At 51.4% G+C, this 56,820-nt stretch carries 54 protein-coding genes; 32 read left to right on the top strand and 22 right to left on the bottom strand.

Annotated features, from left to right (window positions below):
• Positions 1–585 precede the first annotated feature (585 nt).
• The 4 genes from hemY to hemC form a co-directional block, all read right to left on the bottom strand.
• Complete coding sequence (gene hemY, locus M979_RS18435; protein WP_064555981.1) at positions 586–1,782, bottom strand: protoheme IX biogenesis protein HemY; 1,197 nt, start codon at positions 1,780–1,782, stop codon at positions 586–588.
• 2 nt (positions 1,783–1,784) lie between these two features.
• Complete coding sequence (gene hemX / locus M979_RS18440; RefSeq protein ID WP_064555982.1) at positions 1,785–2,963, bottom strand: uroporphyrinogen-III C-methyltransferase; 1,179 nt, start codon at positions 2,961–2,963, stop codon at positions 1,785–1,787.
• Between the two features lie 91 nt (positions 2,964–3,054).
• Entirely contained in the window at positions 3,055–3,795 is a 741-nt protein-coding gene (gene hemD, locus M979_RS18445) for a uroporphyrinogen-III synthase (RefSeq protein ID WP_064555983.1), read from the bottom strand.
• Positions 3,792–4,733, bottom strand: a complete 942-nt coding sequence (hemC, locus tag M979_RS18450) for a hydroxymethylbilane synthase (RefSeq protein WP_064555984.1) — start codon at positions 4,731–4,733, stop codon at positions 3,792–3,794. Before hemC ends, hemD begins: the two co-directional genes overlap by 4 nt.
• Before the next feature lie 281 nt (positions 4,734–5,014).
• On the opposite strand from hemC, the gene cyaA reads away from it, so the two are divergent.
• The gene (gene cyaA, locus M979_RS18455) at positions 5,015–7,567 is read left to right on the top strand and encodes a class I adenylate cyclase (protein ID WP_064555985.1); all 2,553 of its coding nucleotides are present in this window, start codon (positions 5,015–5,017) and stop codon (positions 7,565–7,567) included.
• On the opposite strand, the gene cyaY is transcribed toward cyaA, so the two are convergent.
• Positions 7,564–7,884 carry an iron donor protein CyaY gene (gene cyaY / locus M979_RS18460; protein WP_034461692.1) on the bottom strand — a complete coding sequence of 107 codons (321 nt, stop codon included), beginning with the start codon at positions 7,882–7,884 and terminating at the stop codon, positions 7,564–7,566. The two genes, cyaA and cyaY, sit on opposite strands and share 4 nt — an antisense overlap.
• Positions 7,885–8,012: 128 nt before the next feature.
• On the opposite strand from cyaY, the gene lptM reads away from it, so the two are divergent.
• The 8 genes from lptM (at position 8,013) to corA (ending at position 14,940) form a co-directional block, all read left to right on the top strand.
• Positions 8,013–8,219 (top strand): LPS translocon maturation chaperone LptM, encoded by a 207-nt coding sequence (gene lptM, locus M979_RS18465; protein WP_034461690.1) that lies wholly within the window; start codon positions 8,013–8,015, stop codon positions 8,217–8,219.
• A 38-nt stretch (positions 8,220–8,257) separates the two neighbouring features.
• Positions 8,258–9,082: a diaminopimelate epimerase gene (dapF, locus tag M979_RS18470; RefSeq protein ID WP_034461689.1), complete on the top strand. Its 825-nt coding sequence runs from the start codon at positions 8,258–8,260 to the stop codon at positions 9,080–9,082.
• Positions 9,079–9,783, top strand: a complete 705-nt coding sequence (locus M979_RS18475) for a DUF484 domain-containing protein (protein ID WP_034461688.1) — start codon at positions 9,079–9,081, stop codon at positions 9,781–9,783. The genes dapF and M979_RS18475 overlap by 4 nt, the downstream gene beginning before the upstream one ends.
• Complete coding sequence (gene xerC, locus M979_RS18480) at positions 9,780–10,685, top strand: tyrosine recombinase XerC (protein ID WP_064555986.1); 906 nt, start codon at positions 9,780–9,782, stop codon at positions 10,683–10,685. The genes M979_RS18475 and xerC overlap by 4 nt, the downstream gene beginning before the upstream one ends.
• Complete coding sequence (gene yigB / locus M979_RS18485; RefSeq protein WP_064555987.1) at positions 10,685–11,401, top strand: 5-amino-6-(5-phospho-D-ribitylamino)uracil phosphatase YigB; 717 nt, start codon at positions 10,685–10,687, stop codon at positions 11,399–11,401. Before xerC ends, yigB begins: the two co-directional genes overlap by 1 nt.
• A gap of 57 nt (positions 11,402–11,458) precedes the next feature.
• On the top strand, positions 11,459–13,621 hold the full coding sequence (gene uvrD, locus M979_RS18490) for a DNA helicase II (RefSeq protein ID WP_064555988.1): 2,163 nt from the start codon (positions 11,459–11,461) through the stop codon (positions 13,619–13,621).
• Positions 13,622–13,769: 148 nt separating this feature from the next.
• Positions 13,770–13,826: a YsgD/CorL family protein gene (ysgD, locus tag M979_RS24080; protein ID WP_367597360.1), complete on the top strand. Its 57-nt coding sequence runs from the start codon at positions 13,770–13,772 to the stop codon at positions 13,824–13,826.
• A gap of 163 nt (positions 13,827–13,989) precedes the next feature.
• Entirely contained in the window at positions 13,990–14,940 is a 951-nt protein-coding gene (gene corA, locus M979_RS18495) for a magnesium/cobalt transporter CorA (protein ID WP_034492179.1), read from the top strand.
• A 35-nt stretch (positions 14,941–14,975) separates the two neighbouring features.
• On the opposite strand, the gene rarD is transcribed toward corA, so the two are convergent.
• Positions 14,976–15,890 (bottom strand): EamA family transporter RarD, encoded by a 915-nt coding sequence (rarD, locus tag M979_RS18500; protein ID WP_064555989.1) that lies wholly within the window; start codon positions 15,888–15,890, stop codon positions 14,976–14,978.
• 51 nt (positions 15,891–15,941) lie between these two features.
• Positions 15,942–16,412 (bottom strand): acyl-CoA thioesterase YigI, encoded by a 471-nt coding sequence (gene yigI, locus M979_RS18505; protein WP_034461682.1) that lies wholly within the window; start codon positions 16,410–16,412, stop codon positions 15,942–15,944.
• A 167-nt stretch (positions 16,413–16,579) separates the two neighbouring features.
• On the opposite strand from yigI, the gene pldA reads away from it, so the two are divergent.
• From pldA to rhtC, 3 genes are all read left to right on the top strand, one after another.
• On the top strand, positions 16,580–17,449 hold the full coding sequence (gene pldA, locus M979_RS18510; RefSeq protein ID WP_064555990.1) for a phospholipase A: 870 nt from the start codon (positions 16,580–16,582) through the stop codon (positions 17,447–17,449).
• A 30-nt stretch (positions 17,450–17,479) separates the two neighbouring features.
• Entirely contained in the window at positions 17,480–19,306 is a 1,827-nt protein-coding gene (recQ, locus tag M979_RS18515; RefSeq protein ID WP_064555991.1) for an ATP-dependent DNA helicase RecQ, read from the top strand.
• A gap of 64 nt (positions 19,307–19,370) precedes the next feature.
• Positions 19,371–19,991: a threonine export protein RhtC gene (gene rhtC / locus M979_RS18520; RefSeq protein WP_034461679.1), complete on the top strand. Its 621-nt coding sequence runs from the start codon at positions 19,371–19,373 to the stop codon at positions 19,989–19,991.
• 14 nt (positions 19,992–20,005) lie between these two features.
• Here the strand turns inward: rhtC and rhtB are convergent, their stop codons facing one another.
• Positions 20,006–20,623 carry a homoserine/homoserine lactone efflux protein gene (rhtB, locus tag M979_RS18525; RefSeq protein WP_064555992.1) on the bottom strand — a complete coding sequence of 206 codons (618 nt, stop codon included), beginning with the start codon at positions 20,621–20,623 and terminating at the stop codon, positions 20,006–20,008.
• A gap of 79 nt (positions 20,624–20,702) precedes the next feature.
• On the opposite strand from rhtB, the gene pldB reads away from it, so the two are divergent.
• From pldB to M979_RS18540, 3 genes are all read left to right on the top strand, one after another.
• Positions 20,703–21,695 (top strand): lysophospholipase L2, encoded by a 993-nt coding sequence (gene pldB, locus M979_RS18530; protein ID WP_064555993.1) that lies wholly within the window; start codon positions 20,703–20,705, stop codon positions 21,693–21,695.
• A 31-nt stretch (positions 21,696–21,726) separates the two neighbouring features.
• On the top strand, positions 21,727–22,533 hold the full coding sequence (yigL, locus tag M979_RS18535) for a sugar/pyridoxal phosphate phosphatase YigL (RefSeq protein WP_034461675.1): 807 nt from the start codon (positions 21,727–21,729) through the stop codon (positions 22,531–22,533).
• 112 nt (positions 22,534–22,645) lie between these two features.
• The gene (locus M979_RS18540; RefSeq protein ID WP_064555994.1) at positions 22,646–23,545 is read left to right on the top strand and encodes a carboxylate/amino acid/amine transporter; all 900 of its coding nucleotides are present in this window, start codon (positions 22,646–22,648) and stop codon (positions 23,543–23,545) included.
• Here the strand turns inward: M979_RS18540 and metR are convergent.
• The gene (gene metR, locus M979_RS18545; protein ID WP_064555995.1) at positions 23,433–24,386 is read right to left on the bottom strand and encodes an HTH-type transcriptional regulator MetR; all 954 of its coding nucleotides are present in this window, start codon (positions 24,384–24,386) and stop codon (positions 23,433–23,435) included. The genes M979_RS18540 and metR overlap by 113 nt on opposite strands.
• Positions 24,387–24,629: 243 nt before the next feature.
• Here metR and metE point away from each other — a divergent pair, with 243 nt between their 5' ends.
• A complete protein-coding gene (gene metE, locus M979_RS18550) occupies positions 24,630–26,891 on the top strand; it encodes a 5-methyltetrahydropteroyltriglutamate--homocysteine S-methyltransferase (RefSeq protein ID WP_064555996.1) in 2,262 nt (753 codons plus the stop codon).
• Between the two features lie 142 nt (positions 26,892–27,033).
• Here the strand turns inward: metE and M979_RS18555 are convergent, their stop codons facing one another.
• The 9 genes from M979_RS18555 to M979_RS18595 form a co-directional block, all read right to left on the bottom strand.
• The gene (locus M979_RS18555; RefSeq protein WP_064555997.1) at positions 27,034–27,942 is read right to left on the bottom strand and encodes a LysR substrate-binding domain-containing protein; all 909 of its coding nucleotides are present in this window, start codon (positions 27,940–27,942) and stop codon (positions 27,034–27,036) included.
• A gap of 77 nt (positions 27,943–28,019) precedes the next feature.
• Positions 28,020–29,243 (bottom strand): cytosine permease, encoded by a 1,224-nt coding sequence (locus M979_RS18560; RefSeq protein WP_064555998.1) that lies wholly within the window; start codon positions 29,241–29,243, stop codon positions 28,020–28,022.
• 24 nt (positions 29,244–29,267) lie between these two features.
• Positions 29,268–29,660, bottom strand: a complete 393-nt coding sequence (locus M979_RS18565; RefSeq protein ID WP_064555999.1) for an allophanate hydrolase-related protein — start codon at positions 29,658–29,660, stop codon at positions 29,268–29,270.
• 4 nt (positions 29,661–29,664) lie between these two features.
• On the bottom strand, positions 29,665–30,636 hold the full coding sequence (gene arcC / locus M979_RS18570) for a carbamate kinase (RefSeq protein WP_064556000.1): 972 nt from the start codon (positions 30,634–30,636) through the stop codon (positions 29,665–29,667).
• Positions 30,633–32,054, bottom strand: coding sequence for a YlbE family protein (locus tag M979_RS18575; RefSeq protein WP_064556001.1), 1,422 nt, complete (start codon positions 32,052–32,054; stop codon positions 30,633–30,635). Before M979_RS18575 ends, arcC begins: the two co-directional genes overlap by 4 nt.
• Complete coding sequence (fdrA, locus tag M979_RS18580; protein WP_064556002.1) at positions 32,051–33,610, bottom strand: acyl-CoA synthetase FdrA; 1,560 nt, start codon at positions 33,608–33,610, stop codon at positions 32,051–32,053. Before fdrA ends, M979_RS18575 begins: the two co-directional genes overlap by 4 nt.
• Positions 33,611–33,705: 95 nt before the next feature.
• Complete coding sequence (locus M979_RS18585) at positions 33,706–34,581, bottom strand: oxamate carbamoyltransferase subunit AllH family protein (RefSeq protein ID WP_064556003.1); 876 nt, start codon at positions 34,579–34,581, stop codon at positions 33,706–33,708.
• A 5-nt stretch (positions 34,582–34,586) separates the two neighbouring features.
• Positions 34,587–35,252 carry a cysteine hydrolase family protein gene (locus tag M979_RS18590; protein ID WP_034461659.1) on the bottom strand — a complete coding sequence of 222 codons (666 nt, stop codon included), beginning with the start codon at positions 35,250–35,252 and terminating at the stop codon, positions 34,587–34,589.
• A 264-nt stretch (positions 35,253–35,516) separates the two neighbouring features.
• Positions 35,517–36,341, bottom strand: coding sequence for a dienelactone hydrolase family protein (locus tag M979_RS18595; protein ID WP_064556004.1), 825 nt, complete (start codon positions 36,339–36,341; stop codon positions 35,517–35,519).
• Between the two features lie 270 nt (positions 36,342–36,611).
• On the opposite strand from M979_RS18595, the gene udp reads away from it, so the two are divergent.
• The 10 genes from udp to hemB all read left to right on the top strand — a co-directional run bounded on the left by udp (position 36,612) and on the right by hemB (position 45,596).
• On the top strand, positions 36,612–37,373 hold the full coding sequence (gene udp / locus M979_RS18600) for a uridine phosphorylase (protein ID WP_034461657.1): 762 nt from the start codon (positions 36,612–36,614) through the stop codon (positions 37,371–37,373).
• A 134-nt stretch (positions 37,374–37,507) separates the two neighbouring features.
• A complete protein-coding gene (rmuC, locus tag M979_RS18605) occupies positions 37,508–38,941 on the top strand; it encodes a DNA recombination protein RmuC (protein ID WP_064556005.1) in 1,434 nt (477 codons plus the stop codon).
• Positions 38,942–39,031: 90 nt separating this feature from the next.
• On the top strand, positions 39,032–39,787 hold the full coding sequence (gene ubiE, locus M979_RS18610) for a bifunctional demethylmenaquinone methyltransferase/2-methoxy-6-polyprenyl-1,4-benzoquinol methylase UbiE (RefSeq protein ID WP_064556006.1): 756 nt from the start codon (positions 39,032–39,034) through the stop codon (positions 39,785–39,787).
• A 13-nt stretch (positions 39,788–39,800) separates the two neighbouring features.
• Entirely contained in the window at positions 39,801–40,406 is a 606-nt protein-coding gene (gene ubiJ / locus M979_RS18615) for a ubiquinone biosynthesis protein UbiJ (RefSeq protein WP_034461654.1), read from the top strand.
• Positions 40,403–42,043, top strand: a complete 1,641-nt coding sequence (ubiB, locus tag M979_RS18620; protein ID WP_064556007.1) for a ubiquinone biosynthesis regulatory protein kinase UbiB — start codon at positions 40,403–40,405, stop codon at positions 42,041–42,043. Before ubiJ ends, ubiB begins: the two co-directional genes overlap by 4 nt.
• Positions 42,044–42,126: 83 nt before the next feature.
• Entirely contained in the window at positions 42,127–42,387 is a 261-nt protein-coding gene (gene tatA / locus M979_RS18625; RefSeq protein ID WP_034461651.1) for a Sec-independent protein translocase subunit TatA, read from the top strand.
• Between the two features lie 3 nt (positions 42,388–42,390).
• On the top strand, positions 42,391–42,942 hold the full coding sequence (tatB, locus tag M979_RS18630; RefSeq protein ID WP_064556008.1) for a Sec-independent protein translocase protein TatB: 552 nt from the start codon (positions 42,391–42,393) through the stop codon (positions 42,940–42,942).
• 2 nt (positions 42,943–42,944) lie between these two features.
• Entirely contained in the window at positions 42,945–43,736 is a 792-nt protein-coding gene (tatC, locus tag M979_RS18635; RefSeq protein ID WP_034461647.1) for a Sec-independent protein translocase subunit TatC, read from the top strand.
• Between the two features lie 42 nt (positions 43,737–43,778).
• Positions 43,779–44,558, top strand: coding sequence for a 3'-5' ssDNA/RNA exonuclease TatD (gene tatD, locus M979_RS18640; protein WP_064556009.1), 780 nt, complete (start codon positions 43,779–43,781; stop codon positions 44,556–44,558).
• Positions 44,559–44,573: 15 nt separating this feature from the next.
• On the top strand, positions 44,574–45,596 hold the full coding sequence (gene hemB, locus M979_RS18645; protein WP_034461643.1) for a porphobilinogen synthase: 1,023 nt from the start codon (positions 44,574–44,576) through the stop codon (positions 45,594–45,596).
• A 35-nt stretch (positions 45,597–45,631) separates the two neighbouring features.
• On the opposite strand, the gene rfaH is transcribed toward hemB, so the two are convergent.
• A complete protein-coding gene (gene rfaH / locus M979_RS18650) occupies positions 45,632–46,120 on the bottom strand; it encodes a transcription/translation regulatory transformer protein RfaH (protein ID WP_034461641.1) in 489 nt (162 codons plus the stop codon).
• A 175-nt stretch (positions 46,121–46,295) separates the two neighbouring features.
• Here rfaH and ubiD point away from each other — a divergent pair, with 175 nt between their 5' ends.
• Both ubiD and fre read left to right on the top strand, forming a co-directional pair.
• Positions 46,296–47,789, top strand: coding sequence for a 4-hydroxy-3-polyprenylbenzoate decarboxylase (gene ubiD / locus M979_RS18655; RefSeq protein ID WP_167350284.1), 1,494 nt, complete (start codon positions 46,296–46,298; stop codon positions 47,787–47,789).
• 47 nt (positions 47,790–47,836) lie between these two features.
• Positions 47,837–48,538: an NAD(P)H-flavin reductase gene (gene fre, locus M979_RS18660; protein ID WP_034461638.1), complete on the top strand. Its 702-nt coding sequence runs from the start codon at positions 47,837–47,839 to the stop codon at positions 48,536–48,538.
• Between the two features lie 46 nt (positions 48,539–48,584).
• Here fre and M979_RS18665 read toward each other — a convergent pair whose 3' ends face one another.
• The 3 genes from M979_RS18665 to fadB form a co-directional block, all read right to left on the bottom strand.
• On the bottom strand, positions 48,585–48,923 hold the full coding sequence (locus M979_RS18665; protein ID WP_064556011.1) for a hypothetical protein: 339 nt from the start codon (positions 48,921–48,923) through the stop codon (positions 48,585–48,587).
• Positions 48,924–49,206: 283 nt separating this feature from the next.
• Positions 49,207–50,370 carry an acetyl-CoA C-acyltransferase FadA gene (fadA, locus tag M979_RS18670; protein ID WP_064556012.1) on the bottom strand — a complete coding sequence of 388 codons (1,164 nt, stop codon included), beginning with the start codon at positions 50,368–50,370 and terminating at the stop codon, positions 49,207–49,209.
• A gap of 9 nt (positions 50,371–50,379) precedes the next feature.
• Positions 50,380–52,569 (bottom strand): fatty acid oxidation complex subunit alpha FadB, encoded by a 2,190-nt coding sequence (fadB, locus tag M979_RS18675; RefSeq protein WP_064556013.1) that lies wholly within the window; start codon positions 52,567–52,569, stop codon positions 50,380–50,382.
• A 194-nt stretch (positions 52,570–52,763) separates the two neighbouring features.
• On the opposite strand from fadB, the gene pepQ reads away from it, so the two are divergent.
• From pepQ to hemG, 4 genes are read left to right on the top strand one after another with little or no spacing between them, the layout of a single operon-like run.
• The gene (gene pepQ / locus M979_RS18680) at positions 52,764–54,095 is read left to right on the top strand and encodes a Xaa-Pro dipeptidase (RefSeq protein ID WP_034461632.1); all 1,332 of its coding nucleotides are present in this window, start codon (positions 52,764–52,766) and stop codon (positions 54,093–54,095) included.
• Positions 54,095–54,706: an IMPACT family protein gene (locus M979_RS18685; protein WP_064556014.1), complete on the top strand. Its 612-nt coding sequence runs from the start codon at positions 54,095–54,097 to the stop codon at positions 54,704–54,706. Before pepQ ends, M979_RS18685 begins: the two co-directional genes overlap by 1 nt.
• Before the next feature lie 45 nt (positions 54,707–54,751).
• Positions 54,752–56,203, top strand: coding sequence for a Trk system potassium transporter TrkH (gene trkH / locus M979_RS18690; RefSeq protein ID WP_034461629.1), 1,452 nt, complete (start codon positions 54,752–54,754; stop codon positions 56,201–56,203).
• Between the two features lie 12 nt (positions 56,204–56,215).
• A complete protein-coding gene (gene hemG / locus M979_RS18695; RefSeq protein WP_064556015.1) occupies positions 56,216–56,749 on the top strand; it encodes a menaquinone-dependent protoporphyrinogen IX dehydrogenase in 534 nt (177 codons plus the stop codon).
• The last annotated feature ends 71 nt before the right edge of the window (positions 56,750–56,820 follow it).

A 56,820-nucleotide genomic window follows, 5' to 3' on the forward strand; every position in this document is an offset into this window, starting at 1 on the left:
TTATATCAGGACTAGTCATGCAGTTTAGGGCTTCGTCGGTGGGATTGGCACGGCGACATCCGACAAAATCGCTAATCTAAAACCTCGTCTCAAAACCACGACATCGCGATTTTTATTGTCGCTGTTTGGTGACTATTAACTCATTGATAAAAAGTAATAATTCCAAACTCTAACTTAAGTGTCTCTAAAAAGAGACACTATTGCAGTGCTTCTCAGGTACAAAAATAGCTCACCCATTGCCAGAGGAGTGCCAGATAACATCATGAATATAAAATGATTCCTGGTGACGGATAATTATGAATTCAAACCTGGCATGCATCGTGCAATAATATACCTGTAGATGCTCATTCCACTTATTATGTTTGCTTAGGCTTCATAAACCCAGGAATGACGCAGAGCCGATTACGGTGCTTATCGTCCACCGACAGATGTCGTCTTTCAGGCCTCATCCAACACCATGGACATAACGTTGAGTGAAGCACCACTTAGTTGTCTTAAAGACCTGTTTTGACACCTGCCAATTGGCAGGTGTTTTTTTTTGCATGGAGGAAATAGATAAGGGCGACAGTTAGCGCCCTTGGGGTGTTATGAATTGGGGTTGTTTTGTAGGGTTAGCAGCAGGCCATCACGGCGCATCAAGGCCGCCTCTTCTGGGTTGTGCAGACGATCCAGGCAATCAGCCAACCATGCATAATCAAAGGCATCAGGACGCTGTTTGAGTGCTTCACGGAAAGCCTCGCTTGCCTGTTGCCATTCACCGTGTTTCATCAATAACTGACCGAGTGTGCTATTGAGCAATGGGCGATCGCCTTGTGTCTTGATCTGCTGGCGAAGGGCTTTTTCAAGTTGCTCCGGGTTGCCTGATTTCAGACGTGGCATCAGTAAAATCAAACGCTCGTCGTACTGGCGTTTTAGGCCATCAAGAATGATTTCCTGTGCTGCATCATGATCGTCACACTCAATAAGATGCTCCGCCATCGCCACCTGTAGTACGGTTTCATGGCGTGTCTTACGGCTTTGATTCTTCCACCAGGTCTTCAGCCCATCATTACCCTGATCAGCCATCGCTTGGTCCATCAAGCCAATCCAGGCTTGTTGTTGCAGCATGGCACGGTGTGCTTCATCGCCAACCTGCACTTTGTCCATCGCTGGCAAAATATCAAGCAGTGAACCCCATGCACCGGTACGCACATATGCCATTTCGGCAAGGCGCAGCACTTCAGGGTGACGTGGTGCGGTCTCCAGCAATTTATCCACGCCGTGGCGCGCAGCATGGTTTTCGTTACGCACCAGTTGCAGGCGCACGCGGGTAATTTCTACCGGGAGTTGATCGCTATCTGCCAATTCGGCTGCACGTTCCAGATGCTGGTTTGCACGAATTTCATCGCCACGCTGTTGCGCTGCTTCAGCTGCCAACAAGTAGTTCACCACTGGTTGTTCAGCATGATCGGCGTTTTTCAGCATCAGCTTCTCAACTTGCTGATAGTCACCCTCTGCTAATTTCAGCAGTGCAGCTTTGGTTTGCTTGCGCGCGCGACTGCTTTTGCGCCCAACAAACCAGCCACGAGTACGAGCCCCGGTACGGAAAACACGGCGCAGTATCCATTCAATAGCAAACAGCACCACCATTGTCAGGATCAGGATGATCACCAGGCCTGTTACGCTGGTTTCGACGTTGTAATTGTCAGTTTGGATCAGCACATAACCCTGATGTCCGGCGAGCATTGGTCCAAGAACGATCCCGGCGATCAACAGCAGAAAGAGTAATAAGACTTTAATCATGCTTATTCTCCTTGAGTTGTTGCAGGCGCTTGTTCAGGCGCGGCAGGTTCAGCGGGAGTGGTTGCGCTCGCAGCAGGTTGGGCAAGTAAATTACGTACCCGAGTCTGCATCAGCTTTTCCAGTAAAGGCTGGCTTTCCAGCGTCTGCGGAACATCCATATTGATGCTTTGCTGGCTAAGAGAGTCCAGCTCATCAAGGAAGGATTTTGTTACGCTGTCGTTGGTGTCGTAATAGGCCCGAACCCAAGTGGAAACATTCTCCAGCGACTGTTTGTAGGTTTCATCCTGATGACGTGGAACCGCTTGTGCCGCAACCAGCAAGCGTGAACGAATATTCTCACGCAGATAAACATCTTGATTTGGCGCTAATAAAGGAACGGCGGTTTCATCGCGGCGGCGAACAGTAATGAAACTATCTATAAAGTTGTGCCAGCTTTTAGTTAGATTTTCACGCCATTCCGTCACCGTGCTGGATAGCTCGCTGCCGTCGGAATCCATCGGCGTATCGTCACTATTGTTATCTGCAAGACGTAGATTATCGACCTGATTAGAAAGCTGATTGAGCTTGAGAATAATCCCGTCGTAGTCGACCTGAGTAATTGCTGATAACGCAGAAATATCGTCCGTCAGAGCACGGCGAACGCTAAGTAAGCTCGGGTCGTTCATATCAGCGAGGCTGGCATCAGCACTTTTCAAAAGTGCTGCCGCCGTGGTGACATCCTGATCGCTCCACAATTTACGCCCGGCCAGTTTCACCAGGAAGTCGGATTGCGCTAACAACCAGGTTTTTGCATCGCTGCCGGAAATCGTGGCTACTTTTTGCTGCACTTCATCAAGTTCGCGAGCCAGATTTTCCTGCTGACGATCCGACTCCTGCAGTGCAGTTGCCTGCTGCTTGATGGTTGTTTCCAGAGAAGCTTGCTGCTGTTCTTGTTGCTTTTGTAAGGCGGTGAGCTGCGTTGCCAATGCATCGGTGTTGGCATTTTGCGCCGCTGCCTGATGCTTACCATAACTGTAAAGACCGCCACCTAACGCAAGGGCAATAGCAATGGCGATAGCACCTAGCGCAATTCCGGCAATACCACTACGATTTTTTTGTGGTGGCTGTTCTGAAAGCGGAGCGCTTTCTACCGCAGGTGTGGTCTCTTCAACCATGGCGGAGTTGTTTTGTTGTTCCGTCATTGTGGCGTCCCATATTGTTTCCCCTTCATACTTCAAGTTGCATGTACATTGGCCTCGCCTTACTGCAACTCAAATTATTTTGGGGATTGATTTATTGTAACGCGCGAAGCAGCGCGTCATTGTCTGCGTTATCGGCGACCCGAATATCTTGCCAGCCCAAATCCCGGGCAAGGTCTGCCAAACGCTCACTGACAACTAACAGTCGGCAGTGTAGTAACCAGTTTTTGCGATACCACTCCGGAATGAGTGCATAAAGTTGTTGTAGCATTTCACCGCTTGTCACGACCAGCGTTGAAACCCCACGTTCGCGCCAGCGAAAGGCTTCTTCCATTCCGTCATAAATTCTGGCACTTCTTTGGTAGCATTCGCAGAATGTCACTTCTGCACCGCGTTCAGTTAGTGTTTCACCTAATAGCTCGCGTCCACCGTTTCCACGTAAAATGAGTGCCCGCTTTCCGGCAACATTCTGTAATTCAGGTAATTGTAGCAACACTTCCGACGTTTCCCTGTCTTGCGGATAGCGAATCGGCAAATGGCTAACCGTGTGAAACGCTAAGGCTGTCGTACGCCCAATGGCAAACCAGGCAATATGTGAAGGCCAGGAGATGCCGTTTTGGCGTAATTGGGGGTGGGCATAATTTATGACGTGCTGCGATAACACGAACACCAGGTCGCCTTCATTCAGGCTTGCCAGCATCTGAGGCAGTTTGTCCAACTGTCGGCCGGGGGAAAACTCGATAAGTGGAAAGCTATACGCCACCTGCCCCAGTGCGCGCAGTCTGCTCACTAATTCGTCCCCGGCAGGGGAAGGGCGGGTGACAAGTATCGTCATGCCGGAGCATCTCCGTCATAAACGGCGGCAAGAATTTCGCGCGCGCCTTTATCGAGAAGCTCTTCCGCAAGCGAAATGCCCATGACTTCGGCATCTTCTGGTTTACCACGGCGTTCGCCACGCACCAATATCGAACCGTCTGGCGCGCCTACTAATGCGCGCAGCCATAGCTCGCCATCTTTCAATTCAGCATAACTGCCAATCGGCACCTGGCATCCACCTTCGAGGCGCATGTTCATGGCGCGTTCAGCACAGACGCGAATTGCAGTCTCTTCATGGTTAAGTGAAGCGAGCAGCGCTTGAGTGTATTCATCATCAAGACGGCATTCGATTCCCACCGCGCCCTGGCCTACAGCGGGTAGAGATATTTCCGCAGGCAATGCGTAGCGAATACGTGATTGCAAGCCAAGACGGTTAAGCCCGGCTACCGCCAGAATAATTGCGTCATAGTCGCCGTTATCAAGTTTACCCAGACGGGTTCCCACATTGCCGCGCAATGAGCGAATCACAAGGTCCGGGCGGCGCTCGGCGATCTGGCATTGGCGGCGGAGGCTGGAAGTGCCTACAACGCTGCCTGCCGGGAGAGAATCAAGACTAGAGAAATTATTGGAGACAAAAGCGTCACGCGGATCGTCACGCTCGCAAATCGTCACTAACCCTAAGCCTTCAGGAAATTCGACTGGCACATCTTTCATTGAATGCACGGCGATATCCGCGCGGCCTTCAAGCAGTGCTAACTCTAATTCTTTGACAAACAATCCTTTGCCACCAACTTTCGCCAGCGGTGTATCAAGAATGATGTCGCCACGCGTAACCATAGGCACCAGTTCAACCATGAGCTGGGGATGGCACGCCTCCAGGCGTTGTTTGACATAATGTGCTTGCCAGAGTGCTAATGGACTTTGGCGAGTGGCAATTCTTAATACATTGTCTAACATTGCTAGTTACCGTAATTATCGTCTCTGACCATCCTACCACTCTTCAAGGAAGGCTGTCAGTTTCAACGGGTTTGCGGAAAAGAGGGACATATTTCGTATTATGGAAGATAAAGCCGGTAGGCGGAGCGGAAGTTGGCGCGTAGCGCATCTTTCTTTACGGTCAACCAGCAAGGTGTTAAATTGATCACGTTTCCAGCAATTCTTTGCCTTGTCGTTTATAATAGAGGCAACAACCGGGAAACGGGTTTTTTCGTAATACTGAAACCATCAGGCGATATGTCTTGTACCTCTATATTGAGACTCTTAAACAGAGACTGGATGCCATCAACCAACTGCGTGTAGATCGCGCACTTGCGGCAATGGGCCCTGCTTTTCAACAGGTCTACAGTCTTCTGCCAACATTGTTACATTATCATCACCCGCTGATGCCAGGTTACCTTGAAGGTAACGTTCCACATGGCATTTGCATCTACACGCCTGATGAAACCCAACGCCACTATCTTAACGAACTCGAATTGATGCGCGGTATGCCGCCGCAGAAATCAGAATCCGGTGAATTGCCTATCACGGGCCTCTATACCATGGGCAGTACATCGTCCGTTGGGCAGAGTTGTTCATCCGATCTGGATATTTGGGTTTGTCACCAGTCATGGCTCGATAATGACGAGCGTCAGTTGCTACAACGTAAATGTAGCGTGTTGGAAAGCTGGGCTGCATCTTTAGGTGTTGAAGTTAGCTTCTTCCTGATTGACGAAAACCGCTTCCGCCATAACGAAAGTGGCAGTCTGGGCGGCGAAGACTGTGGTTCAACACAACATATATTGTTGCTGGACGAATTCTACCGCACCGCTGTGCGCCTGGCCGGGAAACGTATTCTTTGGAGTATGGTGCCGGGCGATGAAGAAGATCATTACGACGATTACGTAATGAGCCTCTACTCGCAGGGCGTGCTTACGCCAAACGAATGGCTGGATCTCGGTGGTTTAAGCTCTCTGTCAGCGGAAGAATACTTTGGAGCCAGCCTGTGGCAGCTCTATAAGAGTATTGATTCACCTTATAAAGCCGTGCTCAAAACGCTGCTGCTGGAAGCCTATTCCTGGGAATACCCGAATACTCGCTTACTGGCAAAAGACATTAAACAACGTCTGCATAATGGCGAGATAGTCTCTTTTGGGCTTGATCCTTACTGCATGATGCTGGAGCGTGTGACTCATTACCTCACGCAAATTGAAGACACGGCGCGTCTGGACTTAGTACGCCGCTGCTTCTATCTGAAAGTGTGCGAAAAACTGTCCCGTGAGCGTGCCTGTGTAGGCTGGCGTCGTGAAGTCTTAAGCCAACTGGTCAAAGACTGGGGCTGGGACGAGCTACGTCTGGCGATGCTTGATAACCGCGCTAACTGGAAAATCGACCAGGTTCGCGATGCGCACAACGAACTCCTTGATGCGATGATGCAAAGCTATCGCAACCTGATTCGTTTCGCTCGCCGTAACAACCTGAGCGTCAGCGCAAGTCCGCAAGATATCGGTGTGTTGACCCGTAAATTGTATGCAGCGTTTGAAGCGCTACCAGGCAAAGTCACGCTGGTTAACCCGCAGATTTCTCCTGATTTGTCAGAGCCGAATCTGACCTTTATCCATGTTCCGCCTGGTCGTGCCAACCGTTCAGGTTGGTATCTCTACAACCGTGCGCCAAACATGGATTCCATCATCAGCCATCAACCGCTGGAATATAACCGTTATCTTAATAAGCTGGTGGCATGGGCCTACTTCAACGGCCTGCTGACTTCGCGCACCCGCCTGTTTATTAAGGGCAACGGAATCTGTGATTTGCCAAAATTGCAGGAAATGGTTGCCGACGTTTCGCACCACTTCCCGCTGCGTCTGCCTGCGCCAACCGCGAAAGCGTTGTATAGCCCATGCGAAATTCGCCATTTGGCTATTATTGTTAACCTCGAATACGACCCGACTGCGGCATTCCGCAATCAGGTTGTTCATTTCGATTTCCGTAAGCTGGATGTGTTCAGCTTCGGGCAACAGCAACAGTGCCTGGTGGGAAGCGTTGACCTGCTTTACCGCAACTCCTGGAATGAAGTGCGTACCCTGCATTTCAACGGCGAGCAATCGATGATTGAGGCGCTGAAAACTATTCTGGGCAAAATGCACCAGGATGCAGCGCCGCCAGATAGTGTTGAAGTGTTTTGTTATAGCCAGCATCTGCGTGGGCTTATCCGCACACGCGTTCAGCAGCTGGTTTCTGAATGTATCGACTTCCGCTTGTCCAGCACACGCCAGGAACCTGGCCGTTTTAAAGCGCTGCGTATTTCGGGCCAAACGTGGGGGCTATTCTTCGAACGGCTGAGCGTTTCAGTGCAAAAACTGGAGAATGCAGTCGAGTTCTACGGTGCGATTTCGCACAACAAACTGCACGGTCTGTCAGTGCAGGTGGAAACCAATCAGGTTCAGTTGCCGTCAGTGGTAGATGGGTTTGCCAGTGAAGGGATCATTCAATTCTTCTTTGAAGAAGCGAGTGAGGATCACGGGTTCAATATCTATATCCTCGATGAGACGAACCGCGCAGAGGTGTATCACCACTGTGAGGGCAGTAAAGAAGATTTAGTGCGTGATGTCAGCCGTTTCTACTCGTCTTCGCACGATCGTTTCACCTACGGCTCAAGCTTCATTAACTTCAACTTGCCGCAGTTCTATCAGATTGTGAAAGTCGATGGGCGCTCGCAGGTGATCCCGTTCCGCACCCAGACTATTACAGCAGCGACGCCGACTAATCATGATGATAGCAATGCGCCGCTACTTCAGCAGTACAGCAACAGCTAGCTAAAGCTAACTGGTTCACCCGCTTGCTGTGTGCAAGCTTCTTCGAGTAATGCCCAAAACTCTGCGCCGCTACGGTCACAAATCCATTTGTCGTCTTTCAGGTTAAAATGGTAACCGCCACTTTTGGTGGCAAGCCATACCTGATGGAGAGGCTCCTGGCGATTGATAATAATCTTGCTGCGGTTCTCAAAACTCAGGGTCAGCACGCCGCCATTGATTTCGCAGTCAATATCGCTATCACCATCCCAGTCATCCAGGCGTTCTTCGATTGTTGACCACAGGCCGTCAGCTAAGCGATGAAATTCACTGTCGTTCATGTCTTTTTCTCAGTTGTTCGTCTTGCGGGCAGTATAAAAGCAACACAGGTGAATAGAAAAGAGTATTGCTTTTCAGGGATCACCTGCGATGATAGACAGCAGAATATTGGCTTACAGGCATCTCAATAATGAAGAAAATTCTCTGCCCATTCGCTCTCATGCTGGCACTTTTTAGTCTTTCTGGCTGTGGCCTCAAAGGGCCTCTCTATTTCCCGCCAGCAGATGGTAAAACCAAGCCTACATCTCAGGTCACCCCTAAGCCACAGCCGCAATCAACCACGCCAGATCGTAATAATCGTGGTACTGATAACGCGCCGACTCAGGTTGTCTACTAGCACATTATTAATAAGTAGCCGCGTATATGGAGCAGAAGATGCAGTTTTCGAAGATGCATGGCCTTGGCAATGACTTTATGGTCGTCGACGCGGTGACTCAAAACGTCTATTTCTCCCCTGAGCTTATCCGCCGTCTGGCCGACAGGCATTTGGGAGTGGGTTTTGATCAGTTGTTGGTGGTTGAACCGCCATACGATCCTGACCTCGATTTCCATTATCGTATTTTTAACGCCGATGGCAGCGAAGTCTCGCAATGCGGTAATGGTGCACGTTGCTTTGCGCGTTTTGTGCGCCTGAAGGGGCTTACCAACAAACGTGATATTCGCGTTAGTACCGCCAATGGCCGCATGATTCTCAGCGTGACGGAAGATGAGTTGGTACGCGTGAATATGGGCGAGCCCAATTTCGAGCCTTCTGCTGTGCCGTTCCGCGCAAACAAAGCGGAAAAGACCTATATTATGCGTGCCGCTGAACAAACCATTATGTGTGGCGTCGTGTCGATGGGTAATCCTCATTGCGTGATTCAGGTTGATGACGTAACAACGGCCGCTGTGGAAACACTGGGGCCAGTGATGGAAAACCATGAGCGTTTTCCTGAGCGTGCAAACATTGGCTTTATGCAGGTTGTAACCAAAGAACATATCCGTCTGCGCGTTTATGAACGTGGCGCCGGGGAAACACAAGCTTGTGGCAGCGGTGCTTGCGGCGCAGTTGCTGTGGGCATCTTGCAAGGGATACTTGCGGAAGAGGTTCGCGTTGAGCTGCCTGGTGGTCGTCTTGATATCGCCTGGAAAGGGCCGGGAACGCCGTTGTTTATGACCGGCCCAGCGGCCCACGTCTATGATGGGTTTATACATCTATGAAGAATGCCGAGGAACAGCAAGAAGCCGTATTGGAACTGGATGACCGAATGGTGGCGGAATATCTGCTGCGTCATCCCGATTTCTTTATTCGTAATGCCCAGCATGTAGAACAGATGCAAGTGCCGCATCCGGTACGTGGCACTGTTTCGTTGGTTGAGTGGCACATGGCGCGTAGCCGTAACCATATCAATTTCCTTGAAGAAAACATGACCCTGCTGATGGAGCAGGCGAGTGCCAACGAAGGTTTGTTTTATCGCTTACTGAAGTTGCAGGGTCGTCTGGCTTCTGCCACGAGTTTGCAGGATATGCTTAACCGCTTGCACCGTTGGGCGCGCGAAATGGGTCTGGCTGGCGCAAATGTGCGTCTTTTTGCGGACCGTTGGCGGATTGGTGCTCCTTCTGATTTTACCCATTTAGCACTGAATCGGCAGGCTTTCGAGCCGTTGCGTATTCAACGTCTTGGGGGCCATCAGCATTATTTGGGGCCATTAAATGGCCCTGAATTACTGGTTGTTTTACCTCAGGCGAAAGCCATTGGTTCAGTGGCCGTGTCTCTGATGGGTAGTGAGGCTGATTTAGGCGTACTGGTTTTCAGTAGCCGCGACCCTCAGCATTACCAGGAAGGGCAAGGCACACAATTACTTCACGAACTGGCGCTGATGTTGCCAGACTTGCTGGAGCGCTGGGTCGAGCGAGTATGACGGCCTCCCCACTGCAACCTTTAGTCGACGGCTTTATGCGCTACCTGAAAGTAGAACGCCAGTTAAGCCCGCTGACATTGCTCAACTATGGCCGCCAACTGGCCGCGATAATCACCCTCGCAGGCGAGATGAAAATGAGCACATGGCAGCAGTGTGATGCCGCCGCGGTTCGCTCAATCACGGTTCGCAGCCGCAAGGCTGGCCTCGGGTCATCAAGCCTCGCATTACGTCTTTCTGCACTTCGTAGTTTCTTCGACTGGTGTGTGAGCCAGGGCGAACTCAAAGCTAATCCTGCAAAAGGCATTACTACGCCGAAAGCTGGCCGCCATCTGCCAAAAAATATCGACGTCGATGACGTTAGTCGTCTGTTGGATATCGACATCAACGACCCGCTTGCCGTGCGCGATCGCGCGATGCTTGAGGTGATGTACGGTGCGGGGCTGCGTCTTTCCGAACTGGTTAATATGGATTGTCGCCACATTGACCTTACGACAGGTGAAGTGTGGGTGATGGGTAAAGGCAGCAAAGAGCGCCGCGTGCCGATTGGCAAAACGGCGGTGACCTGGGTTGAACACTGGCTTGACCTGCGCGAGCTTTTTGGCCCGGACGATGATGCGTTGTTTCTCTCCAAACAAGGCAAGCGAATTTCGACGCGCAACGTTCAAAAACGTTTTAGCGAGTGGGGGATAAAGCAGGGGCTGAACAGCCATGTCCATCCACACAAACTACGTCACTCATTCGCCACGCACATGCTGGAGTCCAGCGGGGATTTGCGTGGTGTGCAGGAATTACTGGGCCACGCCAACCTTTCCACGACACAAATCTATACCCATCTCGACTTCCAACACTTAGCCACAGTGTATGATGCTGCGCATCCACGCGCTAAACGAGGGAAATCGTAATGCATTTTTACCGTCCACTTGGGCCTATTGCCGCGCTCACTTTTGATCTCGACGACACGCTGTATGACAACCGTGAGGTTATTCTACGCACCGAGCGCGAATCAATGAGCTTTGTGCAGAATTACCATCCGAAACTCAGCCATCTGCAACGCCCCGACTTTTTGCGCATTCGACATGCGCTGCGCCTCGCAGAACCCGATATTTATCACGATGTCACCGAATGGCGTCGTCGTGCCGTTGAACAGGCCATGTTAGACGTGGGCTTGTCAGTGGAAGAAGCCGCCGCAGGCGCGCAGGCTTCGATGGCGAATTTCGCTTACTGGCGTAGCCAAATCGACGTGCCGCAAGAAACGCACGACACATTAGCGAGTCTCGCAGAAAAATGGCCGCTGGTGGCGATTACCAACGGTAACGCCGAACCCCATCTTTTTGGCCTCGATAAATATTTCAAGTTTGTGCTGCGCGCGGGTCCGCACGGGCGTTCCAAGCCATTTAACGACATGTATCACCTGGCGGCAGAAAAGCTGGATGTTCCGCTTGCCCATATTTTACATGTTGGTGATGACCTGACCACTGATGTTGCAGGAGCTGTTCGCTGTGGAATGCAAGCCTGCTGGATAAACCTGCGTGATGGCGATCTGATGCAGATTGATGACAGCCGTTTATTGCCACATCTGGAAATTTCGCAGTTGGCATCCCTCACTGCGCTGATATAATCTGCTTAGTTCTGTATAAAATCACAGTATATTTCTATCTCCTCAACGGCGGTGCCAATGGACGTTTCTTACCTGCTCGACAGCCTTAATGACAAACAGCGCGAAGCCGTCGCGGCCACGCGTAGCAACATGCTGGTACTGGCTGGTGCAGGAAGCGGTAAGACGCGCGTATTGGTGCATCGCATCGCGTGGTTGATTAGCGTAGAAAACTGCTCGCCATACTCCATTATGGCGGTGACGTTTACCAACAAAGCAGCGGCAGAAATGCGCCACCGTATCAGTCAGTTGATGGGAACCAGCCAGGGCGGCATGTGGGTTGGTACCTTCCATGGCCTGGCTCACCGCTTGCTGCGTGCGCATCACATGGACGCTAACCTGCCGCAGGATTTCCAAATACTGGATAGCGAAGATCAGCTGCGTTTGTTAAAGCGCCTGATTAAAGCCATGAATCTCGACGATAAACAGTGGCCAGCACGCCAGGCAATGTGGTTTATCAACGGTAAGAAAGATGAAGGGCTTCGCCCACATCATATTGAAAGCTATGGTAATCCGGTAGAGCAGACCTGGCAAAAAGTGTATCAGGCGTATCAGGAAGCCTGCGATCGCGCAGGCCTGCTGGATTTTGCCGAGCTATTGCTGCGCGCCCACGAACTGTGGCTGAATAAACCGCACATTCTCAACCACTACCGCGAACGCTTTACCAACATTCTGGTCGACGAATTCCAGGATACCAACAGCATTCAGTATGCATGGATCCGCATGCTGGCGGGTGATACCGGAAAAGTGATGATTGTTGGTGACGATGACCAGTCAATCTATGGCTGGCGCGGCGCGCAAGTTGAGAATATCCAACGGTTTCTGACCGACTTCCCTGGCGCACAAACCATTCGCCTTGAGCAAAACTACCGCTCAACCAACAACATTCTAAATGCCGCCAACGCCCTGATTGCGAACAACTCAGGCCGTTTAGGCAAAGAGCTGTGGACGGATGGCAGCGACGGCGAGCCCATCTCGCTGTATTGCGCATTTAACGAATTAGATGAAGCGCGTTTTGTGGTTAACCGCATTAAAACGTGGCAGGAAGCGGGTGGTGCACTCGAGCAGTGCGCGATTCTTTACCGTAGCAACGCCCAATCGCGTGTGCTGGAAGAGGCGTTATTGCAGGTCGGCATGCCATACCGCATTTATGGCGGTATGCGCTTCTTCGAACGTCAGGAAATCAAAGACGCGCTCTCGTATCTGCGCCTGATTGCTAACCGCAATGACGACGCGGCGTTTGAACGCGTGGTAAACACGCCAACGCGTGGTATCGGCGACCGTACATTGGACGTGGTGCGCCAGACATCGCGCGACCAGCAACTGACAATGTGGCAAGCCTGTCGTTTGTTGCTTCAGGAAAAAGTGTTGGCGGGCCGTGCGGCTTCTGCATTGCAACGCTTTCTGGAGCTTATCGACGCGCTGGCACATGAAACCATCGATATGCCGCTGCACGTACAAACTGACCGCGTTATCAAAGACTCGGGCCTGATGGTGATGTACGAGCAAGAAAAGGGCGAGAAAGGCCAGACGCGTATTGAAAACTTAGAAGAACTGGTCACGGCCACGCGCCAGTTCAGTTACCAGGATGAAGACGAAGACTTGATGCCGTTGCAGGCATTCTTGTCTCATGCGGCACTCGAAGCCGGAGAAGGGCAAGCCGATACATGGCAAGATGCGGTGCAACTGATGACGCTGCACTCAGCAAAAGGGCTGGAGTTCCCACAAGTCTTTATCGTCGGTATGGAAGAGGGCATGTTCCCGAGCCAGATGTCACTGGATGAAGGTGGCCGCCTGGAAGAAGAACGTCGTCTTGCATACGTTGGCGTGACGCGTGCGATGCAAAAACTCACACTGACCTATGCTGAAACCCGCCGTCTGTATGGCAAAGAGGTGTATCACCGCCCGTCACGCTTCATTGGCGAGCTGCCAGAAAACTGCGTGGAAGAAGTTCGCCTGCGTGCCAGTGTCAGCCGCCCGGTCAGCCACCAACGCATGGGCACGCCAATCTCTGAGAATGATTCAGGTTTCAAACTCGGGCAGCGTGTGCGCCATGCAAAATTTGGTGAAGGCACGGTCGTTAACCTGGAAGGGAGTGGTGAACATAGCCGTATTCAGGTGGCTTTCCCTGGGCAGGGAATTAAGTGGCTAGTTGCTGCTTATGCACGCCTTGAATCGGCGTAAATTAGCGAGTTAACTCATAGTTTTTCACGCTTTTGCTACCTTATAAATATCACCATAGTTTATTACTCCATGGTGTCCCGTTGCGTGTTGACGCCATATTTATGGTGGCGTAACATGCGCGCACGATTACGCTAAGAGGACACTCGCCTTGGACACACCCAGTAAATACTGGCTCAATAACCTGTCATCCAGGTACAACTTCTAAGGCTATCCTCGAATGCTGATAGCCTTAGTGGTTGTCGGCGACCTCATATCTCGTATATCCCGTCGCAATGAGTCAGACTTTTTAATGGTCTGAAACCTAGTTAGTTTCTGTCTGTGTGCCAACCGAACTGTCCCTGATATTTTTTGCATTGGGAGTACCGGTCATGCTGAGCGCATTTCAACTGGAAAACAATCGTCTGTCCCGTCTTGAATTAGATGAGGCCGATAACCTGAGCAATTCTGTTTGGGTTGATTTGGTCGAGCCTGAAGAGAGCGAGCGTCAGCGCGTGCAAACGGAACTTGGTCAAAGCCTGGCAACCCGCCCGGAACTGGAAGACATCGAAGCATCCGCGCGTTTCTTTGAAGACGAAGACGGTTTGCATATCCACTCATTTTTCTTTTATGAAGATGCAGACGATCACGCGGGCAACAGCACCGTGGCATTTACTATTCGTGAAGGCCGCCTGTTTACGCTGCGTGAACGTGAATTACCTGCATTTCGCCTCTATCGTATGCGTGCTCGTAGCCAGAATATGGTGGATGGCAACGCTTACGAATTACTGCTCGACTTGTTCGAAACCAAAATCGAACAGCTGGCAGACGAAATCGAAAACATCTATAGCGACCTGGAAAAACTCAGCCGTGTCATCATGGAAGGGCATCAGGGCGATGAGTATGACGCAGCACTTTCAACGCTTGCTGAGCTTGAAGATATCGGCTGGAAAGTCCGTTTGTGTCTGATGGATACCCAGCGTGCTCTGAACTTCCTGGTGCGTAAAGCGCGTTTGCCGAGTGGGCAGCTTGAGCAGGCTCGTGAAATTCTACGAGATATCGAATCCCTGCTGCCGCACAACGAATCTCTGTTCCAGAAAGTGAACTTCCTGATGCAGGCAGCGATGGGCTTTATCAACATCGAGCAGAACCGCATCATCAAGATCTTCTCGGTTGTATCCGTTGTATTCCTGCCACCAACGCTTGTGGCATCCAGCTACGGGATGAACTTTGAGTTTATGCCCGAGTTGAAATTGAGCTTCGGTTATCCGGCGGCGATCATCGTGATGATTCTTGCCGGGCTTGCGCCTTATCTCTACTTCAAGCGGAAAAACTGGTTGTGAGATGAAATGAGAAGGGAGCCGATTGGCTCCCTTTTTTACTTCTGTGCGACGGTGCGCGCTGCTATCCGCGAGTTTCGCTGCGTATAAACTGCATCAAGAATAAACAGCGCCAGTGCTGCCCAGATAAAGCCGAAGGTCAGCATCTTATCTTTGCCGATCACCTCACCGTAGAATGTCACGGCTAGCAGGAACATTAACGTCGGGCCAATGTACTGGAAGAAACCCAGTGTTGAGAGGCGCAAGCGCGTTGCTGCTGCGGTGAAACACAGCAATGGAATTGTTGTTACTACGCCTGCCGCAATAAGCATTAAGTTCAGCGACATTGGGTTTTGCCCCATATGACTGGTTGAACTGTCCGCGATACCAAACAAATAGATAGCCGCAATTGGTAGCAGCCACAGCGTTTCAACTAACATTCCGGTTTGTGCATCAACGGCGATTTTCTTACGTACCAGCCCGTAAAACGCGAAGCTGAACGCCAGGCCAAGCGCGATGATGGGCAGCGAGCCGAATGTCCAAAGCTGAACCAGAACACCACAAGCAGCAAGGCCCACGGCAACCCACTGCATTCTACGGAAGCGTTCACCGAGGAAAATCATGCCCAATAGCACGTTAACCAGCGGGTTGATGAAGTAGCCGAGGCTAGCTTCCAACATGTGATTGTTATTCACAGCCCAAATAAACAGCAGCCAGTTACCGCCAATTAGCACCGCAGAAAGTGCCATGGCGAATACTTTTTTGCGGTTCTGACAGGATTTCTTTACCTGAGGCCACTGGCGGCTAAGGCTAATTAACACCACCATAAAGAAGAAAGACCAAATCACGCGATGCGTCAGGATTTCATCGGCCGGAACGTAGTGGATTAATTTGAAGTAAGCAGGCGCGATGCCCCAAATAAAATACGCCGCCAGCGCAAGTAACACGCCCTGGCGGGTTTGTTTCGCATCCATGAAAAGAACTCGTTGATGAATAGTGTCCTAATTGTATCAGCAATAATTACTTCACCCCACCATGTAGGTGGCGGTCGCGCTGGCGATATGCAGTTGGTCTTCGTTGTGTAATTCAACACGCGCCACGGCCACTTTATTCCCGGCTCGCAGCAGGCTGCTGCTGGCGGTAAAGCGCTGCCCACGCCCCGGACGTAAATAATCAACTCGCAAGTCGATAGTACCCATTTTCGACAGACGTTGGCGCAGTTCTTCTTCGCTAATACTGTCATGACGAGTGAGCGTGCTGCCCACGCAAACCAGGCCTGCTGCGACATCGAGCGAAGAAGCAATCACGCCGCCGTGCAAAATACTTTGCGCCCAGTTGCCCACCATCATTGGTTGGTTATTAAAACTAAGCTCGGCGTAGTCTTTCTCATATTTTATAAGTTCCAGCCCCAGCGCACGGTTAAATGGCATGTGATAAACAAAAATCTCACCGACCAGTTGTAAGGCGGCTTCAGGGGTCAGAAATGGCGTAGACATGGATCATCCTCGATCAAAACAACAATGTTAATTAATTGTTTATTTTATGCTTCGTATTCGTTGATTGCTACTTTAAGAACTGTAGACCGAGCGTGCACATTCAGAACTATGTAGAATGTGTCCCTGATAATAATTTGAAACCTTTTTTGTTCAGGAGAATATTGCCGATGCGCAAGTTTCTGGGATGGTTAGTGGCAGCAAGCCTGTTGCCTTTGACCGCTTACGCACAAGAAGCAACGATTAAAGAAGTGCATGACAAACCCGCAGTTCGCGGCAGTATCATCGCCAATATGCTTCTGGAACACGATAATCCATTTACACTTTATCCGTATGAAACCAACTACTTAATTTATACGGTGACAGACGACCTCAATAAAGAAGCGATCAAAACCTACAACTGGGCTGATAACGCTAAAAAAGATGAAGTGAAATATCAGTTGAGCCTCGCGTTCCCCATCTGGCGCGGTATTCTGGGGCCTAACTCAGTTTTAGGTGGCTCATATACCCAAAAATCCTGGTGGCAGTTGTCGAACAGTGGAGAGTCTTCTCCTTTCCGTGAAACCAACTATGAACCGCAGCTTTTCCTCGGTTTTGCGACCGATGAATCTTTCGCCGGTTGGACATTACGAGATGTCGAGTTTGGTTATAACCATGACTCAAATGGTCGTTCAGACCCAACGTCCCGTAGCTGGAACCGTTTATACACGCGTCTGATGGCTGAGCACGGCAACTGGATGGTTGAAGTGAAGCCCTGGTATGTGATTGGCAGCACCGATGACAACCCGGACATTACCAAATACCTGGGCTATTACCAGCTGCGAGTCGGCTATGAGTTTGGCGATGCGATTCTGAGCATGAAAGGCCAGTACAACTGGAATACGGGTTACGGCGGCGCGGAATTAGGCTTTAGCTATCCGGTCACCAGGCATGTACGTCTTTATACCCAGCTTTACAGCGGTTACGGTGAGTCATTAATTGATTACAACTTTAACCAGACACGCTTCGGTGTCGGCGTTATGCTTAACGATCTGTTCTAAGAATTCGGCGGTTTTAGTGGTGGGGAAAGCGTGACACAGGCGGAAGTAATTAATCAGGCAGTGCTGGCCAGACAGGTTTTGCAAGATACCTTCGGCTATCAACAGTTCCGCCCGGGTCAGGAAACCATCATTGAAACGGTGCTGGAAGGGCGCGACTGCCTGGTTGTCATGCCGACCGGCGGCGGTAAATCACTGTGCTACCAAATTCCAGCGCTGGTGTTTGGTGGGCTGACGGTTGTGGTTTCCCCGCTGATTTCCCTGATGAAAGACCAGGTCGATCAGCTACTGGCAAACGGCGTTGCGGCAGCATGTCTTAACTCCACTCAAAATCGCGAACAGCAACAAGAAGTGATGACGGGTTGCCGTACCGGACAGATTCGCCTGTTATACATCGCGCCTGAACGGTTGATGATGGATAACTTCATCGACCAAATCAGTCACTGGCACTTGTCGATGGTTGCGGTTGATGAAGCGCACTGTATTTCGCAGTGGGGGCACGATTTCCGTCCGGAATATGCTGCACTTGGCCAACTGCGTCAACGCCTGCCTTCGGTGCCATTCATTGCCTTAACTGCAACGGCTGATGACACTACCCGTGCAGACATTGTGCGCCTGTTAGGCCTGCACGACCCGCTCATTCAAATCAGTAGCTTTGACCGCCCGAATATTCGCTACATGCTGATGGAGAAGTTTAAACCTCTCGATCAACTGATGCGTTACGTGCAGGAACAGCGCGGAAAATCTGGCATTATTTACTGTAACAGCCGCGCTAAAGTGGAAGACACGGCTGCGCGTCTGCAAAGCAAAGGTATCAGCGCCGGGGCTTATCACGCCGGGCTTGAGCACCAGGTGCGTGCCGAAGTACAAGAAAAATTCCAGCGTGATGACCTGCAAATTGTCGTTGCGACTGTAGCGTTCGGCATGGGCATCAACAAACCCAACGTCCGTTTTGTGGCGCACTTCGACATCCCTCGTAATATCGAATCTTATTACCAGGAAACGGGTCGAGCCGGGCGTGACGGCCTGCCTGCGGAAGCGATGCTGTTTTACGATCCGGCCGACATGGCGTGGCTGCGTAAATGCCTCGAAGAAAAACCCGTCGGGCAATTGCAGGATATTGAACGCCACAAACTCAATGCCATGGGCGCGTTTGCGGAAGCGCAGACCTGTCGCCGCCTGGTGTTGCTGAATTACTTTGGTGAAGGTCGCCAGCAATCTTGTGGTAACTGCGATGTTTGCCTCGATCCACCGCGTCGTTACGACGGGCTGGTGGATGCGCAAAAAGCGTTGTCCTGTATTTATCGCGTTAACCAGCGCTTTGGGATGGGCTATGTTGTGGAAGTGCTGCGCGGTGCCAATAACCAACGTATTCGTGAGTTTCAGCACGATAAATTACCGGTCTACGGCATTGGCCGGGACCAGACGCACGAACACTGGGTCAGTGTTATTCGCCAGCTGATTCACCTCGGTGTAGTGACGCAAAATATCGCGCAACACTCGGCATTGCAGCTTACCGAGGCAGCACGCCCGTTCTTGCGCGGAGAAGAACCTTTAATGCTCGCAGTGCCGCGCATTGTGGCAATCAAATCGAAATCCAGTCCGAAAGTATTCGGTGGAAACTACGACCGCAAGCTGTTCGCCAAATTACGTAAGTTGCGCAAAGCCATTGCAGATGAAGAGAACATCCCGCCGTATGTGGTGTTTAACGACGCCACACTGATTGAAATGGCCGAACAAATGCCGATTACACCTGGTGAAATGCTAGGTGTTAACGGTGTGGGTACGCGTAAACTGGAGCGCTTTGGGCGTGAGTTTATGGCGCTTATCCGCAGTCATGTCGACGGCGAAGATGAGTAGTAGCCAGTCTTTGCTGCAACTCGTATAGTTATTCTCCAAATAATAATTCGGCGAGTTAATTCCTATGTTGATGCTATTCCTCACGGTGGCACTGGTGCATCTTGTTGCGCTATTAAGCCCCGGTCCTGACTTTTTCTTTGTTTCTCAGACAGCCGTAAGTCGTTCCCGTAAAGAGGCGATGATGGGTGTACTGGGGATTACCATGGGTGTCATGATTTGGTCAGGCGTAGCACTACTTGGCCTGCATCTGCTGCTGGAAAAAATGGCGTGGTTGCATAACATCATTATGGTCGGTGGCGGGTTATATCTGTGCTGGATGGGCTACCAGATGCTGCGCGGCGCACTGAAAAAAGATAAACCTTCCGAGCAAGCGCCAGAAGTGGAACTGGCTCGTAGCGGGCGCAGCTTTATGAAAGGGTTGCTCACCAATCTTGCTAACCCAAAAGCTATTATCTATTTCGGTAGCGTGTTCTCGCTGTTTGTCGGCGATAACGTGGGTAGCGCGGAGCGTTGGGGGCTGTTTGTTCTGATCTCACTGGAAACGCTGGCCTGGTTTACCGTCGTTGCCAGCTTGTTCGCACTGCCGCAAATGCGCCGCGGTTATCAGCGCCTTGCGAAGTGGATTGATGGTGTTGCCGGTGCCTTGTTTGCCGGATTCGGCATTCACCTGATTATTTCCCGCTAATCGTTGTCTGCCCCTTATTGGCGTGCTGTGGCAAGCAGCGCGCCAATCAGCATAAACAGAGAACCAAAAACGCGGTTCAATGCTTTCATCTGGCGCGGCCCTTTAATCCAGCCTGCAATTCGTGTCGCAAGCCCCGCATAACCAATCATCACAATAATATCGACCACTACTGTCGTTACGCCGAGCACTAAATACTGTAAAGCCTGTGGCTCATGTGGAGAGATAAACTGCGGGAAAAGTGCGGCGAGAAAGACGATGCTTTTTGGGTTCGTGAGATTCACAAAAATCGCGCGCTTAAACAGGCGGCTGCGTGGTTGGGTGTTAGCCAGCGTATTTAAATCCAGCGCACCTGCGGCACGCCATTGCTGAATGCCAAGCCAGACAAGATAAGCTGCACCCGCCCATTTCAAAATTTCAAAAGCCAGCAGCGAGTGTGAGAACAGCGCACCAAGCCCAATCCCAACCAGTACGATATGAATCGCAAGCCCGGTTTGCAACCCGGCGATAGATGCAGCCGCGCCGCGATAGCCGTGGCTAATGGCGGTGGTCATGGTATTAATTGCCCCGGAACCGGGTGAAAGACTCAGAATTATTGTGGTCAGGAGATAGGTTAACCACCACTCAACGCTCATGTGAAATTCCCTGAAAGAACACTTTTATGCCACAATACGCTATTGTTGATGAGCGTGCTATGAATCACAAAAAAGCGATATGACTCAGCATAAAAATGGATGGTCTAACAGGGAAAACGCCTTTGCGGCTTTCACCACGGGTCCACAGATGGACTTCTGGCGCCAGCGCGAAGAGTGTGAATTTTCAGGCGTCGACGAAGTGCCGGTACGCTACGTACGGTTTCGCTCGCAGGATCATGACAGGGTCATTGTGGTTTGCCCTGGGCGTATCGAAAGTTACGTCAAATATGCCGAGCTTGCCTATGACCTTTTCCACTGTGGATTCGATATTTTAATTATCGATCATCGTGGCCAGGGGCGTTCCGGGCGCATGCTTTCGGATTCACATCGCGGCCATGTGGCGAAATTTAGCGACTACGTTGACGATTTTGACCGCTTTTATCAGCACGAACTCGCAAATGGCCCATGGAGAAAACGCTACGCTTTAGCGCACTCTATGGGTGGCGCAATCATCACACTGTGGCTTGAAAAGAATTCACTATGCTTTGATGCTGTCGCGCTATGTGCGCCAATGTTTGGCATCGCCTTGCGCTGGCCCGACTGGATGGTGCGCCATATTCTTGATTGGGCTGAAGGCCACCAACGTATTCGTGAGGGTTATGCAATCGGAACAGGCCGCTGGCGTGCATTACCATTTAGCGTTAATGTCCTGACCCATAGCCGTGAGCGTTACCGCCGTAACCTGCGTTTTTATGCTGATGAGCCAGCATTACGGTTGGGTGGGCCAACGAATCATTGGGTAAGAGAAGGGATACTCGCAGGAGAACAGGTTTTAGCAGGAGCCACTGCTATCACCACGCCGATATTTATCCTGCAGGCAGAAGAGGAACGCGTCGTTGATAACCGTGCGCATGACCAATTCTGTGAGCTTCGTGCCGCGGCGGGCCACCCTTGTGAGGGGGAAAAACCTTACGTCATAAACGGTGCGTATCATGAGATCCTGTTCGAAAAGGACGATATGCGAACCGAAGCGCTGAATGCCATTATCGCGTTTTTTGATAGGCATAATTAATCTGAATTCAACACCAGAGGTTCCAAATCCTATGTACCATGTCGTTGCGTCTGACCTGGATGGCACGTTGCTGTCCCCCGATCATCTTCTGACCCCGTATGCTAAAGAAACGCTGAAACTGCTCACCGCTGAGGGTGTTCATTTCGTCTTTGCAACGGGCCGCCACCATATCGACGTGGGGCAGATTCGCGATAACCTCGAAATCAAAGCCTACATGATCACCTCTAACGGTGCGCGCGTTCACGATACTGACGGCAATCTGGTATTCAGCCACGATCTCGACCACGACATCGCGCAGGACCTGTTCGGGGTGGTGCATACCAACCAGGATATCGTGACCAACGTCTACCGCGGCGATCAATGGTATATGAACCGCCATCGCCCTGAAGAGATGAAATATTTCAAAGAAGCGGTGTTTAACTACACTCTCTTTGAGCCAGGTTTGCTGGAAGCAGATGGCGTCAGCAAAGTGTTCTTCACCTGCGATTCTCACGAAAAACTTCTGCCACTTGAGCAAGCATTAATTGCCCGTTGGGGTGATCGTGTGAACGTCAGCTTCTCAACCCTGACTTGCCTGGAAGTCATGGCAGGCGGCGTATCGAAAGGGCACGCGTTGGAAGCTGTATCCAAAGCAATGGGTTACAGCCTGAAAGAGTGTATCGCCTTTGGCGACGGCATGAACGATGCTGAAATGCTGAGCATGGCGGGTAAAGGCTGCATCATGGGCAACGCCCACCAGCGCCTGAAAGACCTGCTGCCAGAGCTGGAAGTCATCGGCACCAACGGTGATAACGCGGTCCCGCATTACCTGCGTAAGATGTTCCTCGGTAAAGACTGATTTGCGATAAACGAGTGGTGAATTAACCACCACTCGTCAACCAAATAAACCAACTTCTGCACATTCCCTTCGCTACAATGAAGCATTAATCTCCCGTAGTAGAGACTTCATCGTGCCGTTACTCATCATCACCACCATTCTGTGGGCCTTCTCTTTTAGCCTGATTGGCGAATACCTTGCCGGGCATGTCGACAGCTATTTTTCTGTGCTGATGCGCGTCGGACTTGCGGCGTTAGTGTTCCTGCCGTTCCTGCGTTTTAAAGGCTACAGCGCGAAAACGTTGCTGCTGTACATGCTGGTGGGGGCGTTACAACTCGGCGTGATGTACCTGTTTAGCTTCCAGGCTTATCTCTACCTCACCGTCTCAGAATTCCTGCTGTTTACGGTAATGACACCGCTTTACGTCACGCTAATTTATGACCTGATTAGCGGCAATAAGCTGCGCTGGGGATATGCGTTAAGTGCCGGGCTGGCGGTGATTGGCGCCGCGATTATTCGCTACGACAAAATCAGCGATCACTTCTGGATCGGCCTGCTGCTGGTGCAGGCGGCGAACATCTGCTTTGCCATCGGCATGGTGGGTTATAAGCGCCTGATGGAAACGCGTCCGATGCCGCAACGCTGTGCGTTTTCCTGGTTCTATCTCGGGGCGGCAGTGGTAGCGGTCATCGCGTGGTTTGCGCTGGGGAACCCGCAAAAACTCCCGACCACCAACCTGCAATGGGGCATCCTGGTGTGGCTTGGGGTGGTGGCTTCAGGGCTGGGTTACTTTATGTGGAACTACGGTGCCACGCAGGTGGATGCGGGCACGCTCGGTATCATGAACAACGTGCATGTTCCGGCGGGGCTGCTGGTTAACCTCGCCATCTGGCAAGAGCAGCCTCACTGGCCGAGTTTTATTATTGGCGGGTCTGTGATAATGGCTTCGCTATGGGTGCATCGCCATTGGGTCGCTCCGCGTTCTTCACAAACGGCAGATGCTCGCAAGCGTGTGAACGCGTCGAGCGAATAAAGGCTTCCGTCACCGGTTGACGCTGCTCGCCATCGCGCACTGCGGCGTACAACCGGCTCCACAGTCCTTCACCCAGGGTTTTGGTCACAACCAGACCCTGGCGTTCAACATTCTCCACTACCCAGTGTGGCAACGCGGCAATTCCCATGCGTGCCGACACCATCTGAATCAACAACAACGTGTTATCCACACTTTTCAGCGACGGGCTAACCCCGGCCGGTTGCAGGAAATGTCGCCAGATATCCAGACGTTGGCGCTGTACCGGGTAAATCAATAACGTTTCGCTGCTCAAATCTTCCGGCTCAATGCGCGTTTTAGCCGCCAGCGGGTGATCCGTTGCCAGCACCAGGCGCACTTCATAATCAAACATTGGCGAATAATGCAGGCCGCTGCGCGGCAGGATGTCGGATGTTAAAACGATATCCAGTTCGCTCTGCTGCAACGCTGGCTGCGGGTCAAATGTCACACCAGATTTGAAATCCAGATCCACCTGTGGCCAGGTCTTGTGGAAATTTTCCAACGCAGGCGTGAGCCACTGAATGCAGCTATGGCATTCGATGGCGATACGCAGTGTGGTCTGATGCGGTTCATTGCAAGCCTGAAGCGCACGGGTTATCTGCGGCAACACTTGTTCAGCCAGTTGCAACAGAACCTCTCCCTGCGGTGTGAACCGTAGCGGCTGACTTTTACGGATAAACAGGCGGAACCCAAGACGCTGCTCCAGATCGCTGAACTGATGGGAGAGGGCCGATTGGGTCTGATGCAACGCGGCGGCGGCGGCGGCTAAAGAGCCGCAATTTCGTAACGCCTGGAGCGTCCGCAGGTGTTTTATCTCGATCATGAAAGTCCTTCACTTCGGCATGAGCAAATTGCGCTTGAGGAATATACAGTACCTGCACAAGATAGATGTGTAAACATCCAGACGTCTAAAAAATTCGTCGTCTTTCGAGCCGCAGGGGTGTTGGCTGCACTCACGAACCCGAATCACTTACTGAAGTAAGCTCATCGGTATTCGCTCCCTGGCCGCCTACCTGCAACTCGAAATCCATAGAATTTAAAATTGAAATATAAAGAGGCAGAAAAAATGACGATTAAAAATCACACCCTCGGCTTCCCACGTGTCGGCCTGCGTCGCGAATTGAAAAAAGCACAAGAAAGCTACTGGGCGGGCAACTCCACTCAGGAAGAATTACTGGCAGTGGGTCGCGAACTGCGTGCTCGCCACTGGAACCAACAAAAAGAAGCTGGTGTGGAACTGCTGCCGGTGGGTGATTTTGCCTGGTACGATCACGTTCTGACCACCAGCTTGCTGCTTGGCAACGTGCCGGCTCGTCATCAGAACGTGAACGGTAGCGTCGATATCGACACTTTGTTCCGCCTGGGCCGTGGCCGGGCACCAACCGGTACGCCTGCCGCCGCCGCTGAAATGACCAAATGGTTTAACACCAACTACCACTATATGGTGCCGGAATTCACTAAAGGCCAGCAGTTCAAACTGACCTGGACCCAGCTTCTGGATGAAGTTGACGAAGCGCTGGCACTCGGCCACAAGGTGAAGCCAGTTCTGCTTGGCCCGGTAACTTATCTATGGTTGGGCAAAGTGAAGGGCGAGCAGTTTGACCGCCTGAGCCTGCTGAAAGACATTCTTCCGGTTTACCAGCAAGTGCTGGCTGAACTGGCAAAACGCGGCATCGAATGGGTGCAAATAGACGAACCTGCATTGGTGCTGGAGTTGCCGCAAGAGTGGCTGGACGCATTCAAACCGGCTTACGAGGCGCTTGCTGGCAACGTTAAGCTGCTGCTGACTACCTATTTTGAAGGTGTGACGCCAAATCTAAATACTATTACTGCGCTGCCAGTACAGGGTCTGCACGTTGACTTTGTACATGGTAAAGATGATATCAACGCTCTGCATCAGCAGCTCCCGGCAGACTGGCTTTTGTCTGCGGGTGTGATTAATGGCCGTAACGTCTGGCGTGCTGATTTAACTGAGAAATACGCGCAACTGAAGGATCTTGTTGGCAAACGTGAACTTTGGGTCGCCTCTTCTTGCTCGCTGCTACACAGTCCAATCGACCTGAGCGTTGAAACTCGTCTGGACGCTGAAGTGAAGAGCTGGTTTGCCTTCGCCCTGCAAAAATGTGCCGAGTTGTCTTTACTGACTGAGGCGCTCAACAGTGGTGATACAGAAAAACTGGTTGAGTGGAGTGCGCCGATTCAGGCCCGTCGCCATTCACAGCGCGTACATAACGCGGCAGTGGAACAACGCCTGGCGACGATCACTGCGCAAGACAGCCAACGCCAGAACAACTACACCGTTCGCGCGCAGGCTCAGCGTCAGCGCTTCAATCTGCCAGCATGGCCGACCACGACCATCGGTTCATTCCCCCAAACCACTGAAATTCGTGGCCTACGCCTCGATTTCAAAAAGGGAAATCTGGATGCCAACAACTACCGCACTGGTATTGCGCAGCATATCAAACAGGCCGTAGCCGAGCAGGAACGTTTAGGTCTCGACGTGCTGGTCCACGGCGAAGCCGAGCGTAACGACATGGTGGAATACTTCGGCGAGCACCTCGACGGATTTGTGTTTACGCAAAACGGTTGGGTGCAGAGCTACGGTTCCCGCTGCGTGAAGCCACCGGTGGTTATTGGTGATATCAGCCGCCCGGAAGCGATCACCGTAGAATGGGCGAAATACGCGCAATCCCTGACTGACAAACCGGTGAAAGGCATGCTGACTGGCCCGGTGACAATTCTTTGTTGGTCATTCCCGCGCGAAGATGTCAGCCGTGAAACCATTGCCAAACAAATCGCGCTGGCATTGCGTGATGAAGTGGCGGATCTCGAAGCGGCAGGTATCGGCATCATCCAGATTGACGAACCGGCTCTGCGCGAAGGTTTACCGCTGCGCCGCTCCGACTGGCAGGCATATCTGCAGTGGGGCGTGGAAGCCTTCCGCTTGAACGCTGCGGTCGTGCGTGATGACACGCAGATCCACACTCACATGTGTTACTGCGAGTTCAACGACATCATGGATTCCATCGCGGCGCTGGATGCGGATGTGATCACTATCGAAACATCACGTTCAGATATGGACCTGCTGGAGTCGTTTAAAGAGTTCGAATACCCGAACGAAATCGGCCCGGGCGTGTATGACATTCACTCGCCAAATGTCCCAAGTGTGGAATGGATTGAAGCGCTTCTGAAGAAAGCGGCTGAATCTGTCCCAGCCGAGCGCCTTTGGGTGAACCCTGACTGTGGCCTGAAAACCCGCGGCTGGCCGGAAACCCGTGCCGCGTTGTCTAATATGGTGAAGGCGGCGAAGAACTTGCGTAGCGCTTAAGAGTCAGCGCCTTCTCTGTTTTCGGGGAAGGCGTTTATGTTTGGTGAAAAAGGCAGATTGCTGGCTTCATCACTACTGTCCTGAACGTCAAATTAATACCGGATGTTGCTACGCTAATCTACCTTAGAGAGTTCCAACAAAATCAGTTCCCCCCACTCAATTTCCCGCTCACCGCAGGATGCTGCAAATACTCCATACACCAGCGGCAAACTTTCCCCATGCCGTCGGAACGGGCGGCCAGAAAGAGTTTTGTGGCGTGCTTGTGTTCCTGCATTGGCTTTTTTACCAGTTGGCCGTTATTCAGTAATGGCTGCGCCAGGTGATGGGGAATATAACCAATACCGACGTTTTTCTGGATTAGCGAAATGGCAGTCAGGAAGTCAGGTACGAATAAGGGCTTTTGCCCTTCCAGTAGCCAGGCCTGTTGAGGAATAAAATTAACCGCAGTATCGCGGATACAAATAGCAGGATATTGGCGTAATTCGGCGTTTTGCAGTGGCTGAACCTGGGTTGCCAGCGGGTGCTGCGGGCCGACAACAAAATCCCATTCCAGTTGGCCGATAGGCTCGCTAATAATCCCTTCAGTGCTTGGCACCGCATGCGGTGCGCCAATCACTAAATCGGCGCGTTTACTGTAGAGCGCATCCCAGCAGCCGTTGTAAACCTCAAGATTGATTCTCAACGTGGTCGAGGGAAACTGGCGCTCAAAATCACAGATAAACTCCACCAGAACCGGCGTGGGAATAATGTTATTCACCGCGACCACCAGTTCCTGTTCAACGCCGTCATGAATCAGCACGGTATTACGTTTCAGGGCTTCCAGATCGTTGAGGATATTTTTGCTGTGCTGGATGAAATATTCGCCCGCAGATGTCAGCTCGATGTAACGGCCTTTGCGGATAAAGAGTTCGGCGCCAATGGCTTCTTCTGCTTTTTTGATGGTGTAGCTTATCGCCGAGGGGACTTTGTTCAGTTGTTCAGCAGCCGTCGTAATGCTCTGGTATTTAGCGACCAGATGGACAACGCGAATGGTTTCATCGGAGATAAACATTGAGATTCCCTGGTGGCGTTGAATGGCCGGATCGTTCCTCGTTCCGGCCATTTGATTATGCCCATTATACCCAGGATTTAGTTGTGGCTACGTATTTTGCTTAGCACTGCATATGCAACGCAGGCCACAAGAATGGAATCCAGTGAGGGAATGGTTGTTAGCGTAAACAGGCCTTTAACGGTCATAAAGCCTACTGCTGAGCCCAGAATCCACGCAACAAACGTCAGCACTTTGATTTGTGGCTCGCGTGTCAGCACCGACTCTTCATAACCATTACGGCGATAAAGGAAGAAGTCGGAGATGTAGATCCCGGCGACCGGCGGTGTGGCAATGCCGAGGAACAGCAGGAACGGAATGAACCACGCCATGATATCCATACTGCCGACTATCGCCGCCAGCACGCCAAGTGCGATGGTGATTTGCCATTTCGGAAAACGGGTCAGCAGCGTAGAAACTACTAACGTACCCTGGAACATGTTCCCGGCATTACCCGTTACGCAGGCAAAAATAAGCAGCAGCGCGGCAGGCATTACTGCACCGAATACTGCCATCGCTCCTAACAACGAATTTTGCCCACTCAGTGCGCTCGGAGTGGCTCCCGCCCAATACAGCAGCGGATAGGCCACCAGGAAGGTTATCGCAGCGGCAATAATGGCGTGTTTGCGGTTATGCACGAAGCTGCCAAAATCGGGTAGGGTAGCAACCAGCACAATAATCGTGCCCACGACCGTTGAAACCGCAACGCCGGTATTCATGCTGACTACCGCAGCGGGTGCGGCAACGTCGGTATGAGTGGCGACATACAGGCAGTAGCAAAGCACGGCGGCAATGACCGGAACGGCAATTTGCGCGACTTTGCCCAGCACCGCGAAGCCAAACGCAGTAGAGGCGACAAAAATCACGCAACCTGCCGCAACCAATAGTTGCACCGGCACTTCCAGCCCGTGCTGCGCCAGTAAATCGTGTACCGAATGGCCGAACATATTGGCCGTGACCGCAATCCAGCCAAACAGGCTGATTGCCATCAGAATGTTGATAGCAATTGCACCTTTTTCACCAAATGGATATTTCACAATCCCGTAGGTGGGCAGACGGGCTTTTTCGCCTACGCTGATGGTGATGGCGGCGAGAACGGTCAGGATCAACCCGCCGATAATCACCACGCTAACCAGGCCTGAGCTGGAAAGCTGGCTTCCCAGGCTTGAGGACGATAGCAGGACCGGTGTTACAGCGATCCCCAGCAAAATCATGGCAATACGCAACCCTGACGCCGTGTTGAGACTTTCTTCTGTCTTACGCATATCTTGTTCCTTCTGAATTGCGTTTTACGCAGTATGGAAATGCCCGGTGTATTTGCGCCAGCTTCCCAGCTCGGTTATCTCTTTCTGGCCTTCGGTCAGCCAGTTTTCTGCCAGTACGCCCAGCACGATGCTGCCGTCGGCCAGTTTTACTTTGCCGATAGACAGGCCAGCCGGTTCGCTTTCCAGCAGAGCGGCAAAGCTTGCCAGTGGCAGTTCCCAGATTTCCAGCTCCACGCTGGTGCCGCCATGCATCACACGGATCATGCCAGGATGATCGTCGTTAATGCTCCACAGGCGATAGTGCGGGTCGGTGCGGTCTTCACGCACGAAGATGCCGCCTGCTTTTTGCATGTTTGGGTTCAGTTTCAGGCCGCGCATCAGGGTGCCGTTTACCGCGAGTAACGTTGTTGCTGTCATGGTGTTATTCCTTATTCTCAGAGGTAATCCAGGTGCCGCTTTGATGATTCAGTGCGGCTTTAATCGCTTGTGGGCTGGTGATCAGGCCGTTGGCATTTTTGCCGTTTTTTTGGCTGGCGTTGACGAAGCCAAGAATCGCTTCCACTTTCGGCTGCATGCTGCCAACGCCGAACTGGCCTTCATCAAGCAGCGTTTGGGCTTGCGCGATGCTCAGCGTATCCAGCCATTGCTGTTGTGGAGTGCCGAAGTTAATCGCCACTTTCTCCACGCCGGTTGGGATCAGCAGCAGATCCGCACCGAGCTGGCTTGCCAGCAGCGCAGACGCCAGATCTTTATCGATCACCGCTTCAACGCCTTTCAGTTGATGCTGTTCATCGCGAACCACCGGAATACCGCCGCCGCCGCAGGCGATAACGATATAACCCTGCTTAACCAGGTTGGCGATGGTGTCGCGTTCGATGATTTCGAGCGGAGCCGGTGACGGTACGGTACGACGCCAGCCGCGACCCGCGTCTTCCATCATCGTCCAGCCGAGTTCCTGCTGGCGCTGAACGGCGGTTTGTTCGTCCATAAACGCGCCAACGGGTTTGTTCGGATTAGCGAAAGCGTGGTCGTTTTGATTCACCAGCGTTTGAGTTACGAGAGTGACAACGGGTTTTGAAATGCCACGGCGCGCCAGTTCGTTGTGCAACGCTTTCTGGAACATGTAGCCGATTGCGCCCTGGGTATCGCCGACTGCATAGTCCAGCGGTACCGGAGCGACTTCTGCACTGGCAAGTTCGGAGCGGCGCAGAATAAAGCCGACCTGCGGACCGTTACCATGGGTGAGCACCAGATTCCATCCGGCTTCGACCATATCGGTAATGTGCTTAACGCTTTCCATCACCGCTTCGTACTGATCGGGAATGCTGTTGTGGCGATCGTCCTGGATTAGGGCATTGCCGCCTACAGCGACGACAGCTAAAGGCTTGCTCATTTTTTTGCTCCCTGCATTACGGTTTGCGCCAGTGCCTGAATTGCATCTACGAAACAGGACATCGGCGCGGTGGTGATCCCGGCGCCAATCTGGCCTACGCCTGCCTGTTTGTGGGCGATACCGGTGTTAATGACCGGCAGAATGCCGCGGTCAGCCACTTTGCGTGCGTCGATGCCCGCCGCCGTTGGTGCGAAGTTCAGCGCTGGCAGAGTAAACGCCGGGTTTGAGCCAAGCGTGATGAACTGCATACGACGGCTGTTATTGGTAGCATCAGCAGGGGTGCCGCCCACGAATTTCACGATTGCCGGAGAAGAGGCCATAGCGAAGCCGCCGACGCCTGCGGTTTCGGTGATTGCACTGTCGCCCAAATCCGCCGCAGCGTCGTCCACGCCGTAGCCTGGGAAGAACAGGCCTTCAACCGGGTTCGCCGGAGCCTGGAACCACTGGTCGCCCGTGCCGGATAAGCGGATCCCAAAATTCACGCCGTTGCGCGCCATGACCGTAACCATTGAGCTGAACGGTACGCCAGCGGCGGCGTCCATCATGACTTTACAGGCCGCCATCGAAAGATTAAGGAAGAAATGGTCGTTGCCGGTGATAAACGCCACCACGCGTTGCATGACTTCCAGCGGCAGATTGCTGGCCAGCAGAGCAGGCACCAGACGTTTGATCAGTAAGCCTGTGGCAGCAGCGTTGCGGTTGTGCACTTCATCGCCCATGTGCAGCGCTTGTGCCATCAGCGGTTTTAATTCCAGCTCGCCGATATGACGTACCGCCACTTTCAGCGCCGGAGCCAGTTCGTTGCGCATCCAGTGCAGACGTTGCAACACTTCGTCGTTATTCGCGCCAAAGCGTAAAACTTTGCCCAGCCCTTCGTTGAAGTTACAGAACGCACGCTGGCCGTTTGTTTTGTTTTCAATCACCCACAGCGGCATGGACGGGCTGATAATCCCCGCCATTGGGCCGACGGCGGTGTAGTGGTGGCATGGCTCGAGATCTATATTGCCGCTTTTGGCGAGCAGTTCGGCCTCTTCATGTCTGGTGGCCCAGCCTTCAAACAGGATCGCGCCGACAATCGCGCCTTTCACCGGGCCGCACATATTTTCCCAGCTAATCGGCGGGCCAGAGTGCAAAATCAGTTTGCGTTCGGCCATTGCCGGAATGGCTTCATCGGCCATCATCACGTCAACCAGCACCGGCTGGGCGTTCAGGTAACGCTCCATCGCCACCTGGTTGGCTTGCTCAACGAGTGGGTGGCGCAGTAAATCCGCCAGATCTAAACCGGCGTCGATATTCCCCAACGCAGGGGGTTGCCAGCTTAGCGCGATGGCTTCGCCACCCACTTTCTGAATATTGTTGGCGAAGCCCGCAAGCCCCGCATTGACCACTTTCAGCGGCTGATTAAATAAGGTGTTCATGCGGATACTCCGTTTTTCTTAACCTGAATCTGTGCAGCGATGCTCGCCCAGGTGGCGGCCTGTGCGTTGCAATCGGCAACGATAACGCCTGCCGCGCGCAGGGCATCAATCTGGCGGCTGCGCTGTTGCGGATCTGCCTGGGTGCCGCAAACGTGGGCGATCAGCAGCGGAGCGTTGGCTTTGTCGATTTTTGCCAGCAACTCCAGCAATTCGGCGGCGGGTTCTTCGGCTGCGCCATAGCCCAGCACCAGGTCAAATAGCACAACGGCGGTTTGCGGATCGTTGAGTTCTGCAAGCAGGCGCTGGTTACGCAGCGTTGGATCGATCATCGGGTGCGGTTTGCCACGAGTGAAATCGTCGTCACCCATGTCGATCAGCGTATGTCCCGCGCTCTTCCAGATGTCGGCCAGTTTGCTGTTGCCGGAAACAGGTGTGTTGGACGAAGCTGTAAAGCCGTGCTGTTGGCAAAGTAGCTGCGCTTCGTAACAGAAGGTGCCGCCAGCAAATACACCGCGAATCAACTGGCGAGTTGCAGGCAAGGGAAGGCAGGCTTTTTCCAGCGCGGCGATTTGTGCGGCATCTGGCTGCAAGGCGTGCTGAGCCAGGGGCGTTTTATTCAGCAGTGCGACGGCAAGGTCGGCTGCGCTGGCGAGGGTGCACGCTGCGGTAACGTTAGGGCGGGTAATATCTTCTGATTTGGCACCGAGGAAGTTAACAACTACCGGTTTACCTGCCGCCTGAGCCTGTTCCAGAATGCGTTCAGCTACGGCTTTTGAAGGTGGCTTGGAGATTAACACGATCACTTTTGTCGCTTCATCTTCTGCCAGTGCTTGCAGGCCGAACAACATAGAAATGCCGCCGATTTCCTCGCTTAAATCGTGCCCGCCGGTACCGAGTGCCTGGGAAATACCCGCGCCAAGCTGGTCGATACGGCAGGTGACTTCCTGCACGCCAGTGCCGGATGCACCGACTACACCAATCGCACCACGATTCACAACGTTGGCAAAGCCGAGCGGAATACCGTTAACAATGGCGGTGCCGCAGTCCGGCCCCATCACAATCAGGTTGCGTTCGCGGGCGTGGACTTTAATCGCTTTTTCCTGCGCGACGCTGACGTTATCGCTGAACATCATCACGTTCATGCCGAGGTTCAGCGCTTTCATGGCTTCGGCGGCGGCGTAATCGCCAGGGACGGAAATCAGTGCCAGATTCGCCTGTGGCTCTTTTTCCAGCGCCATCTCCATGCTGACCAAATCTGGCGTGCGTACACCGTCGTTATTGTCTTGTGCAGGTTTGCTGTTCAGGCGTTCATGGGCCAGAGCCAGCGCTTCCTGGCAGGCGTCTTCTTCGCCCATCACTGCAATGATCAGGTCGTTCGGCCCGGCGCTGATGTTGTCCCCAAGCCCGACGTCATGCAGTTGTTCGAGGTTGGTGGCGGTGCCCATAACGACCGATGCCTGCTGAATGCCGGGTAACTTGCTGATTTGGGCTGAAATCTGCATCAGGGAGACGGAATCCTGATAGAGATTTTTGAAAACTTTATAATCTACTTTCATCGGTTTATGCCTGTTTCTTACTGCCCAATCGTGAAATTCGGGCAAAGCGATCCCGTGCAGAGTTTCTGTGGCTCTACAGGGGGGATTTTGTAATGTCAGAGCGTGGCTTTTAAGTTACGCAACCCGTGCAGCATTCCGGCGAGACAATCCACGCCTGATGAGGCGCCAAACTGCATAACCTGTTCGGCAGCGTGGACAACCGCCATAGTCTGCGCCTGTGAGGTGAGTTGTTCCTGCAACGCGCAAACGGGCTGTGAAAAATGACCTTCCAAAGCCCGGCTGAGATAGTGACGGCTGATGTCCGTGGTTCGCGTCAGGTGCTGCGCTATCAGCGATTGCATCCGCTTCTGGTGCGTTTGTAGTTCTGGCGTGAGTTTCCAGGGACTAAGGGCTGCCAGATAACCCAACAGATAATCATCGCCATCCGGCGTTAAACCTTTGCCATAGCCGATTAGCTTCACGACCTGGTTTTCGAGCGACTCAGGTTGTTCCTGTGGTATCAGTCGCAGCCTGCTTTCGTCTTGGCTCACCGGAGCGGAGGCCCAAAACAGATCGCTTTCCACCCGGTGTTCCAGGCAGTAGAGCAGCAATTGCGAGGCCAGCGTTTCGTAGTGCTGCAAAGCCTCTGGCAGCGCGTTCAGACTTAACGACTTGCCGCTAAGCCTGGGTTGCCAGACTACCGCTTCACTTAACTTCACCTGCCAATGCAGCGACTGAATGTGTTCCGCTGTCAGTTGAACGGCTTCACCCCGGTTTGCCTGCTGTCGCCAGTCCCAGTTGTGGGGTAAATCCACACACACGGCATCGGGTAAGTTCTGGTAAAACTCTGCATCTAAAAGCGTGAAAAGATAGCCATCGTCAGCGATAAGGTTTAAAGTGTGCGCAAAACAGCTATGAACATGCGCATTCTTCGGTAACCGTGTGGCAGCGAGATACCCAATGGATACGGCTGCATGCGTGACGATAGCCATGTTGCTTAGCCTTTCAGACCTTTGATGATGGCATCGGCGTTGCTGACCCAGCCAAAGATCGCGCCCTGGGCTTTGATCATCTCCAGCGCGTATTTTTGGAATTCAGGGAAGTAAGAACCTACGCAGTCTTCTGGAATGATGCACTCGTAGCCGCGATCGTTCGCTTCACGCACCGTGGTGTTCACGCAAACTTCGGTCGTTACGCCGCACACAATCAGCGTTTTGATGCCGTTGTTTTGCAGAATCAGATGTAAATCAGTTTGGTAGAACGCACCTTTACCCGGTTTGTCGATGATTGGCTCACCGGCAACGGGATACAGTTCAGGAATGATGTCGTGCCCGGCTTCGCCACGTACCAATGTGCGGCCCATTGGGCCTGGTTCGCCGATAAAAGTCTTACCGCCGCGAGTGAGTTTGGCTGGTGGGCAATCGGTCAAATCCGGGCGATGGCCTTCACGAGTGTGGATAACCAACAGATCTTTGTTTCGCGCCACTTCCAGTACGTGTTTACACGGTTCAATCGCACTGCGAACCAGTGAAACATCATTACCTAACGCTTCGCCAAAACCACCGGCTTCCACGAAATCACGCTGCATATCAATCATCACCAGCGCGGTTGTTTTTCGATCAAAGGGCAGAGCAAAAGGTTGAGCTTCAAAAGCATGAGTCATCTTAAAATCTCCAGTTCACCAGGTGAATAATTACATTGTCTGTAGACGAGTATTCAGAAGATGTGCTGCTTAAAACAGCGAAATAGTTTCCGTGGGTGCAACGAATAATTTGCATTAACGAAATTGATTAACAAGTGCTGGAGATGAATTGTGAGAGGGGTCAAATTGTGGACGGGCAACTGCAAAAAAGTTGATGTAAAAGCCCGTCAGGCACTAAAAAATTGTCGCAATAATGTGAGCCTGACGGGCTTTGAATTAAATGGGTTACTTGCTTGCACCATAGCGCTCAAACCACGCTAACATCCGTTGCCAGCCATCTTTGGCTGAATCTGCATGATAGCTCGGGCGATAGTCGGCATTAAAAGCATGTCCAGCTTCCGGATAAACGATGATTTCTGCGTTGGCATTAGCAGCACGCAACGCATGGCGCATGGTTTCCACAGTATCCTGCGCAATGCCCGTATCCTGCCCGCCATAAAGCCCAAGCACTGGCGCATTTAAATTGACTGCGATGTCGACAGGGTGATGCGGAGAATTTAATGTCTTTTCGCCCACTAATTTGCCATACCAGGCCACGGCCGATTTCAACTGCGGATTATGTGCGGCATACAGCCAGGTTATTCGGCCACCCCAACAAAACCCCGTCATCATCAAACGATGTGCATCACCACCGTTTCTTGCCGCCCAATTGGCGACGTGATCCAGATCCGCGAGCACCTGTGCATCGGGCACTTTTGAAACCAGCTCGCTGAACAAGGTAGGGATATCGGCATAATCATTAGGATCACCCTGGCGGAAATAGAGCTCCGGCGCGATTGCCAGGTACCCTTCCAGCGCCAGGCGACGGCAGACATCGCGAATATGCTCATGCACGCCGAAAATTTCCTGCACTACAATCACGATGGGTAAGGGGCCAGCAGCATCTTTTGGCCTGGCGTGATAAGCAGGCATGTTTTCGCCCTGCGTAGGAATTGAGGTTTCCCCTGCATGAAGAGCATCATTTGGGGTATGCAATGCGGTTGAAGCAAGAGGGGAGGCCGCTGGCGCAAAATGCCCGCCCGGTGATTTATCTATATGTTCTTCTTTCATTGGTATTCTCCTTACCAGAAATAGCGCATTGCGATAACTATAGCTTTTCCCCGTTATTCTTCGAGTTGCTGGTGGATTGTTTGGTTGCTCTCATCTCAATATCAGAACGACGAACACCACCCCTTTAAGTGTGATTTTCATCACTATTGCAGTTGAAAATAATGTAACTTGTTTGATTCAAAGTGAAATGCGTCACGAAATTCTTTGCGGGGGTTCTGTACAGTACCCCCATAGCAATGTAAGCCAACCTATTCAACGCAGGAGTCTGTTATGTCCAAGTCTGATGTTTTTCACCTCGGCCTCACTAAAAGCGATCTGCAAGGGGCAACACTTGCCATCGTCCCGGGCGATCCAGAGCGAGTTGAAAAAATCGCTGTGCTGATGGACAAGCCGGTCAAATTGGCTGCCCACCGTGAATTTACTACCTGGCGTGCTGAGTTAGATGGCAAGCCAGTTATCGTCTGTTCCACCGGTATCGGTGGTCCATCAACCTCTATCGCGGTTGAAGAGCTGGCGCAGCTGGGGATTCGTACTTTCCTGCGTATCGGGACGACCGGTGCCATCCAGCCACATATCAATGTTGGTGATGTTCTGGTGACAACTGCTTCTGTGCGCCTTGATGGTGCCAGTCTGCACTTTGCACCAATGGAATATCCAGCCGTTGCTGACTTCGCCTGTACTACCGCACTGGTTGAAGCCGCGAAATCTATCGGCGCGACCACACACATTGGTGTGACTGCATCTTCCGATACCTTCTACCCAGGCCAGGAGCGTTACGACACCTTCTCAGGCCGCGTAGTTAACCGCTACAAAGGCTCCATGGAAGAGTGGCAGCAGATGGGCGTGATGAACTATGAGATGGAATCTGCAACACTTCTGACCATGTGTGCAAGCCAGGGGTTGCGTGCGGGTATGGTTGCAGGCGTGATTGTGAACCGTACTCAGCAAGAAATTCCTAACGCTGAAACGATGAAGAAAACCGAAAGCCACGCAGTGAAAATCGTTGTAGAAGCAGCTCGTCGCCTAATCTAATTCCGCTAAAGCCGGCGCAAGCCGGCTTATTTTTATGCTTTGCGTAATGCCTCGCAGTAAACTCCTTTTCATCTGGACATTTATACAGCACAATTTTATTTTGCTGGTGTCTGGCATGGCTTGTGGGAGTGACTGTGGATATTTCTATTTTATTCGGGCTCGGTATTGCGCTGGTTGGTGTTCTGACTGGCTGGCTGCTGGCAAGTTTGCGGGCAGCACAGCGGCAATCCGCACTGCATGAAGAACAACGAGAAATCTACGGCGAGCTGACTGCCGCCCGGCAGGAGTTACAGCAAAATCAGCACTGGAAGGATGAGTGCGAGCAACTCAATCGCGAATTGCGCACTCAGCTTGAAATTAACAGTGCCCAGGAAGCAGATATCCGCGAACTCTCCACGCTACTAGAACAAACCCGCCTTAATGCCGATGATAAACATCGTCAGATGCTCAATAGTGAACAGCGCCTGAGCGAACAGTTTGAAAACCTCGCCAACCGTATTTTTGAGCAAAGTGGCCGCAAAGTTGAAGAACAAAACCGCCAGAGTCTGAACGGCTTACTTTCCCCTTTGCGTGAACAACTGGATGGCTTTCGCCGCCAGGTTCAGGAAAGTTTTGGGCAGGAAGCTCGCGAGCGCCACACGCTAACCCACGAAATTCGTAACCTTCAGCAGCTTAATGCTCAAATGGCGCAAGAGGCGCTGAACCTTACTAAAGCGCTGAAAGGGGACAATAAAACGCAGGGCAACTGGGGTGAAGTTGTATTAACGCGTGTTCTGGAGGCATCCGGTTTACGCGAAGGTTATGAATACGAAACCCAGGTGAATATTCAGCTAGAAAATAATAGCCGCATGCAGCCTGATGTGATCGTGCGTTTGCCGCAAGGTAAAGACGTGGTGATCGACGCCAAGATGACGCTGGTGGCCTATGAGCGTTACTACAATGGTGACGACGAATTAACTCGTGAAAGCGCACTCAACGAACACATTGCTGCGGTACGTAACCATATCCGCATGCTTGGCCGTAAAGATTACCAACAGTTGCCTGGGCTACGTTCACTGGATTATGTGCTGATGTTTATTCCTGTAGAGCCTGCATTTTTACTGGCTATCGATCGCCAGCCGGAACTGATCAGCGAAGCCCTCAAAAATAACATCATGCTGGTTAGCCCGACCACTTTGCTGGTGGCGCTACGAACAGTTGCCAATTTGTGGCGTTACGAGCACCAAAGCCGGAATGCGCAACAAATTGCCGAACGCGCCAGCCGCCTGTATGACAAAATGCGCCTCTTTGTTGATGATATGTCGGCAATTGGTCAAAGCCTGGATAAAGCGCAGGATAACTACCGGCAGGCTATGAAAAAACTCGCTACCGGACGCGGAAATATTCTGCTCCAGGCCGATGCATTTCGTGGCCTTGGTGTTGAGGTTAAACGTGAGATTAATCCAGATTTAGTCGAGCAGGCCAGACTTGAAGACGGCGATAACACCGAGCGCCATGGGTATGAAAACGACGAAGAAAACAACGCAGAGAACAGTTTAGAAGATCGACGCATCGTAGGTGAGCGTTAAGCGCTGCCTAAGCTCGCGGCTTGAAGCATAGGGCTTTAGGCCTCATTCTGTTACACTTCACAAACATTTTTTGGATAAGCAGGCATCGAGATGGTTGAAGAATCCCAGGAAACAACACACTTTGGCTTCCGCACTGTAGCGAAGGAACAAAAGGCCGATATGGTCGCTCATGTGTTCCATTCTGTAGCGGCAAAATACGACGTGATGAATGACCTGATGTCATTCGGCATCCATCGTATCTGGAAGCGTTTTACCATTGATTGCAGTGGTGTTCGCCGTGGTCAACGTGTACTGGATTTAGCCGGAGGGACTGGCGATTTGACCGCGAAGTTCTCCCGTCTGGTTGGCGAAACGGGCGAAGTGGTTCTGGCGGATATCAACGATTCCATGCTGAAAATGGGCCGTGAAAAACTACGCAACATCGGTGTGGTTGGCAACGTGAACTATGTTCAGGCTAACGCTGAAGCTCTGCCATTCCCGGATAACTTTTTTGATTGCATCACTATCTCTTTCGGCCTGCGTAATGTGACAGACAAAGAGAAAGCGCTGCGTTCGATGTACCGCGTGTTAAAACCAGGTGGCCGCCTGCTGGTGCTGGAATTCTCCAAACCAATTATCGAACCACTGAGCAAAGCTTACGATGCATACTCCTTCCACATTTTACCGCGTATCGGTGAAATTGTTGCGCAGGATGCAGAAAGCTACCGCTACCTGGCTGAGTCTATTCGTATGCACCCGGATCAAGATACGCTGAAAGCGATGATGGAAGATGCAGGTTTTGAAAATACTACCTACTTCAACCTGACTGCGGGCGTAGTTGCTCTGCACCGTGGCTATAAATTCTGACAGGGAGTTCGTGATGCCATTTACACCCCTGATGACGGCTGGAATTGAAAATATCCTCAATACATTTCTCTGGCGTGACCGTGGCTTAAAGGCGGCACGTCAGCGCTTAGTGGGTAAGGTGTTGCGTCTTGAACTCAAAGAGTTTTCATCGCCTATCGTTTTGGTGTTTAGCGAACAGCAAATTGATGTCTTAGCCCAGTGGGAAGGCGAAGCCGATTGCCTGGTGATCACAGGGCTTAGCACCTTGCCAAAACTACGCGACAGGCAGCAGCTTACTGCGCTAATTCGCAGCGGTGAATTGGAAGTACAAGGCGATCTTCAGGTGGTCCAGAATTGGGTTGCTTTGACGGATCTTGCCGAATTTGACCCAGCCGAACTGTTAGCTCCGTATATTGGCGATATTGCCGCCGAAGGTATCAGCAAGGTTATCCGTGGTGGCGGTAAGTTATTCAAAAAAGGATTTACTCGTAATCAGCAATACCTGTCAGAAGCCATTACGGAAGAGTGGAAAATGGCACCGGGATCGCTTGAGGTTGCATGGTTTGCTGAGGAAACGGCAGCAGTCGAAAGGAATGTTGACGCACTCATCGCGCGACTGAACAAACTGGAGAACAAATGACGCCTGGAGAAATTCGTCGCCTCTATTTCATTGTCCGCACTTTTCTTAGTTATGGTCTGGATGAACTGATACCTCGTGTCCGCATTACACTGCCATTACGTATCTGGCGGCGTATGCTGTTCTGGATGCCAAACCGCCATAAAGAAAAGCCTCTGGGTGAGCGTTTACGTCTGGCTTTACAAGAGCTTGGCCCGGTGTGGATCAAGTTTGGGCAGATGCTTTCTACACGTCGTGATTTGTTCCCGCCGCAAATTGCCGATCAACTGGCTATGTTGCAGGATCGCGTTGCACCGTTTGACGGAGCATTAGCTAAAAAACAAATCGAACAAGCGATGGGAGGGCTTCCTGTAGAAGCCTGGTTTGACGATTTTGAAATCAAGCCGCTCGCGTCAGCTTCCATTGCCCAGGTCCATACCGCTCGTCTGAAAGAGAATGGGCGAGAAGTGGTTATCAAAGTTATTCGTCCGGATATTCTGCCGATCATCAAAGCGGATATGAAACTCATCTATCGCCTCGCACGATGGGTGCCGCGTTTACTGCCTGATGGTCGTCGTTTGCGTCCGCTTGAAGTTGTACGCGAATATGAGAAGACCTTAATTGATGAGCTAAATTTGCTGCGCGAGTCGGCAAACGCCATTCAATTGCGCCGCAATTTTGAAGGCAGCTCGATGTTGTATGTGCCGGAAGTGTTTTCTGACTATTGCAGTCAGGACATGATGGTGATGGAGCGAATTTACGGTATTCCGGTTTCTGATATTGCGATGCTGCATCAGCAAGGTACCAATATGAAACTGTTGGCAGAACGCGGAGTGCAGGTCTTCTTCACTCAGGTGTTCCGTGACAGCTTCTTCCATGCCGATATGCACCCAGGCAATATCTTTGTCAGTTACGACCATCCAGAAGACCCGCAATACATTGGTATTGACTGCGGCATTGTGGGTTCGCTCAATAAAGAAGATAAGCGCTATCTGGCAGAAAACTTTATCGCCTTCTTTAATCGCGATTATCGTAAAGTCGCTGAACTGCATGTGGATTCAGGTTGGGTACCGCCAGACACCAATGTCGAAGACTTCGAATTTGCCATTCGTACCGTTTGCGAGCCTATCTTTGAAAAGCCATTAGCGGAAATTTCCTTTGGCCATGTACTGCTGAACCTGTTCAATACGGCACGTCGCTTTAATATGGAAGTGCAGCCACAGCTTGTTTTACTACAAAAGACGCTACTTTACGTTGAAGGGCTTGGAAGGCAGCTTTATCCGCAACTTGATTTATGGAAAACCGCCAAACCTTTCCTGGAAGATTGGATCAAAGATCAGGTGGGGATTCCTGCACTTATCCGTTCTTTTAAAGAAAAAGCACCGTTCTGGATAGAAAAAATGCCAGAATTGCCAGAATTGATGTACGACAGTTTGCGCCAGGGTAAACAATTACAGCACAGTGTTGATAAAATAACGCGAGATTTGCAACGCAATCAGGTACGTCAATCGCAATCGCGCTATTTGTTTGGTATTGGCGCTACGCTGATGTTAAGCGGGACTTTATTATTGATTAATAAACCAGAATGGGAATTTATGCCTGCCTGGTTGATGGCCGGGGGTATTGTGACCTGGTTGATCGGCTGGCGGCGCTCAACCTGAGTTGTTTTTAATCGTTTTTAACAGACAACGTGCGGTACAATACAGGCCGTAATCTATTCATCACTGTGATTTGAGGCAACATTATGGGTGGTATCAGTATTTGGCAATTGTTGATCATTGCCGTGATCGTCGTTCTGCTTTTCGGCACCAAGAAACTGGGTTCTATCGGTTCTGATTTGGGCGCATCCATCAAAGGCTTTAAAAAGGCCATGAGCGATGATGAAGACAAAGAGAAAGATAAATCCGTTCAGGATGCTGATTTCACAGCGAAAACGCTTGCAGATAAGCAGCCTGGCGAAGTGAAAAAAGACGAAGCAAAGAGCAACGATAAAGAGCAGGTGTAAACCGTGTTCGATATTGGTTTCAGTGAGTTGCTGCTGGTATTCGTGATTGGCCTGATTGTCCTCGGGCCACAACGTTTGCCTGTGGCAGTTAAAACGGTTGTCGGTTGGGTTCGCGCTTTGCGTTCGCTTGCGGCAACTGTGCAAAATGAACTGGTTCAGGAACTGAAAATCCAGGAGTTGCAAGACAGCCTTAAGAAGGTTGAAAAAGCGAGCATGGATAATCTCACTCCGGAGCTAAAGGCATCAATGGATGAGCTGCGTCAAGCCGCTGAGTCAATGAAGCGCTCGTATACTCATGAACCTGAAAAGGGGAGCGACGAGGCTCATACCATTCATAACCCATTGATAAAAGATGCCGAGGATAGGCACGATGGCGTGACACCAGCCGCTGCTGCACACCAGGCCAGTGCGCCCGATCAGGCTCCTGCCGTTGAGTCTGAAACAGTTCCTGCACCTGTGGCAGTTTCTGACGAGTTGATCCAGCCTCAGATTAAACCCGTGGCAGAACCAGTCAAAATACCAGCGTCTTCTCAACCTTCGAGTGATAAACAGTAAACATGGCCGTAGAAGATACCCAACCGCTTATCAGCCATCTGATTGAGCTACGCAAGCGACTGTTAAATAGCATTATCGCTGTGCTGGTGATTTTCCTGGCACTGGTTTACTTTGCCAACGACATTTACCAAATCGTCTCCGCACCGCTTATCAGCCAGATGCCGATAGGCTCGACGATGATTGCTACCGATGTCGCATCACCGTTTTTTGCGCCAATTAAACTGACGATTTATGTCTCGGTTTTCTTGTCAGCACCGGTCATTCTTTATCAAATCTGGGCGTTTATTGCGCCTGCGCTTTATAAACACGAGCGCAAACTGGTTATGCCACTGCTGTTCTCCAGCACGATGCTGTTTTATATCGGCATCGCTTTTGCCTATTTCGTGGTGTTTCCGCTAGCGTTTGGGTTCCTGACGAAAACCGCGCCTATAGGCGTCGTGATGTCTACTGACATAACGAAATACCTCGATTTTGTCATGGCATTGTTTATGGCATTTGGTGTGGCGTTTGAAGTACCGGTGGCGATTATTCTTTTGTGCTGGATGGGTGTAACCAGCCCGGAAGCGTTAAAGAAAAAGCGCCCGTACATTCTGGTTGGTGCATTTGTGGTTGGCATGCTGTTGACTCCGCCGGATGTCTTCTCGCAAACACTGCTGGCAATTCCGATGTACTGCCTGTTTGAAGTCGGTGTGTTCTTCTCTCGTTTCTATGTCGGTAAAGGACGTAGAAGAGGTGAAGAAGACCCGGAAGATGCTCCAGAAGCAGAAGACCAACACTCTAATAAAGAGTCATAATTTCAGGCCGCCCATCAGGGCGGTCGTCGTTTGGAAGGCGCTATGTTTGATATCGGTGTAAATCTTACCAGCTCACAGTTTGCGAAAGACCACGTAGAGGTTGTCGCTCGAGCGCATTCAGCGGGAGTCAGTGGCATGTTGCTGACCGGTACGAATCTGCATGAAAGTCAGCAGGCTTTGTTACTGGCGCAACAGTATCAAGGATGTTGGTCCACGGCTGGTGTTCACCCTCATGATGCCAGCCAGTGGCAAGACGAAACGGCAGAGGCCATTCGCAAACTTGCTGGTGCTTCTGAAGTGGTTGCAATCGGCGAGTGTGGCCTGGATTTCAACCGTAATTTCTCCACACCTGCTGAACAAGAGCGTGCTTTTACCGCACAACTGGCCCTTGCGGCTGACCTGATGATGCCGGTATTTTTACACTGCCGTGAAGCACACGAACGCTTTATTGCTCTGCTTGACCCCTGGCTCGATAAATTGCCAGGTGTGGTGCTGCACTGCTTTACCGGTACAGAAAATGAAGCTCGTGAGTGTCTGGCACGTGGACTTTTTATTGGCGTGACCGGTTGGGTGTGCGATGAGCGCCGTGGCCTTGAACTACGTGAGTTGCTACCCGTGATTCCCGCGCATCAACTGCTGCTGGAAACTGATGCCCCCTATTTGTTACCGCGGGATCTAAAACCAAAACCTGCTTCCCGTCGGAACGAACCCTGCTACTTGCCACATATCCTGAACAAGGTGGCCCAATGGCGTGGAGAAGATCCTGCCTGGCTTGAGCAAGTAACAGATGACAATGCCCGCCGTCTTTTCCGGCTGGCTTAATTCAGGAGAAAGTAAATGAGCTATGCATTTCCAGGCACGTTTCCTGGCCGCCGTATGCGCCGCGTCCGTCGCCATGATTTCAGCCGTCGCCTTGTGGCGGAGAATCAACTAACGGTTAACGACTTGATCTACCCTGTTTTTGTGATGGAAGGTCAGAATCGTCAGGAAGAAGTGGCGTCAATGCCGGGCGTTTACCGTATGACTATCGATTTACTGCTCAAAGAAGCGGAAGCCGTTGCGAAGCTGGGTGTACCGGTACTGTCCCTGTTCCCGGTCATCGAGAGCGCTGGAAAGTCTCTGCATGCTGAAGAAGCTTATAATCCGAATGGTCTGGTTCAGCGTGCAGTTCGTGCACTGAAAGATGCCGTGCCGGAATTAGGTCTGCTGACTGATGTGGCGCTTGATCCGTATACCACTCACGGCCAGGATGGCGTAATTGATGCAGACGGTTACGTTATTAACGACATTACGCGTGAAATTCTGGTGCGGCAGGCACTGTCTCATGCAGAAGCCGGGGCTGAAATCATCGCGCCAAGCGATATGATGGATGGTCGTATAGGAGCAATTCGCGACCAGCTTGAGCTGGATGGTTTTGTGAATACCCAGATTATGTCTTATGCCGCGAAATACGCATCGTGCTATTACGGCCCGTTCCGTGACGCAATTGGTTCATCCGGCAACTTGAAAGGTGGCAATAAAAAAACCTATCAGATGGACCCGGCCAATGGCGATGAAGCGTTGCAAGAAGTTGCGCAGGATCTGCAAGAAGGTGCTGATATGGTGATGGTGAAACCAGGTATGCCGTATCTGGATGTGGTTCGCCGCGTGAAAGACACCTTTGGCGTGCCGACTTTCGCCTACCAGGTTTCTGGTGAATATGCGATGCATATGGCCGCAATCCAGAACGGTTGGTTGGCAGAAAAACCGGCTATCATGGAATCGTTGCTGTGCTTTAAACGCGCTGGGGCAGATGGCGTGTTGACGTACTTCTCGAAGCGTGTAGCGCAGTGGCTACACGATGAGCAAATGCAGCGCTAGAGTCAAAATGTAGGGCCAGTCATCGCTGGCCTTTTTTACGTCTTTTTGAAATCCGTATTCTTCACGCTCTGCATCACTTGTTTATTCAACAAGTTGAGCAGCAGCATAGAGCGGGCTTCTCCGTCCGGTTCGCTAAAAATCGCCTCCAGACCTTCGAACGCCCCTTCGGTTATCACCACGCGATCGCCTTCGTACGGCGTATCCGGGTCCAGAACGTTCTCTGGGGTGTGGTTGATGAGCTGCTCAATCACATCACTCGGTACAGTAGCCGGCAGGCTGCCGAAACGAACGAAATGGCTCACACCGCGCGTGGAGTTTATGGTTGTAGTATGAATATTTTCAGGGTCAAACCGGACAAACATATAGTTTGGGAATAATGGTTCATCGACCGCAGTGCGTTTGCCTCGAACGATCTTTTCAATTTTGATCATCGGGGTAAGGCAATTCACTTCCTGACGCTCGAGATGCTCTTGCGCCCGTAGTAATTGACCTCGTTTGCAGTACAACAAATACCAGGATTCCATAGTTTCTCTTTTCCTCATTAATCGAGGAAGAATAGCAAAAGGCCGTTATCAGGGATAGACGGCTCAGGTATAACCAATCACTGATTGGTCATCAGATAAGCATTTACGCGTTATTAACAAAAATACAGCATGCTGTGCATGAAGCCCGTATAATGAGCGCCAAATCCTGACTACGATTAATTGCATGAAATACCACGACCTACGCGACTTTCTGGAACTACTCGAACAACGCGGTGAGCTAAAGCGTATCGCAATGCCAGTCGATCCGTACCTGGAAATGACTGAAATTGCCGATCGTACTTTGCGCGCCAATGGTCCTGCGCTGCTTTTTGAGAACCCTAAAGGGTACGACATGCCAGTGTTGTGCAACCTGTTTGGCACGCCAAAACGTGTCGCGATGGGGATGGGGCAGGAAGATGTGTCGGCGCTGCGCGAAGTGGGTAAGTTACTGGCCTTCCTGAAAGAGCCGGAGCCACCGAAAGGTTTCCGCGACTTGTTCGATAAACTGCCACAGTTTAAGCAAGTCCTGAATATGCCGACTAAGCGGCTGCGTAACGCCCCTTGTCAGGAACAAATTTGGGAAGGTGATGAAGTCGATTTATCCCGCATCCCTATCATGCAATGCTGGCCGGAAGATGCGGCACCGCTGATTACCTGGGGTCTGACGGTAACGCGTGGCCCGCATAAAGAGCGTCAGAATCTGGGCATTTATCGCCAGCAGCTTATTGGTAAAAACAAACTGATCATGCGTTGGTTGTCGCATCGCGGCGGTGCGCTTGATTTCCAGGAGTGGTGTGCTGAACATCCGGGTGAGCATTTCCCAGTTTCAGTTGCTTTAGGCGCAGATCCTGCGACTATTCTTGGCGCGGTAACGCCGGTGCCTGATACGCTTTCCGAATATGCGTTCGCCGGTTTGCTACGTGGCACAAAAACCGAAGTCGTGAAGTGTATTTCCAACGATCTCGAAGTGCCTGCCAGTGCGGAAATTGTGCTGGAAGGCTATATCGAGCCAGGTGAAATGGCACCGGAAGGGCCATATGGTGACCACACGGGTTACTACAATGAAGTAGATGACTTCCCGGTATTTACCGTGACGCATATTACTCAGCGGCAGAATGCTATTTATCACTCAACTTACACCGGACGCCCACCGGATGAGCCCGCGGTTCTGGGTGTTGCGCTGAATGAAGTGTTTGTGCCGATTCTGCAAAAGCAGTTCCCGGAAATTGTTGATTTTTATCTGCCGCCGGAAGGCTGCTCTTATCGCCTTGCGGTTGTCACCATTAAGAAGCAGTACGCGGGCCATGCTAAACGCGTGATGATGGGAGTCTGGTCTTTCCTGCGACAGTTTATGTACACCAAGTTTGTCATCGTTTGTGATGATGATGTCAACGCGCGTGACTGGAACGATGTAATTTGGGCCATCACCACGCGTATGGACCCGGCGCGTGATACCGTACTGGTAGAAAACACGCCAATTGATTACCTGGATTTTGCCTCGCCGGTTTCCGGTCTTGGTTCAAAAATGGGACTGGATGCCACCAATAAATGGCCTGGGGAAACCCAACGTGAATGGGGTCGTCCTATTAAGAAAGATGCAGAAGTATGTGCGCGTATTGATGCAATCTGGTATGAACTGGCTATTTTCGACGACAGTAAAAACGCCTGAGTGGCGGATTTTACGGTTTTGCATTATTGACCCGACAGAGGGGAAGCATGACAACCTTAAGCTGTAAAGTGACCTCGGTAGAAGCGATAACTGATACGGTATATCGCGTTCGATTACTGCCGGAAGCGAAGTTCTCCTTTCAGGCCGGGCAGTATTTGATGGTGGTGATGGATGAGCGCGACAAACGCCCGTTCTCCATGGCATCCACGCCGAGCGACCACGAGTTTATCGAGCTGCACATTGGCGCGTCAGAGATTAATCTGTACGCCATGGCGGTGATGGACCGTATTTTGAAAGAAAAAGAGATCGTTGTTGATATTCCACACGGCGACGCCTGGCTGCGTGACGACGAAGATCGTCCGCTGATTCTGATTGCAGGCGGCACCGGCTTCTCTTATGTGCGTTCAATTTTGCTGACGGCTCTTGCGCGTAATCCACAACGTGAAATCGCGATTTACTGGGGCGGCCGTGAAGATAAACATCTTTATGATCTGTCTGAGCTGGAAGCGCTGTCCGTGGTTCACCCAAATCTGCGTGTTGAAGCGGTTGTTGAACAACCGGAAGAAGGTTGGCGTGGACGTACTGGCACAGTGTTAACTGCGGTAATGCAGGATTACGGAACGCTTGCCGGGCACGACATCTATATTGCCGGGCGTTTTGAGATGGCGAAAATTGCCCGCGACTTGTTCTGCAATGAACGTAGCGCGCAGGTTGATCGTATGTTTGGTGATGCGTTCTCATTTATCTGATGCATAAAGGCCACCGTTTTCTACGGTGGCCAAGTGTTAACAACGTTTATTCAAACGGTGTGTAATGGAAATAGAGCGGTTTTTTGTCTGATTCATACAGACACAGTATAGAGCCGAGCCTTTTTTGCGAACTGCTAATCGTTGCCACAACCTCGCTAGACACAGGCTGCTTGCCTAGCTTTTCTTCGTATCTGTTAATCTGAATCCCTTCGTTTTTTATTTTTGCTTGATTTAACAAGACCATCATATCTGGGCTGTTTTTCATGACCCGCTTTCCATACGCCAGGCAATCTTTAGCCATTTTGACATCACCAGATTCTGCTGCATTGGCCCCGATAGAGGCCAGACACAGGCTGGTCATCAGTAAAGCCTGAACAATCTTCATCTTATTCCCTTAATTAGAATGGCGTCATAGCCAGGCGAAATATAGAACGTTGAGATAGTCAGAGCAATATATGTACAACGAGGGAGGTTCGGGGAAAAGAAAAAACCCGCCCCTGACAGGCGGGAAAAACGGCAACTAAACTTTTTTCTGCCTCATTGAAGCTATAGCTTTGTTGGCTGCCTTAGTTCACCCCGGTCACATAGTTATCTATGCTCCCGGGGATTCACTCAGTTGCCGCCGTGCCATAGCACCAATGGCTTTGAAAAAACGACAAAGAAAACGTCTAAACGCGTTCAATTACAGTGGCAATACCCTGTCCCAACCCGATGCACATAGTGGCGAGGCCAAACTGCGCATCGCGACGTTCCATCAGATTCAACAACGTAGTGCTAATACGAGTACCGGAACAACCCAGCGGGTGACCCAGTGCAATCGCACCACCATTCAGGTTAATTTTGTCGTCGATCTTATCCATCAGGCCCAGATCTTTAATACATGGCAGGATCTGTGCGGCGAACGCTTCATTCATCTCAAACAGGTCGATATCAGCGGCAGTCAGGCCCGCTTTTTTCAACGCCAATTGTGATGCCGGAACCGGTCCGTAACCCATAATTGAAGGGTCACAGCCAACAACTGCCATAGAGCGAACATAAGCACGAATCTTCAGACCAAGCTCTTTGGCGCGTGATTCGCTCATCAGCAACATGGCGGAAGCGCCATCGGAAAGCGCAGAAGAGCTGCCTGCGGTGACGGTGCCGTTGATCGGGTCAAACGCCGGTTTCAGCGCCGCCAGCCCTTCAACGGTTGTTTCTGGACGAATGACTTCATCGTAATCAAAACGTTTGAGCACGCCGTCTGCGTCATGGCCGCTGGTCGGCAGAATTTCATTTTTGAAATGACCTGCTTCTGTCGCAGCCCAGGCTCGTTGGTGTGAACGAGCAGCAAACTGGTCCTGCATCTCACGGCTGATACCGTGCATGCGCGACAGCATTTCGGCGGTTAAGCCCATCATGCCAGCCGCTTTTGCAACGTTACGACTCAGACCCGGATGGAAATCAACACCGTAGCTCATCGGTACATGGCCCATATGTTCCACGCCGCCAATCAGACAAGCATGTGCATCACCGGTTTGAATCATACGAGCAGCATCGTGCAGTGCCTGCATTGAAGAACCGCACAACCGGTTTACGGTTACAGCCGGGACTGAATGTGGGATTTCTGCCAGCAGTGATGCATTACGCGCAATATTAAAACCTTGCTCCAGAGTTTGCTGCACGCATCCCCAATAAATATCATCGAGTGCTGCGGCTTCAAGTGCCGGGTTGCGTGAGAGAATCCCACGCATCAAATGGGCGGAAAGATCTTCCGCGCGCAGATTACGGAACGCCCCGCCTTTTGAACGGCCCATCGGGGTGCGGATGGCATCAACAATTACAACCTTTTCCATGATCACTCCTCAGGCACTTTTCAGGTCACTGGTTGGGCGCGCGGCTTCAACCGGTGGATAGTACGGCTCGTTACGGGACGCTTTTGTACGCAGACCATCAGGCACCTGGTATAGCGGGCCGAGATGCTCATACTGCTGGGCCATATCGAGATATTTGGCGCTGCCGATGGTGTCTAACCAGCGGAAGGCACCGCCGTGGAACGGAGGGAATCCCAGGCCGTAAACCAGAGCCATATCAGCTTCTGCCGGGCTTGCGATAATGCCTTCTTCCAGGCAACGCACCACTTCGTTGACCATTGGGATCATCATGCGAGCAATGATCTCTTCGTCGCTGAAGTTATGACGTGGCTTGCTGACATCTGCCAGCAGGCTGTCGGTGGCTTCGTCTTGTTCTTTACGGGGCTTGCCTTTGCTGTCTTGTTTGTAGCGATAGAAACCCTGCTGGGTTTTCTGGCCGTAACGGCCTGCGTCAAACATCGCATCAACCGCATCGCGGTAATCTTTTTGCATACGCTGTGGGAAACCAGCGGCCATAACAGCTTGCGCGTGGTGCGCGGTATCAATACCAACCACGTCTAGCAGATACGCCGGGCCCATTGGCCAACCGAACTGTTTTTCCATCACTTTGTCGATTTGACGGAAATCGGCACCGTCGCGCATCAGTTGGCTGAAACCTGCAAAGTACGGGAACAGCACGCGGTTGACGAAGAAGCCTGGGCAGTCGTTCACAACGATCGGGGTTTTGCCCATTTTGCTGGCCCACGCCACGACCTTCGCGATAGTTTGCTCAGACGTTTTATCTCCACGAATGACTTCGACTAACGGCATGCGATGCACAGGGTTAAAGAAGTGCATGCCGCAGAAGTTTTCCGGGCGCTTCAGGCTGTTTGCCAACTCGCCAATAGGAATGGTCGATGTGTTTGACGCCAGAACGGTATCTGGACGTACTTTATCTTCCACTTCTGCCAGAACGGCTTTCTTAACTTTCGGATTTTCAACAACCGCTTCAACCACTACATCGACACGCTCAAAACCGGCGTAATCGAGCGTCGGATGAATAGTGGCAATTACACCTGCCAGTTTCATGCCGTCGATTTTGCCGCGTTCGAGCTGTTTGTTCAGTAGCTTACTGGCCTCGTTAATACCCAGTTCCAGCGACTTCTCATTAATATCCTTCATTAATACCGGTACGCCTTTCCAGGCAGACTGGTAAGCAATGCCGCCGCCCATGATCCCGGCACCAAGAACGGCTGCCTGTTTCGGGGTTTCGGTATTTTTGGTCAGCTTTTTCGCCTGACCTTTTATGTATTGGTCGTTAAGGAAAATCCCGACCAGCGCACGGGCCTCATTGGAACGTGCCAACGGCACGAAACTTTGAGTCTCCAGTTTTAATGCTTCATCACGCCCCAGACGCGCCGCGGCTTCAATGGTTTTTACTGCCGTCATCGGAGCAGGGTAGTGTTTACCGGCAATTTGCATCACCATGCTCTTAGCAATGGTGAAGCTCATGGTGGCTTCGATTTTGCTCAGTTTCAGAGGTTGGAGTTTCGGTGCGCGTTTGGCTTTCCAGTCCAGATCGCCATTAATCGCCTGGCGCAGTATTGCCAGTGCGCCATCGCGCAGTTTTTCAGTTTTGACGACACCGTCAACTAAACCGAGTTTTTGTGCTTCAACTGCACCAACATCTTTCCCGGCGGTGATAATCTCCAGCGCGCTGTCAGCACCCAGTAAACGTGGCAGACGCACAGAGCCACCGAAACCAGGCATGATGCCCAGCTTGGTTTCCGGCAGGCCGATACGGGTGTCAGGCGTGGCCAGACGGTAATCTGTTGCCAGGACACATTCACATCCGCCGCCAAGGGCATAACCATTAACTGCCGAAATGGTAGGGACCGGTAAATCTTCCAGGCGATTGAAAACGCTGTTGGCGAATTGCAGCCAGTGAGTCAGTTGCTCCGCAGGAACCAGGAACAGCGACAGAAATTCGGTAATATCAGCGCCAACGATAAACGCTGCTTTATTGGAACTGAGCAGCAGGCCTTTTAACTGCGGCTGCTTTTCCAGCACATCCAGCGCGTGGCCGAGGCTTGCTACGGTCGCGGTGTCGAGTTTATTCACTGAGCCGGGTGCATCGAATACCAATTCTGCGATGCCATCTTCCAGCCAGTCGAGATGTAAGGTTTCACCTTGGTAGAGCATGTCAGTCTCCTGAATCCAGCAATGGGATCTGGTCGTACCAGATGGAGAGGAGTGTGGAATTGATGTTAATGAAATGCAAATAGCTCTTTAAATATTTGCAAAGATGATCACAGCCACTGGAAATAAGTTCGCAAACTTTACGGTGTGCTAAGATGCGTGGCGTTCAGTTTATGAAAAAAACAGAAGGGTAAATCATGGATTCACTGGCCTCACTTTATAAAGATCATGTGGCAACTTTGCAGGAGCGTACCCGCAATGTTCTGGCGCGTTTTAATCTCGACGCGCTGTTGATTCACTCGGGCGAGTTGGTCAACGTCTTCCTCGATGATCATCCGTATCCGTTCAAAGTTAACCCACAATTCAAAGCCTGGGTTCCGGTGACACAAGTGCCCAACTGCTGGCTGCTGGTGGATGGTGTTAACAAACCGAAACTGTGGTTCTACTTGCCGGTTGATTACTGGCACAACGTTGAGCCGCTGCCAGAATCCTTCTGGACTGACGAAATTGAAGTCATTGCTTTGCCAAAAGCAGATGGCATTGGCAGCCAGTTGCCTGCCGCACGTGGCAATATCGGTTACATCGGCCCTGTGCCAGAGCGTGCTGTGCAGCTTGAAATTCAGGGTGCGAATATCAATCCGAAAGGGGTGATTGATTACCTGCATTACCATCGCTCTTATAAAACAGATTATGAATTGGCGTGTATGCGTGAAGCGCAGAAAACCGCAGTGGTTGGCCACCAGGCAGCTCATGAAGCCTTCTTGTCTGGAATGAGCGAGTTTGATATCAACCTGGCTTATTTGACGGCAACCGGACACCGCGATACCGATGTGCCATATGGCAATATTGTGGCACTCAACGAGCACGCAGCAGTTCTGCACTACACCAAATTAGATAATCGCGCGCCTGCGGAAATGCGTAGCTTCCTTTTAGATGCTGGCGCGGAATACAACGGCTATGCGGCTGATTTAACGCGTACCTGGTCGGCTAATAGCGACAATGATTATGCTCAATTGGTGAAAGACGTTAACACCGAGCAACTTGCGTTAATTGACACCCTGAAAGCGGGGGTGCGCTATACCGATTATCATATTCAGTTCCATCAACGTATCGCGAAGTTGCTGAACCGCCATAAGCTAGTTACGGGCATTAGCGAAGAAGCGATGGTAGAAACCGGTATTACTGGGCCGTTTATGCCGCACGGTTTGGGTCACCCGTTGGGTCTGCAGGTTCATGATGTCGCTGGCTTCATGCAGGATGATACCGGTACGCACCTTGCTGCTCCTTCTCAATATCCGTATCTGCGCTGCACGCGTATTCTGGAGCCGCGTATGGTTCTGACTATCGAGCCGGGCATTTACTTCATTGAGTCTTTACTCGCGCCATGGCGCGAAGGCCAGTACAGCAAACACTTTGACTGGCAGCGCATTGAAGCAATGAAACCTTTCGGTGGTGTTCGCATTGAAGACAACGTCATTGTTTACGAAAACAGTGTTGAAAACATGACGCGTGATTTGAAACTGGCGTAATGGATAGCTGGCTGATTCCTGCTGAATCCGTCACGGTCAGTGAGGAAATCAAGAAAAGTCGTTTTATTACGCTGGTCGCGCATACGGCTGGCGTAATAGCGGCGAAAGCGTTTCTTGAAAAAATACGTTCTGAACACCCGGATGCCCGGCATCATTGCTGGGCCTGGGTGGCTGGTGCGCCGGATGACTCGCAGCAGTTAGGCTTTTCTGATGATGGCGAACCCGCAGGTACTGCTGGAAAACCAATGCTTGCCCAGCTTATGGGAAGTGGTATAGGTGAAATTACTGCTGTAGTCGTTCGCTACTCTGGCGGAATCAAACTCGGAACAGGCGGTTTGGTCAAAGCCTACGGCGGCGGGGTGCAGGCGGCATTAAACCAATTGCCTACTGTGCTCAAAGTTCCGTTAACCGAATATACTTTGCAATGTGACTACGCACAGCTTGCGGGAATCGAAACGCTACTCAAGCAGTACGACGGTATTGTGATGCAAAGTGATTTCCAGGCATCTGTACTATTACGTGTGGCATTGCCACAGGCAAAATTCACTGATTTTTCAGTCAGACTTGCTGATTTTAGCCGCGGTGCATTGCATTTATTGCCGGCTGAATAATAATTCCCTCTCGTTATTTTTTTGATAGTTAAGGAAGCGGCTGAAATGCATTTTCGCGCCATAACCCGAATCGTTGGTCTGTTAGTTATTCTTTTTTCCGTGACCATGATTATTCCAGGGTTGGTAGCTTTAATTTATCGCGATGGTGCTGGCCGAGCTTTTACCCAGACTTTCTTCGCAGCGTTACTCATTGGTTCTTTTTTGTGGTGGCCTAACAGACGACAGAAAAGTGAGCTCAAACCTCGAGAAGGGTTCCTGATCGTCGTATTGTTCTGGACAGTGCTGGGGAGTGTGGGGGCGTTGCCCTTTATTTTTGCGGAACAGCCTAATCTCACTATTACCGATGCGTTCTTTGAATCGTTCTCGGGCTTAACCACTACCGGGGCGACAACGCTCGTTGGGCTCGATACGCTTCCTCACGCCATTCTCTTTTATCGGCAGATGTTGCAGTGGTTCGGCGGTATGGGGATCATTGTTCTCGCCGTGGCAATTTTGCCGATACTGGGCGTCGGTGGGATGCAGCTTTATCGCGCTGAAATGCCGGGGCCGCTTAAAGATAATAAAATGCGTCCGCGTATCGCGGATACAGCAAAAACCCTGTGGCTCATCTATGTCTTGTTAACCGTTGCGTGCGCTCTGGCGCTCTGGTTTGCGGGCATGCCTGCATTTGATGCAATAGGCCATAGTTTTGCGACTATAGCTATTGGTGGTTTTTCCACTCATGACGCCAGTATTGGCTATTTCGATAGCCCAACAATTAACACTATTATCGCCATCTTCTTACTGATCTCCGGTTGTAACTATGGCCTGCACTTCTCTTTATTAAGTGGGCGTAATTTAAAAGTCTACTGGCGCGATCCTGAGTTCCGTATGTTCATTGGCGTGCAACTGACGCTGGTGGCTATTTGTACCCTGGTATTGTGGTTCCATAATACTTACCAGACTGCTTTGCTCACGCTGAACCAGGCATTCTTCCAGGTGGTATCGATGGCGACGACCGCCGGCTTCACCACCGACAGTATTGCGCGTTGGCCTCTGTTTTTACCTGTGTTGTTACTGTGCTCTGCTTTTATAGGTGGCTGTGCGGGTTCAACGGGTGGTGGGCTCAAGGTCATTCGTATTCTGTTGCTGTTCAAACAAGGCAACCGTGAACTTAAACGCCTCGTGCACCCCAACGCGGTATATAGCATCAAGCTTGGGAACCGTGCGTTACCGGAACGAATCCTTGAAGCGGTATGGGGATTCTTCTCTGCTTATGCACTGGTCTTTATCGTCAGCATGCTCGCGATTATTGCGACTGGCGTGGATGACTTCTCGGCCTTTGCTTCCGTTGCTGCAACATTAAATAACCTTGGCCCAGGGTTGGGTGTTGTGGCAGACAATTTTGCCAGCATGAACCCAGTGGCAAAATGGATATTGATTGCCAACATGCTGTTTGGCCGTCTTGAAGTGTTTACCTTACTCGTACTGTTCACGCCAACTTTCTGGCGAGAGTAACCGGAGCCTGTAGTGAGAACTTTGATTCTGTTTTCGACCCGTGATGGTCAAACTCGTGAGATTGCTTCTTATATAGCATCTGAGTTGAAAGAGCTTGGTGTAGAGAGCGATGTGGTTAATCTGCATCGCACCAAAGATATTGCCTGGGATAACTATGAGCGGGTCGTTATTGGTGCGTCTATTCGGTACGGACACTTTCATTCATCAGTTGCGGCGTTTGTGAAGAAGCATCAGCAAGCGCTGAACAACATCCCAAGCGCTTTCTTTTCCGTAAACCTGGTTGCACGCAAACCAGAGAAGCGTTCACCACAAACCAACTCTTATACACGTAAGTTCTTGTTGACCTCGCCGTGGCAACCAAATCACTGCGCCGTATTCGCTGGAGCACTGCGTTACCCGCGTTATCGTTGGTACGATCGCATGATGATTCGTTTGATTATGAAGATGACTGGTGGTGAAACGGATATTAGCAAAGAAGTTGTTTATACAGATTGGCCGCAGGTAGCTCGTTTTGCCCATGAGATAGTGCACTTAAACAGCAAATAGTGTCCAAAACACACGTTTTGGATAAAAAAAACGCGCTCAGTCATATTTTTGCAATAAACACTTGTCAGCTC

Source organism: Buttiauxella noackiae ATCC 51607, from assembly GCF_001654865.1.
Classification (GTDB): domain Bacteria; phylum Pseudomonadota; class Gammaproteobacteria; order Enterobacterales; family Enterobacteriaceae; genus Buttiauxella; species Buttiauxella noackiae.

Bases quoted from the DNA above. Each gene is read 5' to 3' on its own strand.
- hemY (WP_064555981.1), bottom strand. From the start codon at position 1,782: ATGATTAAAGTCTTATTACTCTTTCTGCTGTTGATCGCCGGGATCGTT.
- hemX (WP_064555982.1), bottom strand. From the start codon at position 2,963: ATGACGGAACAACAAAACAACTCCGCCATGGTTGAAGAGACCACACCT.
- hemD (WP_064555983.1), bottom strand. From the start codon at position 3,795: ATGACGATACTTGTCACCCGCCCTTCCCCTGCCGGGGACGAATTAGTG.
- hemC (WP_064555984.1), bottom strand. From the start codon at position 4,733: ATGTTAGACAATGTATTAAGAATTGCCACTCGCCAAAGTCCATTAGCA.
- cyaY (WP_034461692.1), bottom strand. From the start codon at position 7,884: ATGAACGACAGTGAATTTCATCGCTTAGCTGACGGCCTGTGGTCAACA.
- lptM (WP_034461690.1), top strand. From the start codon at position 8,013: ATGAAGAAAATTCTCTGCCCATTCGCTCTCATGCTGGCACTTTTTAGT.
- dapF (WP_034461689.1), top strand. From the start codon at position 8,258: ATGCAGTTTTCGAAGATGCATGGCCTTGGCAATGACTTTATGGTCGTC.
- M979_RS18475 (WP_034461688.1), top strand. From the start codon at position 9,079: ATGAAGAATGCCGAGGAACAGCAAGAAGCCGTATTGGAACTGGATGAC.
- xerC (WP_064555986.1), top strand. From the start codon at position 9,780: ATGACGGCCTCCCCACTGCAACCTTTAGTCGACGGCTTTATGCGCTAC.
- yigB (WP_064555987.1), top strand. From the start codon at position 10,685: ATGCATTTTTACCGTCCACTTGGGCCTATTGCCGCGCTCACTTTTGAT.
- uvrD (WP_064555988.1), top strand. From the start codon at position 11,459: ATGGACGTTTCTTACCTGCTCGACAGCCTTAATGACAAACAGCGCGAA.
- corA (WP_034492179.1), top strand. From the start codon at position 13,990: ATGCTGAGCGCATTTCAACTGGAAAACAATCGTCTGTCCCGTCTTGAA.
- rarD (WP_064555989.1), bottom strand. From the start codon at position 15,890: ATGGATGCGAAACAAACCCGCCAGGGCGTGTTACTTGCGCTGGCGGCG.
- yigI (WP_034461682.1), bottom strand. From the start codon at position 16,412: ATGTCTACGCCATTTCTGACCCCTGAAGCCGCCTTACAACTGGTCGGT.
- pldA (WP_064555990.1), top strand. From the start codon at position 16,580: ATGCGCAAGTTTCTGGGATGGTTAGTGGCAGCAAGCCTGTTGCCTTTG.
- rhtC (WP_034461679.1), top strand. From the start codon at position 19,371: ATGTTGATGCTATTCCTCACGGTGGCACTGGTGCATCTTGTTGCGCTA.
- rhtB (WP_064555992.1), bottom strand. From the start codon at position 20,623: ATGAGCGTTGAGTGGTGGTTAACCTATCTCCTGACCACAATAATTCTG.
- pldB (WP_064555993.1), top strand. From the start codon at position 20,703: ATGACTCAGCATAAAAATGGATGGTCTAACAGGGAAAACGCCTTTGCG.
- yigL (WP_034461675.1), top strand. From the start codon at position 21,727: ATGTACCATGTCGTTGCGTCTGACCTGGATGGCACGTTGCTGTCCCCC.
- metR (WP_064555995.1), bottom strand. From the start codon at position 24,386: ATGATCGAGATAAAACACCTGCGGACGCTCCAGGCGTTACGAAATTGC.
- metE (WP_064555996.1), top strand. From the start codon at position 24,630: ATGACGATTAAAAATCACACCCTCGGCTTCCCACGTGTCGGCCTGCGT.
- M979_RS18555 (WP_064555997.1), bottom strand. From the start codon at position 27,942: ATGTTTATCTCCGATGAAACCATTCGCGTTGTCCATCTGGTCGCTAAA.
- M979_RS18560 (WP_064555998.1), bottom strand. From the start codon at position 29,243: ATGCGTAAGACAGAAGAAAGTCTCAACACGGCGTCAGGGTTGCGTATT.
- M979_RS18565 (WP_064555999.1), bottom strand. From the start codon at position 29,660: ATGACAGCAACAACGTTACTCGCGGTAAACGGCACCCTGATGCGCGGC.
- arcC (WP_064556000.1), bottom strand. From the start codon at position 30,636: ATGAGCAAGCCTTTAGCTGTCGTCGCTGTAGGCGGCAATGCCCTAATC.
- M979_RS18575 (WP_064556001.1), bottom strand. From the start codon at position 32,054: ATGAACACCTTATTTAATCAGCCGCTGAAAGTGGTCAATGCGGGGCTT.
- fdrA (WP_064556002.1), bottom strand. From the start codon at position 33,610: ATGAAAGTAGATTATAAAGTTTTCAAAAATCTCTATCAGGATTCCGTC.
- M979_RS18585 (WP_064556003.1), bottom strand. From the start codon at position 34,581: ATGGCTATCGTCACGCATGCAGCCGTATCCATTGGGTATCTCGCTGCC.
- M979_RS18590 (WP_034461659.1), bottom strand. From the start codon at position 35,252: ATGACTCATGCTTTTGAAGCTCAACCTTTTGCTCTGCCCTTTGATCGA.
- M979_RS18595 (WP_064556004.1), bottom strand. From the start codon at position 36,341: ATGAAAGAAGAACATATAGATAAATCACCGGGCGGGCATTTTGCGCCA.
- udp (WP_034461657.1), top strand. From the start codon at position 36,612: ATGTCCAAGTCTGATGTTTTTCACCTCGGCCTCACTAAAAGCGATCTG.
- ubiE (WP_064556006.1), top strand. From the start codon at position 39,032: ATGGTTGAAGAATCCCAGGAAACAACACACTTTGGCTTCCGCACTGTA.
- ubiJ (WP_034461654.1), top strand. From the start codon at position 39,801: ATGCCATTTACACCCCTGATGACGGCTGGAATTGAAAATATCCTCAAT.
- ubiB (WP_064556007.1), top strand. From the start codon at position 40,403: ATGACGCCTGGAGAAATTCGTCGCCTCTATTTCATTGTCCGCACTTTT.
- tatA (WP_034461651.1), top strand. From the start codon at position 42,127: ATGGGTGGTATCAGTATTTGGCAATTGTTGATCATTGCCGTGATCGTC.
- tatC (WP_034461647.1), top strand. From the start codon at position 42,945: ATGGCCGTAGAAGATACCCAACCGCTTATCAGCCATCTGATTGAGCTA.
- tatD (WP_064556009.1), top strand. From the start codon at position 43,779: ATGTTTGATATCGGTGTAAATCTTACCAGCTCACAGTTTGCGAAAGAC.
- hemB (WP_034461643.1), top strand. From the start codon at position 44,574: ATGAGCTATGCATTTCCAGGCACGTTTCCTGGCCGCCGTATGCGCCGC.
- rfaH (WP_034461641.1), bottom strand. From the start codon at position 46,120: ATGGAATCCTGGTATTTGTTGTACTGCAAACGAGGTCAATTACTACGG.
- fre (WP_034461638.1), top strand. From the start codon at position 47,837: ATGACAACCTTAAGCTGTAAAGTGACCTCGGTAGAAGCGATAACTGAT.
- M979_RS18665 (WP_064556011.1), bottom strand. From the start codon at position 48,923: ATGAAGATTGTTCAGGCTTTACTGATGACCAGCCTGTGTCTGGCCTCT.
- fadA (WP_064556012.1), bottom strand. From the start codon at position 50,370: ATGGAAAAGGTTGTAATTGTTGATGCCATCCGCACCCCGATGGGCCGT.
- fadB (WP_064556013.1), bottom strand. From the start codon at position 52,569: ATGCTCTACCAAGGTGAAACCTTACATCTCGACTGGCTGGAAGATGGC.
- pepQ (WP_034461632.1), top strand. From the start codon at position 52,764: ATGGATTCACTGGCCTCACTTTATAAAGATCATGTGGCAACTTTGCAG.
- M979_RS18685 (WP_064556014.1), top strand. From the start codon at position 54,095: ATGGATAGCTGGCTGATTCCTGCTGAATCCGTCACGGTCAGTGAGGAA.
- trkH (WP_034461629.1), top strand. From the start codon at position 54,752: ATGCATTTTCGCGCCATAACCCGAATCGTTGGTCTGTTAGTTATTCTT.